At 60.5% G+C, this 54,534-nt stretch carries 62 protein-coding genes (2 of these 62 running past the window's edge); 31 read left to right on the top strand and 31 right to left on the bottom strand.

Annotated features, from left to right (window positions below; genetic code table 11):
- The 3 genes from V9T28_RS15210 to recR all read left to right on the top strand — a co-directional run.
- Positions 1–101: the 3' end of a DNA polymerase III subunit gamma/tau gene (locus tag V9T28_RS15210; RefSeq protein WP_116399909.1), read on the top strand. It extends 1,753 nt beyond the left edge of the window; only the last 101 of its 1,854 coding nucleotides appear in the window; its start codon lies off the left edge, out of view; its stop codon occupies positions 99–101.
- 39 nt (positions 102–140) lie between these two features.
- Positions 141–464, top strand: coding sequence for a YbaB/EbfC family nucleoid-associated protein (locus V9T28_RS15205; protein ID WP_116399908.1), 324 nt, complete (start codon positions 141–143; stop codon positions 462–464).
- Between the two features lie 61 nt (positions 465–525).
- Positions 526–1,131, top strand: coding sequence for a recombination mediator RecR (gene recR, locus V9T28_RS15200; protein WP_116399907.1), 606 nt, complete (start codon positions 526–528; stop codon positions 1,129–1,131).
- A 16-nt stretch (positions 1,132–1,147) separates the two neighbouring features.
- Here recR and V9T28_RS15195 read toward each other — a convergent pair whose 3' ends face one another.
- The gene (locus V9T28_RS15195) at positions 1,148–1,777 is read right to left on the bottom strand and encodes a TetR/AcrR family transcriptional regulator (protein ID WP_116399906.1); all 630 of its coding nucleotides are present in this window, start codon (positions 1,775–1,777) and stop codon (positions 1,148–1,150) included.
- A 75-nt stretch (positions 1,778–1,852) separates the two neighbouring features.
- Here V9T28_RS15195 and V9T28_RS15190 point away from each other — a divergent pair, with 75 nt between their 5' ends.
- Positions 1,853–2,998: a serine hydrolase domain-containing protein gene (locus V9T28_RS15190; RefSeq protein WP_116399905.1), complete on the top strand. Its 1,146-nt coding sequence runs from the start codon at positions 1,853–1,855 to the stop codon at positions 2,996–2,998.
- A 9-nt stretch (positions 2,999–3,007) separates the two neighbouring features.
- On the opposite strand, the gene V9T28_RS15185 is transcribed toward V9T28_RS15190, so the two are convergent.
- Entirely contained in the window at positions 3,008–4,201 is a 1,194-nt protein-coding gene (locus V9T28_RS15185; RefSeq protein ID WP_245424013.1) for a DNA recombination protein RmuC, read from the bottom strand.
- 143 nt (positions 4,202–4,344) lie between these two features.
- Here V9T28_RS15185 and V9T28_RS15180 point away from each other — a divergent pair, with 143 nt between their 5' ends.
- The 3 genes from V9T28_RS15180 to truA are packed head-to-tail and all read left to right on the top strand — an operon-like array spanning position 4,345 to position 6,597.
- The gene (locus V9T28_RS15180; RefSeq protein WP_116399903.1) at positions 4,345–4,860 is read left to right on the top strand and encodes a peptide deformylase; all 516 of its coding nucleotides are present in this window, start codon (positions 4,345–4,347) and stop codon (positions 4,858–4,860) included.
- Between the two features lie 41 nt (positions 4,861–4,901).
- Positions 4,902–5,858 carry a methionyl-tRNA formyltransferase gene (gene fmt, locus V9T28_RS15175; protein WP_199500072.1) on the top strand — a complete coding sequence of 319 codons (957 nt, stop codon included), beginning with the start codon at positions 4,902–4,904 and terminating at the stop codon, positions 5,856–5,858.
- Position 5,859: 1 nt separating this feature from the next.
- Positions 5,860–6,597, top strand: a complete 738-nt coding sequence (gene truA, locus V9T28_RS15170) for a tRNA pseudouridine(38-40) synthase TruA (RefSeq protein WP_116399901.1) — start codon at positions 5,860–5,862, stop codon at positions 6,595–6,597.
- A 167-nt stretch (positions 6,598–6,764) separates the two neighbouring features.
- Here the strand turns inward: truA and dapE are convergent, their stop codons facing one another.
- From dapE to dapD, 3 genes are read right to left on the bottom strand one after another with little or no spacing between them, the layout of a single operon-like run.
- The gene (dapE, locus tag V9T28_RS15165; protein ID WP_116399900.1) at positions 6,765–7,928 is read right to left on the bottom strand and encodes a succinyl-diaminopimelate desuccinylase; all 1,164 of its coding nucleotides are present in this window, start codon (positions 7,926–7,928) and stop codon (positions 6,765–6,767) included.
- Positions 7,925–8,401 carry a DUF805 domain-containing protein gene (locus V9T28_RS15160; RefSeq protein WP_116399899.1) on the bottom strand — a complete coding sequence of 159 codons (477 nt, stop codon included), beginning with the start codon at positions 8,399–8,401 and terminating at the stop codon, positions 7,925–7,927. Before V9T28_RS15160 ends, dapE begins: the two co-directional genes overlap by 4 nt.
- A complete protein-coding gene (dapD, locus tag V9T28_RS15155; protein ID WP_116399898.1) occupies positions 8,401–9,258 on the bottom strand; it encodes a 2,3,4,5-tetrahydropyridine-2,6-dicarboxylate N-succinyltransferase in 858 nt (285 codons plus the stop codon). Before dapD ends, V9T28_RS15160 begins: the two co-directional genes overlap by 1 nt.
- A gap of 190 nt (positions 9,259–9,448) precedes the next feature.
- Between dapD and nudC the strand changes: the two genes are divergently transcribed.
- Genes nudC through V9T28_RS15140 form a run of 3 tightly spaced genes read left to right on the top strand, consistent with a single transcriptional unit; the run spans position 9,449 to position 11,627 of the window.
- Positions 9,449–10,438 carry an NAD(+) diphosphatase gene (gene nudC / locus V9T28_RS15150; RefSeq protein WP_116399897.1) on the top strand — a complete coding sequence of 330 codons (990 nt, stop codon included), beginning with the start codon at positions 9,449–9,451 and terminating at the stop codon, positions 10,436–10,438.
- A gap of 20 nt (positions 10,439–10,458) precedes the next feature.
- The gene (gene queC / locus V9T28_RS15145) at positions 10,459–11,166 is read left to right on the top strand and encodes a 7-cyano-7-deazaguanine synthase QueC (RefSeq protein WP_339071775.1); all 708 of its coding nucleotides are present in this window, start codon (positions 10,459–10,461) and stop codon (positions 11,164–11,166) included.
- Positions 11,163–11,627 (top strand): YcgN family cysteine cluster protein, encoded by a 465-nt coding sequence (locus V9T28_RS15140; protein ID WP_199500049.1) that lies wholly within the window; start codon positions 11,163–11,165, stop codon positions 11,625–11,627. Before queC ends, V9T28_RS15140 begins: the two co-directional genes overlap by 4 nt.
- Positions 11,628–11,655: 28 nt before the next feature.
- On the opposite strand, the gene V9T28_RS15135 is transcribed toward V9T28_RS15140, so the two are convergent.
- The 6 genes from V9T28_RS15135 to V9T28_RS15110 all read right to left on the bottom strand — a co-directional run bounded on the left by V9T28_RS15135 (position 11,656) and on the right by V9T28_RS15110 (position 17,762).
- Complete coding sequence (locus tag V9T28_RS15135) at positions 11,656–12,303, bottom strand: glutathione S-transferase family protein (RefSeq protein WP_116399894.1); 648 nt, start codon at positions 12,301–12,303, stop codon at positions 11,656–11,658.
- A 20-nt stretch (positions 12,304–12,323) separates the two neighbouring features.
- Entirely contained in the window at positions 12,324–14,240 is a 1,917-nt protein-coding gene (dxs, locus tag V9T28_RS15130) for a 1-deoxy-D-xylulose-5-phosphate synthase (RefSeq protein WP_339071772.1), read from the bottom strand.
- A 241-nt stretch (positions 14,241–14,481) separates the two neighbouring features.
- Entirely contained in the window at positions 14,482–14,817 is a 336-nt protein-coding gene (locus tag V9T28_RS15125; RefSeq protein ID WP_116399731.1) for a phasin family protein, read from the bottom strand.
- A 299-nt stretch (positions 14,818–15,116) separates the two neighbouring features.
- Positions 15,117–16,325 (bottom strand): MFS transporter, encoded by a 1,209-nt coding sequence (locus tag V9T28_RS15120; RefSeq protein ID WP_245423953.1) that lies wholly within the window; start codon positions 16,323–16,325, stop codon positions 15,117–15,119.
- A 142-nt stretch (positions 16,326–16,467) separates the two neighbouring features.
- Positions 16,468–17,274, bottom strand: coding sequence for a hypothetical protein (locus V9T28_RS15115; protein ID WP_116399730.1), 807 nt, complete (start codon positions 17,272–17,274; stop codon positions 16,468–16,470).
- Positions 17,271–17,762: an RNA polymerase sigma factor gene (locus V9T28_RS15110; RefSeq protein ID WP_245423950.1), complete on the bottom strand. Its 492-nt coding sequence runs from the start codon at positions 17,760–17,762 to the stop codon at positions 17,271–17,273. Before V9T28_RS15110 ends, V9T28_RS15115 begins: the two co-directional genes overlap by 4 nt.
- Before the next feature lie 116 nt (positions 17,763–17,878).
- Between V9T28_RS15110 and V9T28_RS15105 the strand changes: the two genes are divergently transcribed.
- The 3 genes from V9T28_RS15105 (at position 17,879) to V9T28_RS15095 (ending at position 20,571) form a co-directional block, all read left to right on the top strand.
- Positions 17,879–18,589, top strand: coding sequence for a tetratricopeptide repeat protein (locus tag V9T28_RS15105; protein ID WP_245423948.1), 711 nt, complete (start codon positions 17,879–17,881; stop codon positions 18,587–18,589).
- Between the two features lie 50 nt (positions 18,590–18,639).
- Entirely contained in the window at positions 18,640–19,083 is a 444-nt protein-coding gene (locus V9T28_RS15100) for a DoxX family protein (RefSeq protein WP_116399728.1), read from the top strand.
- 165 nt (positions 19,084–19,248) lie between these two features.
- Positions 19,249–20,571 (top strand): mechanosensitive ion channel family protein, encoded by a 1,323-nt coding sequence (locus V9T28_RS15095; protein WP_158554743.1) that lies wholly within the window; start codon positions 19,249–19,251, stop codon positions 20,569–20,571.
- 11 nt (positions 20,572–20,582) lie between these two features.
- On the opposite strand, the gene V9T28_RS15090 is transcribed toward V9T28_RS15095, so the two are convergent.
- Entirely contained in the window at positions 20,583–21,374 is a 792-nt protein-coding gene (locus tag V9T28_RS15090) for a lytic murein transglycosylase (RefSeq protein WP_116399726.1), read from the bottom strand.
- Between the two features lie 749 nt (positions 21,375–22,123).
- Between V9T28_RS15090 and V9T28_RS15085 the strand changes: the two genes are divergently transcribed.
- The 7 genes from V9T28_RS15085 to V9T28_RS15055 all read left to right on the top strand — a co-directional run bounded on the left by V9T28_RS15085 (position 22,124) and on the right by V9T28_RS15055 (position 28,174).
- Positions 22,124–22,618, top strand: a complete 495-nt coding sequence (locus tag V9T28_RS15085) for a hypothetical protein (RefSeq protein WP_116399725.1) — start codon at positions 22,124–22,126, stop codon at positions 22,616–22,618.
- Positions 22,619–22,751: 133 nt separating this feature from the next.
- On the top strand, positions 22,752–24,194 hold the full coding sequence (locus V9T28_RS15080; RefSeq protein WP_158554742.1) for an ABC transporter permease: 1,443 nt from the start codon (positions 22,752–22,754) through the stop codon (positions 24,192–24,194).
- Positions 24,191–24,931, top strand: coding sequence for an ABC transporter ATP-binding protein (locus V9T28_RS15075; RefSeq protein ID WP_158554741.1), 741 nt, complete (start codon positions 24,191–24,193; stop codon positions 24,929–24,931). Before V9T28_RS15080 ends, V9T28_RS15075 begins: the two co-directional genes overlap by 4 nt.
- 249 nt (positions 24,932–25,180) lie before the next feature.
- Positions 25,181–26,032 carry an SHOCT domain-containing protein gene (locus tag V9T28_RS15070; RefSeq protein ID WP_116399891.1) on the top strand — a complete coding sequence of 284 codons (852 nt, stop codon included), beginning with the start codon at positions 25,181–25,183 and terminating at the stop codon, positions 26,030–26,032.
- 106 nt (positions 26,033–26,138) lie between these two features.
- A complete protein-coding gene (locus V9T28_RS15065; RefSeq protein ID WP_147306402.1) occupies positions 26,139–26,624 on the top strand; it encodes a hypothetical protein in 486 nt (161 codons plus the stop codon).
- 152 nt (positions 26,625–26,776) lie between these two features.
- The gene (gene rpsU, locus V9T28_RS15060) at positions 26,777–27,058 is read left to right on the top strand and encodes a 30S ribosomal protein S21 (RefSeq protein WP_116399722.1); all 282 of its coding nucleotides are present in this window, start codon (positions 26,777–26,779) and stop codon (positions 27,056–27,058) included.
- A gap of 348 nt (positions 27,059–27,406) precedes the next feature.
- Positions 27,407–28,174 (top strand): lysophospholipid acyltransferase family protein, encoded by a 768-nt coding sequence (locus V9T28_RS15055; RefSeq protein ID WP_245423946.1) that lies wholly within the window; start codon positions 27,407–27,409, stop codon positions 28,172–28,174.
- 121 nt (positions 28,175–28,295) lie between these two features.
- On the opposite strand, the gene V9T28_RS15050 is transcribed toward V9T28_RS15055, so the two are convergent.
- Together V9T28_RS15050 and V9T28_RS15045 are read right to left on the bottom strand one after the other, a co-directional pair.
- Positions 28,296–29,108, bottom strand: coding sequence for a transglutaminase-like domain-containing protein (locus V9T28_RS15050; RefSeq protein WP_116399720.1), 813 nt, complete (start codon positions 29,106–29,108; stop codon positions 28,296–28,298).
- Positions 29,109–29,115: 7 nt separating this feature from the next.
- Positions 29,116–29,385, bottom strand: a complete 270-nt coding sequence (locus V9T28_RS15045) for a DUF1488 domain-containing protein (RefSeq protein ID WP_116399719.1) — start codon at positions 29,383–29,385, stop codon at positions 29,116–29,118.
- 598 nt (positions 29,386–29,983) lie between these two features.
- Here V9T28_RS15045 and V9T28_RS15040 point away from each other — a divergent pair.
- The 4 genes from V9T28_RS15040 to V9T28_RS15025 all read left to right on the top strand — a co-directional run bounded on the left by V9T28_RS15040 (position 29,984) and on the right by V9T28_RS15025 (position 33,338).
- A complete protein-coding gene (locus tag V9T28_RS15040; RefSeq protein ID WP_199499993.1) occupies positions 29,984–30,505 on the top strand; it encodes a DUF305 domain-containing protein in 522 nt (173 codons plus the stop codon).
- 13 nt (positions 30,506–30,518) lie between these two features.
- Positions 30,519–31,973: a YncE family protein gene (locus tag V9T28_RS15035; RefSeq protein WP_116399717.1), complete on the top strand. Its 1,455-nt coding sequence runs from the start codon at positions 30,519–30,521 to the stop codon at positions 31,971–31,973.
- Between the two features lie 64 nt (positions 31,974–32,037).
- Entirely contained in the window at positions 32,038–32,565 is a 528-nt protein-coding gene (locus V9T28_RS15030) for an RNA polymerase sigma factor (protein ID WP_116399716.1), read from the top strand.
- Complete coding sequence (locus V9T28_RS15025; RefSeq protein WP_116399715.1) at positions 32,562–33,338, top strand: anti-sigma factor family protein; 777 nt, start codon at positions 32,562–32,564, stop codon at positions 33,336–33,338. The genes V9T28_RS15030 and V9T28_RS15025 overlap by 4 nt, the downstream gene beginning before the upstream one ends.
- Before the next feature lie 12 nt (positions 33,339–33,350).
- Here the strand turns inward: V9T28_RS15025 and fabF are convergent, their stop codons facing one another.
- The 3 genes from fabF to V9T28_RS15010 form a co-directional block, all read right to left on the bottom strand.
- Positions 33,351–34,619: a beta-ketoacyl-ACP synthase II gene (gene fabF, locus V9T28_RS15020; protein WP_116399714.1), complete on the bottom strand. Its 1,269-nt coding sequence runs from the start codon at positions 34,617–34,619 to the stop codon at positions 33,351–33,353.
- Between the two features lie 73 nt (positions 34,620–34,692).
- Complete coding sequence (locus V9T28_RS15015; protein WP_116399713.1) at positions 34,693–35,115, bottom strand: MarR family winged helix-turn-helix transcriptional regulator; 423 nt, start codon at positions 35,113–35,115, stop codon at positions 34,693–34,695.
- Positions 35,116–35,160: 45 nt separating this feature from the next.
- Positions 35,161–35,556 carry a winged helix-turn-helix transcriptional regulator gene (locus tag V9T28_RS15010; RefSeq protein WP_116399712.1) on the bottom strand — a complete coding sequence of 132 codons (396 nt, stop codon included), beginning with the start codon at positions 35,554–35,556 and terminating at the stop codon, positions 35,161–35,163.
- A 119-nt stretch (positions 35,557–35,675) separates the two neighbouring features.
- On the opposite strand from V9T28_RS15010, the gene V9T28_RS15005 reads away from it, so the two are divergent.
- The 4 genes from V9T28_RS15005 (at position 35,676) to V9T28_RS14990 (ending at position 39,464) form a co-directional block, all read left to right on the top strand.
- Entirely contained in the window at positions 35,676–36,113 is a 438-nt protein-coding gene (locus tag V9T28_RS15005; RefSeq protein WP_116399711.1) for a nuclear transport factor 2 family protein, read from the top strand.
- 4 nt (positions 36,114–36,117) lie between these two features.
- The gene (locus V9T28_RS15000; RefSeq protein ID WP_116399710.1) at positions 36,118–36,726 is read left to right on the top strand and encodes an FMN-dependent NADH-azoreductase; all 609 of its coding nucleotides are present in this window, start codon (positions 36,118–36,120) and stop codon (positions 36,724–36,726) included.
- Positions 36,727–37,193: 467 nt separating this feature from the next.
- Positions 37,194–37,733 (top strand): phosphatase PAP2 family protein, encoded by a 540-nt coding sequence (locus V9T28_RS14995; RefSeq protein ID WP_339071771.1) that lies wholly within the window; start codon positions 37,194–37,196, stop codon positions 37,731–37,733.
- Positions 37,734–37,886: 153 nt separating this feature from the next.
- On the top strand, positions 37,887–39,464 hold the full coding sequence (locus V9T28_RS14990; protein WP_116399708.1) for a serine hydrolase: 1,578 nt from the start codon (positions 37,887–37,889) through the stop codon (positions 39,462–39,464).
- A gap of 144 nt (positions 39,465–39,608) precedes the next feature.
- On the opposite strand, the gene V9T28_RS14985 is transcribed toward V9T28_RS14990, so the two are convergent.
- On the bottom strand, positions 39,609–40,235 hold the full coding sequence (locus V9T28_RS14985) for a glutathione S-transferase family protein (RefSeq protein ID WP_116399707.1): 627 nt from the start codon (positions 40,233–40,235) through the stop codon (positions 39,609–39,611).
- Positions 40,232–41,017, bottom strand: coding sequence for a PhzF family phenazine biosynthesis protein (locus V9T28_RS14980; protein ID WP_116399706.1), 786 nt, complete (start codon positions 41,015–41,017; stop codon positions 40,232–40,234). The genes V9T28_RS14985 and V9T28_RS14980 overlap by 4 nt, the downstream gene beginning before the upstream one ends.
- Positions 41,018–41,124: 107 nt before the next feature.
- On the opposite strand from V9T28_RS14980, the gene V9T28_RS14975 reads away from it, so the two are divergent.
- Together V9T28_RS14975 and V9T28_RS14970 are read left to right on the top strand one after the other, a co-directional pair.
- A complete protein-coding gene (locus V9T28_RS14975) occupies positions 41,125–42,492 on the top strand; it encodes an aminotransferase-like domain-containing protein (RefSeq protein WP_116399705.1) in 1,368 nt (455 codons plus the stop codon).
- 150 nt (positions 42,493–42,642) lie between these two features.
- The gene (locus V9T28_RS14970; RefSeq protein WP_158554738.1) at positions 42,643–43,158 is read left to right on the top strand and encodes a hypothetical protein; all 516 of its coding nucleotides are present in this window, start codon (positions 42,643–42,645) and stop codon (positions 43,156–43,158) included.
- A gap of 234 nt (positions 43,159–43,392) precedes the next feature.
- Here V9T28_RS14970 and V9T28_RS14965 read toward each other — a convergent pair whose 3' ends face one another.
- The 12 genes from V9T28_RS14965 to V9T28_RS14910 form a co-directional block, all read right to left on the bottom strand.
- Positions 43,393–43,851, bottom strand: coding sequence for a hypothetical protein (locus tag V9T28_RS14965; protein WP_147306401.1), 459 nt, complete (start codon positions 43,849–43,851; stop codon positions 43,393–43,395).
- Positions 43,848–44,732 carry a ParA family protein gene (locus V9T28_RS14960; protein WP_116399703.1) on the bottom strand — a complete coding sequence of 295 codons (885 nt, stop codon included), beginning with the start codon at positions 44,730–44,732 and terminating at the stop codon, positions 43,848–43,850. The genes V9T28_RS14965 and V9T28_RS14960 overlap by 4 nt, the downstream gene beginning before the upstream one ends.
- A 164-nt stretch (positions 44,733–44,896) precedes the next feature.
- Positions 44,897–47,404 (bottom strand): excinuclease ABC subunit UvrB, encoded by a 2,508-nt coding sequence (gene uvrB, locus V9T28_RS14955; protein WP_116399702.1) that lies wholly within the window; start codon positions 47,402–47,404, stop codon positions 44,897–44,899.
- 48 nt (positions 47,405–47,452) lie between these two features.
- On the bottom strand, positions 47,453–48,556 hold the full coding sequence (locus V9T28_RS14950) for a tetratricopeptide repeat protein (protein ID WP_116399701.1): 1,104 nt from the start codon (positions 48,554–48,556) through the stop codon (positions 47,453–47,455).
- Positions 48,553–49,701 carry an AAA family ATPase gene (locus V9T28_RS14945; protein ID WP_116399700.1) on the bottom strand — a complete coding sequence of 383 codons (1,149 nt, stop codon included), beginning with the start codon at positions 49,699–49,701 and terminating at the stop codon, positions 48,553–48,555. The genes V9T28_RS14950 and V9T28_RS14945 overlap by 4 nt, the downstream gene beginning before the upstream one ends.
- A gap of 10 nt (positions 49,702–49,711) precedes the next feature.
- Positions 49,712–50,185 carry a hypothetical protein gene (locus V9T28_RS14940; protein WP_147306400.1) on the bottom strand — a complete coding sequence of 158 codons (474 nt, stop codon included), beginning with the start codon at positions 50,183–50,185 and terminating at the stop codon, positions 49,712–49,714.
- A 215-nt stretch (positions 50,186–50,400) separates the two neighbouring features.
- On the bottom strand, positions 50,401–51,201 hold the full coding sequence (locus V9T28_RS14935; protein WP_116399698.1) for an anti-sigma factor family protein: 801 nt from the start codon (positions 51,199–51,201) through the stop codon (positions 50,401–50,403).
- The gene (locus V9T28_RS14930) at positions 51,198–51,716 is read right to left on the bottom strand and encodes a sigma-70 family RNA polymerase sigma factor (RefSeq protein WP_281024234.1); all 519 of its coding nucleotides are present in this window, start codon (positions 51,714–51,716) and stop codon (positions 51,198–51,200) included. The genes V9T28_RS14935 and V9T28_RS14930 overlap by 4 nt, the downstream gene beginning before the upstream one ends.
- Before the next feature lie 3 nt (positions 51,717–51,719).
- A complete protein-coding gene (locus V9T28_RS14925) occupies positions 51,720–52,292 on the bottom strand; it encodes a cytochrome b (RefSeq protein ID WP_158554737.1) in 573 nt (190 codons plus the stop codon).
- 19 nt (positions 52,293–52,311) lie between these two features.
- Positions 52,312–52,596, bottom strand: a complete 285-nt coding sequence (locus V9T28_RS14920) for a hypothetical protein (RefSeq protein WP_158554736.1) — start codon at positions 52,594–52,596, stop codon at positions 52,312–52,314.
- 71 nt (positions 52,597–52,667) lie between these two features.
- Entirely contained in the window at positions 52,668–53,045 is a 378-nt protein-coding gene (locus V9T28_RS14915; protein WP_116399890.1) for a cupredoxin domain-containing protein, read from the bottom strand.
- A 47-nt stretch (positions 53,046–53,092) separates the two neighbouring features.
- Positions 53,093–54,040: a metallophosphoesterase family protein gene (locus V9T28_RS14910; RefSeq protein WP_116399695.1), complete on the bottom strand. Its 948-nt coding sequence runs from the start codon at positions 54,038–54,040 to the stop codon at positions 53,093–53,095.
- 185 nt (positions 54,041–54,225) lie between these two features.
- Here V9T28_RS14910 and V9T28_RS14905 point away from each other — a divergent pair, with 185 nt between their 5' ends.
- A protein-coding gene (locus V9T28_RS14905; RefSeq protein WP_116399694.1) for a DUF1800 domain-containing protein crosses the window boundary here: on the top strand, positions 54,226–54,534 show its 5' end (the start). It continues 1,281 nt past the right edge of the window; the window shows 309 of its 1,590 coding nt (coding positions 1–309); its start codon is at positions 54,226–54,228; its stop codon lies off the right edge, out of view.

The raw sequence follows: 54,534 nt of genomic DNA, 5'->3' as shown, positions 1-54,534 counted from the left end.
TGCCCGAGGCGCCGCCTGCGCTGGAACCGCTCGATCCGCCACAGCAAGGCGACGATGAAGTCAGCTACGGCGACTCGTTTTACACCGAGGACGACCTCTAACCGAGACCGTCATTTCAAGGATAACCGAAGGAGATCGCGATGCGCGACGTGATGGGGCTGATGAAGAAAGCCCAGGAAATGCAGGCCAAAATGCAAGACATGCAGGCCGAGATGGAGCAGACCTTGGTCGAGGGCCAATCGGGCGGCGGCCTCGTGCGCGTCACCCTGACCGCGAAGGGCCAGATGAAAGGTATCGCGATCGATCCGTCCCTGCTCAAGGCCGACGAGGTGGAGATCCTCGAAGACCTTATCGTGACCGCGCATGACGATGCGCGCAAGAAAGGCGAACGCCTCATCGAAGAAAAGATGAAGGCGATGACCGCGGGCCTGCCGCTGCCGCCCGGCATGAAACTGCCGTTCTAACGCTGAGCCTTTCTTCTCCCGCCTTGCGGGAGAAGGGATTCCAACACATCGGAATTTCTGCATGGCGGAACGTATCGTTGGTCCTGAAATCGAGCGTCTCATTCAACTGCTCGCTCGCTTGCCCGGCCTTGGACCACGTTCGGCGCGGCGCGCCGCTTTGCATCTGATCCGCAAGCGCGAGGAACTTCTTGCACCACTTGCGGATGCTATGCAGACGGCGCGCGAACGCATTGTCACCTGCAGCACGTGCGGCAATGTCGATACGTCCGATCCGTGTAATTTGTGCCGCGACGAACGGCGCGACGGACAGGTGCTGGTGGTGGTCGAAACTGTCGCCGATCTTTGGGCGCTGGAGCGCGCCGGCGTGATGCGCGCGCGCTACCACGTTCTCGGCGGCACCTTGTCGCCGCTCGATGGCGTCGGCCCCGACGATCTCAATTTGAACAGCCTCGTCGCGCGCGTGGCCGAAGGCGGTGTGCACGAAGTCATTCTCGCGGTGAACGCGACCGTCGACGGGCAAACGACAGCGCATTACATCACCGATCTGCTCGCGCATACGGGCGCGAAAGTCACCAAGCTCGCGCATGGCGTGCCGGTCGGCGGCGAACTCGATTATTTGGACGAAGGCACCTTGGCGGCGGCGATCCGCAGCCGGTCAGAATTTTGACCCGAGACCTCCGGAACTACGTTTCTCGCGCTCCGCTCAGATGCCGTTTGAGTTCCGCGACGGCGATATGCGCCAGCCCCCTCAAATCCTCTTCCGTCGCACCGTCGCGTGCTTGCACCGACATGCCCTGGATGATCGCGGCCAAATAACGTGCAAGTCCGGTGGCGTCCGTATCGGCGCGCAATTGACCTTCCTTAACCGCCCGTTCCAAGCGCCGCTGAAGCTTGGTTCGTCCTTGCAGGCGAAGGTCGGCGAGATAGGCTCCCACTGCCCGATTCTCGCTGGCACAATTGAGCACAGCGCTGGCGATCATGCAGCCGAGGGGCTGGTCGCCACCTCTGGCGTAGTGACGGGCTGTGTTGAACAGGATGCGCGAGAAACAGGCGATCACATCAGGCTCTTCTTCGAGCGCCTCGGCGCGAACCCCGCCAAAGGTCGAGCGGTACCATTGCAGGGTCTCGTGGTAGAGGTCGGCCTTCGAATGAAACGCCGCATAGAGGCTTTGCGGCGTGATGCGCATGGCCTCGGTCAGGTCGGCGATCGAGGTCCCCTCGAAACCGTGTTCCCAGAATGTCCTCGCCGCTGTCGCCAATGCCACGTCGCGGTCGAAGGCGCGCGGGCGTCCCCTTGGGCGTTTATTTATCATAACGGTCACTCTTGAATTCTATTCGATTTGTGATATTACGGAGCGATCATTCCTTATATAGTGGAGTTCGGTCCGATGTATAGCGATTTGTCCTATGCGCCAGGGTTGGCGACGGGTCTTGATGCCGTTATCGATCGCGCGATCGCCGAGGAGAGGATTGTCGGCACGGTCGTTTTGGTCGCACGGGCAGGCGCGATCGTCTTCCGGCGCGCCGCCGGCTTCGCGGACCGTGAAGCCGCGCGGCCGATGCGGGAAGATGATATTTTCCTGCTGGCCTCCATCACCAAACCGATCGTGACGGCGGCGGCGATGCGCCTCGTGGAGGAAAATGTCATTGGCCTCGACGATCCGGTGACCCGCTGGCTGCCGGATTTCCGGCCTCGGCTCCCGGATGGCACGGCGCCGACGATCACGCTGCGCCAGCTTCTGACCCATACCGCCGGGCTCAGCTACAGTTTCACCGCGCCTTCCGGCGAGGATTTCGCGCGTCTTGGCGTTTCGGACGGGCTCGCCGAACCTGGCTTGCCGCTCTCTGAAAATCTGGCCAGGCTCTCTCAGGTGCCGCTCGCCAGTGCGCCGGGTGCTGAATGGCGCTATTCGCTTGCCATGGACGTGCTGGGCGGCGTGCTTGAAGCCGCGACGGGCATGTCCTTGCCGGCGGTCGTCGCGCGGCAGGTGGCGGACCCGCTACATCTGAAGGACACGGGCTTTCAAGTGACGGACGTTCGCCGCCTGGTGACGCATTATGCCGATGGCAATCCGACGCCGGTCCTGCTCGACGAAACCATCCGCCTGGATTTTGCGCCCAGCCTCACCTTCGCTCCGAAGCGCATCTTCGATCCCAATTCCTATCCGTCCGGCGGGGCGGGAATGGCCGGCACGGCCGGCGATATCTTGCGTTTCTTGGAGACCATTCGCCAGGGCGGCGCACCGATCCTGCAGCCCAAGACGGTCAAAGCCATGGTCACGAATCAGCTCGATCCGCGGGCCGAAACCCGGGGGCCGGGCTGGGGCTTCAGCTATGGTTGGGCGGTGCTGGAAGATCCGGCCGGCACGGCAACGCCGCAATCCAAGGGCACGCTGCAATGGGGCGGTGCCTACGGCCATTCCTGGTTCGTCGATCCGGTGCGCCAGCTTTCCGTCGTTGCACTGACGAATACCGCTTTCGCCGGGATGCAGGGCGCCTTTCCCGATGCGATCCGCGATGCGGTTTACGCTTAAGCAGCTTATCTATTCCGCTGCCCGCGGAAACTTCACTGTCGTCGCGGGCGCGGTTCTTTCCGGCGCGTCCTCGAACTCCACCGCTTGAATCTTCTCGCCGCGCGCCAGCACCTTGTTCGAGGAAATCACGATATCCGACACGTCCTTCTGCGCCTGGCGGAAATGGTCGTCGAGCTTACCGACCCTGTCGCCCAGCCGCCGCACGTCGTCGAGCAATTTGCCCACCTCGTCCTGAATGCGGTGCGCTTCCTCGCGCATGCGCGCATCGCGCATGATCGAGCGGATCACCTGCACCGCCATCATCAGCAGGGACGGGGACACGATGGTGATGCGGGCGCGGTGGGCGCGCTGCACCACGTCGTCGAAATATTCGTGCAGGTCGGCGAAGATCGATTCCGAAGGCACGAACATGACTGCAATGTCTTGGGTCACGCCGGGCACCAGATAGCGCTCGGCAATGTCCTTCACATGTTTGCCGACATCGCCGCGCACCCGCGCGATGGCCCCGCGTCGCTCCTCTTCGGTTTCCGCCTCGCGCAGAGCGGTAAAGCCTTCGAGCGGGAATTTCGCGTCGATCGCCATGCCGCGCTCGTCATTCGGCAGCCGGATTAGGCAATCGGGCCGCACGCCGGTTTTCAGCGTCGCCTGAAATTCGAAGGCGTTGGGCGGCAGGCCGTCGCGGATGATCGCTTCCATGCGGCTTTGCCCGAAGGCACCGCGTGTCTGCTTGTTGGCGAGAATATCTTTCAGCGTCACCACCTCTTCGGTCAGGCCGGTGAGGCGGTTCTGCGCCGCGTCGATCACGGCGAGGCGCTCGTTGAGCTTGGTGAGATTCTCCGCCGTCGTTTTGGAGGATTGCTCCAGCCCCTGGCCGACCTTGGTGCCGACCGCGTCGAGCCGCTCGGCCATGTAGCGGGCGAGGTCCGATTGGCGGGTGGTGAGCACCTCGGCCATGGTTGCGAGCCGGCCGGCAAGCTCGGCATTGGCCTTGTTGATCTCGCCCAGCCGCTCGTCGAGTTCCTGGCTGCGCTCGGCTTCGGCCCCGGCGGCAAAATCGCGCTCCCGATTGGCGCGCAGGGTCGCTGTGGCGAGTACGAGCAATAGCCCAAGCATGGCCAGGACGGCGAGCACCAGAAGGTGCAGTACCGTGACCGGCGTCGATCCGAGGGTCAGGACGGGGGAGGAGAGAGTCATACCTTGCATGAGCCCATCATATATGATTCGCGCGTAAGAACAAAATAGGAACTTTTCCAATCTAAGGGCCGTAAATCCGGAGCTATTAAATTGACCGATTACCCCAGCGCGCTTATGTGATGCGCAAGAGCCCGATCAACCGAGACCCATCGATGACCATCCGCCCCATAGTCCTGCTGCCCGATCCCCGTTTGCGCCTCGTTTCCGAGCCGGTGACAACGATCGACGCCGAGATTCGGACGCTCGTGGATGACATGCTCGAGACCATGTACGACGCCCCCGGCATCGGCCTTGCCGCCATTCAGATCGGCGTGCCGAAGCGGGTGGTCGTCATCGACCTCGCCAAAAAGGAGGAAGAGGAGCCGGCGCCCATGGTTTTCCTCAATCCGGAAGTGGTCTGGAAATCGGACGAGCTCGCCACCTACGAAGAAGGCTGCCTGTCGATTCCCGATTATTTCAACGAGGTCGAGCGCCCCGCGAAAGTGCGCGTGCGTTATATAGACCGGGACGGCAAGGAGCAGGAGATCGACGCCGACGGGCTTCTCGCGACCTGCCTGCAGCATGAGATCGACCATCTCAACGGTGCTTTGTTCATCGATCATATTTCGAAGCTGAAGCGTGACCGGGTGATGAAGAAATTCACCAAGGCGGCGCGGCTCGCGGTCTAGGCCGGAAGCCAGGACGCAAGGATTTCGAGTATCAAATGACTCTGCGCATCATCTTCATGGGGACGCCGGATTTTGCGTGTCCGGTTCTGTCCGAGATCGTCGGCCAGGGCCATGAAGTCGTGGCGTGTTATACGCGCGCGCCCAAACCCGCCGGGCGGCGCGGATTGGAACTGACGCCATCGCCGGTGCAGGTGGTGGCAGAGCGGTTTCACATTCCTGTGCTGACGCCGAAAAGCTTGCGCAGTGAGGAAGCCGCCGAACATTTCCGCGCGCACGACGCCGATGTGGCGGTCGTCGTCGCCTACGGGCTGATTTTGCCGAAAGCCATTCTCGATGCGCCGCGTCTAGGCTGTTTGAATTTGCACGGCTCGCTGCTGCCGCGTTGGCGCGGTGCGGCGCCGATTCAGCGCGCGATCATGGCGGGCGACACGGTGACCGGCGTCATGGTGATGCGTATGGACGAAGGGCTCGACACCGGACCGATCGGGATGGCGGAGAAAATCGCCATCACGCCCGAGATGAATGCGCGCGACTTGCACGACCGCATGGCGACGATCGGTGCCGACCTGATGGCGCGCGCGCTTGGCGCGTTGTCGCGTGGCTCGCTGCACTTTCAGCCGCAAGCGGAAGATGGCGTGACTTACGCCGCGAAAATCGACAAGGGCGAAACACGGATCGATTGGGCGAAGCCTGCGCCGGACGTGCATAATCACATTCGCGGCCTCACGCCCTTTCCGGGCGCTTGGTTCGAGATGGATTCCGGCAAGGGGCCGGAGCGCATCAAAGTTTTGCGCGCACATTTAGGAGCGCGGGCGTCCGGCGCCGGTGCGGGCGGGACGCCCGCGGTCCCAGGGACTACGCTTGATGGCAATCTCATGATTGCCTGCGGCACAGGCGCGATTCAACTCGCCGAAATCCAGCGCGCCGGCAAGGCACCGATGCAGGTCGCGGATTTCCTGCGCGGCACGCCGGTGGCGGCCGGAGCGAAGCTTAACTGACATGCCGCGCTACAAGCTCACCATCGAATATGACGGTACGCCCTTCGCCGGCTGGCAGCGGCAGGAGGTGCATCTCTCGGTGCAGCAGGTGCTGGAAGACGCGCTGTTCGGCGTCACCGGCGAGAGGCTGATCGTGCGCGGCGCGGGCCGCACCGATTCCGGCGTGCATGCGACCGGGCAGGTGGCGCATATCGAGACGAGCCGTGTCTGGCGCTCCGATACGATCCGCGATGCCGTGAATGCGCATATGCGGCCGCATCCGGTGGCGATCGTGCGCGCCGAGGAGGTCGGGGACGATTTCGACGCGCGCCACTCCGCGGTCAAGCGCCATTATCTCTACCGGATCATCAATCGCCGCGCGCCGTTGACCCTTGAGGCCGGGCGCGCCTGGCTGGTGAAGCGGCGCCTCGATGCACAAGCGATGGACACGGCTGCAAAACGCTTGCTCGGCAAGCACGATTTCTCGACCTTCCGCGACAGCGAATGCCAGGCGGAGAGCGCGCTTCGCACGCTCGATCAATTGGATGTGACGCGTGTCGGCGACGAGATTCATATCCGTTGCAGCGCAAGATCTTTCTTGCACCGGCAAGTGCGTTCGATGGTCGGCTCGCTCGAATATGTCGGCGCGGGCAAATGGACGGCGGATGATCTGCAGGCGGCGCTGGAGGCAAAGGACCGCCGCCGCTGCGGCATGGTCGCGCCGGCGGACGGGCTGTACTTGGTGCAGGTGGATTATTGAGGGTGCCGCGCGGCCTTCTGAAGGTGGCATGCGAAGCATGACGGATGAGGGGACACCCTTGCGAGATTAGCCGTTACGAATATCGAGAAAACTCACGATTCCGAGTCCCCTCATCCGACCGCCTTCGTCGGCCACCTTCTCCCTTTGGGAGAAGGGAGCGCGCGGCATCATTGCTGCAAGAAATACGCCTCCAAAACCTTCTCATAAATCACCGCCAATTGCTCGACATCCGCCACCGCCACATGCTCATCCACCTGATGCATCGTCTGGCCGACAAGGCCGAATTCGACGACGGGGCAATAATGCTGGATGAAGCGCGCATCCGACGTGCCGCCGGTCGTTGACAATTGCGGCGTGCGGCCCGTCACCGTATGCACGGCCGTGGCGACGAGCGTGGTGAAATCGCCGGGCTCGGTGAGGAACGCGACCGCATTGGTGGGGTCGAAGGTGAGCGTATAGGCCGCGCCTGCCGCCACCGCCGCGCAGCGCGCGCGCAATTCTGCCTCAAGGCTTTCCGGTGTCCATACATCGTTGAAGCGGATGTTGAACACCGCGCGGACCTCGGCCGGAATCACATTGGTTGCCGCATTGCCCGTATCGACCGTCGTCACTTCGAGATTGCTCGCATCGAAATGCGGCGTGCCCTCATCCAAAGGCTTTGCCTTAAGCGCGGTTAAAAGGCGCAGCATCGCTGGGATCGGATTGTCGGCAAGATGGGGATAGCCGACATGGCCCTGCTTGCCATGCACGACAAGGCGCCCGGTAAGCGAGCCGCGGCGGCCGATCTTGATCATGTCGCCAAGCGCATTCGGATTCGTTGGCTCGCCAACGATGCAATGATCGAAGATCTCGCCGCGGGCTTTCGCCCATTCGAGCAGCTTGACCGTGCCGTTGACCGCAGGGCCTTCTTCGTCGCCCGTGATCAGAAGCGAGATCGTGCCCTTGGGCGCGGCGTGCTTTTTGAGAAATCCCAGTGCCGCAGCGGCAAAAGCGGCGACACCGCCTTTCATGTCGGCCGTACCGCGTCCCCACACCTTGCCGTCGGCGATCGTGCCGGAGAACGGGTCGAAATGCCATTTTGCCGTATCGCCGGGCGGCACCACATCGGTATGGCCGGCAAAGGTGAAATGCGGTGCGCCGCTGCCGATCTTGGCGAAGAGATTGTCGACATCCGGCGTGCCCGGCGCGCTGAAGCGTGCGATCTCGACATCAAATCCCGCCGCAACGAGCACCTTGCGCAAGAGTTGCAGCGCGCCGCCTTCCTGCGGTGTGACGGATGGACAGCGGATGAGATCCTGCAAGAGAGCGACGGCAGGATGGGGCGCGCTCAATTCAATTCTCCCTTGGTGAAGCCGAGAACCACCACATTCCAGAAGGCGACCAGGCTCAAGCACACGCCCGCGAGCCACGATCCATAGGGCGGAAAAAAGGCGTTGAGGACCGGGCCGAAGGATGCGGCGAGATAGATGGCGGCCGGCAGGATCAAGCCGAGATAGGGCGAACGGCCAAGATCGCGGAAGCGCTTGGCGCTCACGAAATAATAGCACACATAGACCAAGATCATGACGATGTTGAAAATGCCGGAGAAGGTCATTTTCTGCATCAGTTCGAGCATATTCGTACTGTTGTCGAGGCGCATCACAGCGCTCACGATGGCATAGCGCAGCGCGGTTGCGATGAGCGCCGCGATGATCCACACGGCCCCCAGCAACGTGACCGCCAGCCACCAGGTGCGACGGTCGATCACGCCCTGGTCCTCGCGAAACAGGAAGCGAAGATTCTGCCGGGTGAATAGGCCGGGCATCAATCCCTCAGCAATTCGTTGATGCCGGTCTTCGAACGGGTCTGGGCATCGACGGTTTTCACGATCACCGCGCAATAGAGCGAGGGCCCCCAATTTTCGCCCGGCAGCGGCTTGCCGGGCAGGTTGCCCGAGACCACGACGGAATAAGGCGGCACATAACCGACATGGATCTTGCCGGTCGCGCGGTCGACAATCTTGGTGGAGGCCGAGATGAACACGCCCATGGCGAGCACCGAACCTTCGCCGACGATGACACCCTCGACCACTTCGGAACGCGCGCCGATGAAGCAATTGTCCTCGATGATGGTCGGGCCGGCCTGCAGCGGCTCCAGCACGCCGCCGATCCCGACGCCGCCGGACAGATGCACGTTCTTGCCGATCTGGGCGCAGGAGCCGACCGTCACCCAGGTGTCGACCATCGTGCCGGAATCGACATAGGCGCCGAGATTGACGAAGGAGGGCATCAGTACCGCGCTGGGCGCGATATAGGCCGAGCGGCGAACGATACAATTGGGCACCGAGCGGAACCCGGCCGCCGCGTGCTCGGCCGCGCCCCAGCCTTGGAATTTGGACGGGACCTTGTCCCACCAGGTGCTGTTGCCGGGGCCGCCGGCGATTTCGGCCATATCGTTCAGGCGGAAGGACAGGAGCACCGCCTTTTTCAGCCATTGATTGACCTTCCAGGAGTCGCGGCCTGTCGCGCCCGGCACTTTTTCGGCGACGCGCGCCTCGCCGGAGTCCAAAAGCGCAAGCGCCTTCTCCACCGCATCGCGCACGTCGCCGGTGGTTTGCGCATTGATCTGCGCACGGTCCTCGAAGGCGGCGTCGATGATGGTCTCAAGGGCGGCATGGGTCATGGGCAGTCTCCTATTCTTTCCGGCGGCGAGGTTTCAGGGCTAGAGCGGCGCTTGTCAATGGGGGATCGGGGCGGCGCCTGCGCGGCATGGCTGGCGTACCATTCCGCTCGCCAAATTGCCGCATTGGCTCCATATTAGCGGACATACGATTTGGGCCGCGCCGCGCGGCTGACCCCTAACAAGAGCCTTCATGACACAATCTTCGTTTCTCGACCGGTCCGGTCTCACCGGTTTTGCTGCCAGTTCCCTCAATCGCCTGTCGGAAAAGCGTGACGACGCGGCCTATCTCGCGGCGCTCCGGCGGGAGCCCGGGGCGCGGTCCGTCGTTCTCGCCGGCGATATTCCGGTGCTGAAGGATTTGAATGCCTTGTTCTCGCTTGCAGAGGCCGAAAGCTTGGGGCCGGTGCAGCACAGTGCGCTGCTCGGTCACGACGGCATTCATCCGGTCTTTGCCACATTGCTCGACGCCAGCGCCATCGAGACCAAGGAAACCGCCGATGATGGCGCGATGCTGGAGACGCGCGTCATCAGTCTGCGCGGGCGGCCCGACCTGAATTTGCAGGATCTGCGGTCCCTGGCGATACAGGGGCTGTTGCCGGCCAACGTGCTCGGCATTCTGGGTCACGCGAAGAGCCTGATGCACTGGCATATGCGGCATGGCTTTTGCCCGAACTGCGGGGCGCCGACGCGGATAGCGGCAGCCGGCTGGCGGCGCGAATGCGACGCGTGCAACGCCCATCATTTTCCCCGCGTCGATCCGGTCGCGATCATGCTGGCGGTCGATGGGGATCGCTGCCTCATGGGCCGGCAGGCGCGGTTTGCCCCCAAAATGTACTCCTGCCTCGCCGGTTTCATCGAACCGGGCGAGACGATGGAGGATGCGGTTCGGCGCGAATTGCACGAAGAGGCGGGGATCGAAACCGGCCGGGTGCACTACCTTGCGGCACAGCCTTGGCCGTTTCCTTCCTCCTTGATGATCGGCTGCATTGCCGAGGCCAAGACGACGGAACTCACCGTCGATACGACCGAACTCGAACATGCGCGCTGGTTCGACCGCGAGGAATGCCGATCGATTTTGCGGCGGGATCATCCGGACGGCTTGATTTGTCCGCCGAAAATGGCCATTGCCCATCATCTGCTGCGCGCCTGGGTCGAAGGCGATACGGGCGCACAATTTTGATGCGGTCAGGGGATGTGACGATGGGCGATACGGCGCTGGTTCTCTTCTCGGGCGGACAGGATTCCGCCACCTGCCTCGCCTGGGCGCTCGCGCGCTTTTCCCATGTCGAGACGGTCGGTTTCGACTATGGCCAGCGTCATCGCGTTGAGCTCGATCAGCGCGCGGTTCTACGTGAGCGCATGCTGCGCGACATGCCGCAATGGGCGGGCCGGCTCGGGCCGGATCATACGCTGTCGCTCGCGGCGCTCGGCGAGATTTCGGATACCGCTTTGACCAGCACCGCCGAAATCGCGTTCAACGCGCAGGGGCTCCCGAATACGTTCGTGCCGGGCCGCAACCTCATTTTCCTCACCTTCGCGGCGGCGCTCGCCTATCGGCGCGGCATCAAGCATATCGTCGGCGGCATGTGCGAGACGGATTTCTCCGGCTATCCGGATTGCCGTGACGATACGGTGAAGGCGATGCAGGTCGCGCTCAACCTGGGCATGGACCAGCGTTTCGTGCTGCACACGCCGCTGATGTGGATCGACAAGGCCGCGACCTGGCGTCTTGCCGAGGAGCTTGGCGGCGAGAGCTTGGTGCGCCTCATCGTCGAGGACACGCACACCTGCTATCTTGGGACACGCGGCGCGTTGCACGAATGGGGCCATGGCTGCGGCGAATGCCCGGCGTGCAAATTGCGCGCGGAAGGTTGGCGCAAATATCGGCAGATGAAGACAGCAGCATGAAAGAGCCGTTCTGGAAACGCAAAACGCTGGAAGAGCTAAACGCCAAGGAATGGGAAAGCCTTTGCGACGGCTGCGGCCGCTGCTGCCTCGTCAAGCTCGAGGACGAGGACACCGGCGAGGTGCATTTCACCAACGTCGCCTGCCGCCTGTTCGATACGGAGACCTGCCGCTGCGCGGATTACAAGAACCGCGCGAAGAAGGTCGCCGATTGCATCCGCTTGACGCCGCAGCAGGTACGCACGCTCTCGTGGTTGCCGCCGACCTGCGGCTATCGTCTGGTTGCCGAGGGACGGGATTTGCCGTGGTGGCACCCGCTCGTCTCGGGCGATCCTGCGACGGTGGCCGAGGCAGGCATTTCGGCGCATGGACGGGTGAAGGCGATGGAGGACGACGTGCCGTTCGAGAAGCTGCCGAAACATATCGTGCAATGGCCGAGGAAGGTGCCGGCGAAGGCGAAGTGAACGTAGGTTTTGTCGATTAGTTCCGGCGCTAATTCAATCTGTCGCGCAGTTCGTCGTAAGACACGATGACGTGTTCCTGGAAAGCTGGTCTCGATGCGAGACTTGCATAATACGCCTGTAGATGCGGGCGATTTTTGCGCGCAATCTCGATGTCGAAATAGCGATAGAGACAATGCCCGAATTGAATGTCGGCGAGCGTGAAATCGGGGCCGGCGAGATGGGCATTTTGCGCAAGCTGTTGCTCGGCGACATCCAGAAAGCGGTCCAGCGTTTCAAGGGCGGCGCCGATCGCCGCTGGATTGCGCTGCGCCGCAGGCATGCGCACGACGCGCCAGAAAACCGGCCCGGTGAAATTGCCGGCAATGTTGATCTTCGACCATTCCGCCCATTTGTCGACGGTGGCGCGCGCCTTATCGTTCTTGGGCCAGAAGCTCTCGGAGCCGTATCGTCCGGCCAAATAGCGCAGGATCGCACCGGTTTCCCATAAGGGTGGATCGTCGCCGTCGCGCAAGACGGGGATCGTGCCGTTCGGATTCAGGGCGCGAAATTCGGGTGTGTCGATGACGCCGTAGGTAAAGCCCGCATCGATACGCTCGAAGGCGAGCTGCAACTCGCCAACGCACCACATCAGGGCCTGGACGTTTGAAGAGGACTTTCTGCCCCAGATCGTCAGCATCGGACTTGGTGTTCCGTGTCTTATGCGCGCCGCTCGTTCTGGCTGCTCTTGCCGAGCGTCGCCATGACCTTCGCCACAATCCCCTTGGCATCGAGGCCCGCCTTGGCATACATCGCCTCGGGCTTGTCGTGGTCGAGATAGACGTCGGGCAGCACCATCGAGCGGACTTTCAGGCCGGAATCCAACAGGGCCGCGTCGGCGAGCAGGTGCAGCACGTGGCTGCCAAAGCCACCCATCGAGCCTTCCTCGATCGTGATCAGCACGTCATGGCCGCGGGCGAGCCTCAGCACCAGATCCTCGTCGATCGGTTTGGCGAATCTGGCATCGGCCACGGTGGTCGAAAGTCCATGCGCAGCCAGGTCTTCCGCCGCCTGCAGCGCCTCCGTGAGGCGCGTGCCGAGCGACAGCAGCGCGATGTGCGTGCCTTCGCGGATGATGCGGCCCTTGCCGATGGGCAGGACCTCGCCGCGCTCCGGCAGGTCGACGCCAACGCCCTCGCCGCGCGGGTAGCGGAACGCGATCGGGCCGGCGTTGTAGGCGGCGGCGGTCGCAACCATATGGACGAGTTCGGCCTCGTCGGCCGCTGCCATCACCACTATGCCGGGCAGGCAGGTCAGATAAGCGATGTCGAACGCGCCGGCATGGGTCGCGCCGTCCGCGCCCACGAAGCCGGCGCGGTCGATGGCAAAGCGCACGGGCAGCTGCTGCAGCGCGACGTCATGGATCACCTGGTCATAGGCGCGCTGCAGGAAGGTCGAGTAAATGGCGCAGAACGGCTTATAGCCTTCCGTGGCGAGGCCCGCCGCGAAGGTCACCGCATGCTGTTCGGCGATGCCGACATCGAAGGTGCGGGCCGGATGCACCTTGCTGAAGAGATCGACGCCCGTGCCGGACGGCATGGCGGCGGTGATCGCGACGATCTTGTCGTCGCGCGCCGCTTCCTTGATCAGGCTTTCGCCGAAGACTTTGGTGTAAGCTGGCGCGTTGGCCTTGGGCTTGACCTGCGTGCCGGTCACCACGTCGAACGTGTTGACGCCATGATATTTGTCGGCAGCGGCTTCGGCCGGCGCATAGCCCTTGCCCTTCTGCGTCACCACATGCACCAGCACCGGCCCGTGCGGCATGTCGCGCACGTTTTTCAACACCGGCAGCAGGTGGTCGAGATTGTGGCCGTCGATCGGGCCGACATAATAGAAGCCGAGTTCCTCGAACAAGGTGCCGCCGGTCCAGAAGCCGCGGCCGTATTCTTCGGTCCGCTTGGCTTTGTCGTAGAAGAATTTCGGCAGGCGTTTGGCGAGCTGCTTCACCGTTTCGCGCAACGACCGATACGTCTCCCCTGACACAAGCCGGGCGAGATAGGCCGACATGGCGCCGGTCGGCGGCGCGATCGACATGTCGTTGTCGTTCAAGATCACGATGAGGCGCGACTGCATGGCACCGGCATTGTTCATCGCCTCATAGGCCATGCCAGCGGACATGGCGCCATCGCCGATCACCGCCACCACATTGTTGTGTCCGGCGCGCAAATCGCGCGCCACCGCCATGCCGAGGCCGGCGGAAATCGATGTCGAGGAATGCGCCGCGCCGAACGGGTCGTAGGCGCTTTCCGACCGTTTGGTGAAGCCGGAGAGACCGCCGGTCTGGCGCAGGGTGCGAATCCGGTTCCGCCGGCCGGTCAGGATCTTGTGCGGATAGGCCTGATGGCCGACATCCCAGATGATCCGGTCGCGCGGCGTGTCGAAGACGTAATGCAACGCCACGGTCAATTCGACGACGCCGAGACCCGCGCCGAGATGGCCGCCGGTGACCGAAACCGCGTCGATGGTCTCGGCGCGCAATTCCGCCGCCACCTGACGCAGGGCGCTTTCCGGCAGTTCGCGAAGCTTGTCGGGCGTGGGGACCGTATCGAGCAGGGGCGTTTGCAGGCGTTTCGTCAAGGCAATCTCTTAAAGGTTCACGTCGGCATGGCACCGAGCCACACAAGTTTCCTACACCAAATTGGATATATACGGCAATTCGGGGCTGGTGCGGTGCAAAATAAGAGCAAAAGGACCAGCGACAAAGTGACCAACGCACATATCGGGCGCGGCCTGGATGGCCAATCTGCAAATTTAGATTTGCATTTGCGCGCGATAGCTCGGCGGACGCAATCGCTTTTCCGCCGGGCTAAAGGTCAATTCAGGCGGCGCGATCCTGGATAACCGGTTGCGTCATCGTATCCATGCTGCGTTTGGCGACATCGGACAGATGTTGCGCCTCGCGGGTATAATCCTGCGACGCCCGTTCCCAGAACTGGCGCTGCGCCTCGGTGGCCTGGCCAAGATCCGAGCACCCGCTCAAGCCGCGCCAGAAATCAGCCTGGGCTTGCAGCCGCTGGCCGAAAAAGCCGAGTATTTCCGACATGGCCTCGAGTTGGAAGTCGGTAAACCGCTTTTGCATCTGAAAGGCCGCATTCAAGTGTTGTTGCGGGTCGTAAGCCTGACCGGGCCCTTTGCCATTCTTCACATTTGCCATTGACGTCCTCCTCGATCTTGCGGAATGCGACGCGCTGCGGGGAGTGGATCGATCAGCGCCACGTCACGTGACGCGCATATGATATGCGGTGTTTGGCGGTTATGCCCGGCAGCGCAGAAGCGAAGCCGCATCAGCGGCTCTCATTGTGGTGAAAATAAGAAAAAAGCTGCCAGTTTTGTAGCGTATCGCGCATAAGCAACGACACGCCTATACCCTCACCACATGACATGCGGCGCAATTGCAAAGCCGCCGTCATGCAGCCGCTGAAATCGCGCGTCAGCAGTGCATTTTTGCAGATATTATGCCGATTGCTGGTGCAACTCGGTTTTGCGCGGCTGGGATTCCAGCAGCATGGAAACGGCGAAGACGGCAAAGCCGGATAGGCCCAGGAGCGCGCCGACCCAGCCCGTCGACGACCAGCCGAAACCCGCGGCGATGACCAGGCCGCCGAGCCACGCGCCAAGCGCATTGGCGATGTTGAAGGCCGAATGGTTGAGCGCCGCAGCCAAAGTCTGGGCGTCCGCCGCCACATCCATCAGGCGAGTCTGCAACGCGGGCACAATGGCAAAGCAGGTGCCGATCAGAAACACGTTCGGTACGGCCAGCCAAGCATTATGCGAGGTAAAGAAGAACAGTGCGAGCATGCACGTGTTCCACAGGATCGCCCCGCCGATGGTCGGCAGCAGGGCGCGGTCCGCGAGACGCGCCCCCACCAGGTTGCCGACGATCATGCCAGCGCCGAAAATGCACAGCACGACGGGCACGAAGGATTCGGCGAGGCCTGCGACCTCGACGAGAGTCGGCGTGATGTAGCTGTAAATGGCGAAGGTACCGCCGCAGCCGAAGGCGGCAATGCCGAGGGTGAGCCACACTTGCCGTTTGCCGAGCGCGGACAGTTCGCGCAGCGGCCCCGCGGCGGCATCGGGCCGGTCTTGCGGCGCAAACAGCCAGACGAGCGCGACCGTCAGCAGGCCGATCGCGCCGACCGCGGCGAAGGCGGCGCGCCAGCCGAGGCCCTGGCCGAGCCAGGTCGCGAGCGGCGTGCCGATCAGGGTCGCGATGGTGAGTCCGAGCATGACGCGGCCCACCGCTTGCGCGCGTTTTTCCGGCCCCGCCATGCCGGCGGCGACCAGAGAGGCGACGCCGAAGTAGGCGCCATGCGGCAGGCCGCTGAAGAAACGCAAGGCGGTGAGGACAGTGAAGTCCGGGGCGAAGGCGCTGGCGAGATTGCCGGCGCCGAAAATGGCCATCAGCAGGAGCAGGAGCGCGCGGCGCGACAATTTTGCCGCCATCACCGCGATCAGCGGCGCACCGACCACGACGCCGAGCGCATAGGCGGAAATGATATGGCCCGCCGTCGGGATGGACACGTTCAAATCCTGCGCGACGTCGGGCAGCAGCCCCATCGTCGCAAATTCACCGGTTCCAATAGCAAAACCGCCGATGGCAAGAGCAAATTCGGCCCAAAAGGCATGGGACCGCGAGGCTGAAGCAGCTGCGTAAGACAAAGTCGAAATCCCGGGAGAGGCGCGCTTCTGCGGCGCGCAGGAATAGTGTGGCGACTATAGGCCATTCTGTGCGATTTGTGCGGTGCAAGATCGCATGGCTGCCATCGCCTTATGTCAAAAGCGACACGCTGGCCGGAAGATTTCAGAACCGCGGCACCAGAGCATCCGCCATTTGCGCGACCTTCTCACGGGGCAGGGGCGCAATCAGGATATAGCCGCGCCCGTCATGCGCCCAGGCAACCGAGGAAAACGCCCCGCGATTCTCGCTGTGCGGACCGGTATCGGCTTCGCCATTGGCGATCATGCAGAAGAGGATCGGGTGGCCGGCGGCGTCCGTATAGACAATCTGTCCGAGCGCCGCCTTGCCATAAGCCAAGATCTGGGCGCCGCGATATTGCGCATCGCTGAGCGCGATGCGATCGGGTCTCAGAGTAAGTCCGACCTTTTCGCCCAGCCGGGCCAACTCGTCGGCTTGCGCGGATGCGTCAGGCGGCGAGCCGGCAAATGTCTCCGTGGTGTAGAGGGCGGCGTATTCCGCAACCGCCATACGCCAATCTTCTTTTTGCTCATTGGCGGCAATGAAGCTTTGCGGCGCGGCCACCCAAGAGGGTGCGAAACGGCCGAGCACGATGCCGCAGGCCAGGAGCGCGAGCGCCGCGGCGACACGCCAGCCGCGCGCGCGCGGCGCGGCTTGCACCGGATGGGAGGCTAGGAGTTGGCTCAAGGAAGCTTCCAGCCGCGTCGTTGGCGCTTGGGCCAGCAGCGCCTCGAAGGCGGGGGCAAAGGCGACATCGCCGGCGCGGATCTGGGTCAGCCGCAAGAGCAAATCGGGCTCGTTGGCCAGCCGCGCTTGCAATGCAATAGTCGCGGCATCGTCCAATTTGCCATCGACAAAGGCAACGAGCACGGCATCGTCATCCATTTCGCTCACGTCGTTCAGGCCTGTCATTTCATCGCGCTCATCGCCCGCCGGGCGCTGGCAAGACGGCTCATCACGGTTCCGATCGGCACACCCATTATGTCTGCGGCTTCATCATACGTGTATCCTTCGGCGTAGACCAGCAGAACGGCTTCCCGCTGCGCCTCGGGAAGACGTCCCACGGCAGTTAACACTTGAGCGGCAGTTATATTCGTTTCGATTTCCCGTGCGCCGTCGAAAACCAGCGCCTCGCTCGCGTCAATGAAGCCGCCGCCCTCGCGGATATGCCTGGCGCGCAACTCGTTCAGCCAGATCGACCGCAGGATGGAAAACAACCAGCTATCGAGCCGCGAGCCTGGAATGAATTGATCGGCCCGTTCGATCGCGCGCAAACACGTGGCCTGGACCAGATCGTCCGCCACATGGCGCGCGCCCGAAAGCACTGTGGCGTAACGCCAAAGCCGCACCAGATGCGCCGCCAATCCGGCCCGCACCTCGGAGGCGCCGGCCGCGCTCACACGCAAGTCTCCCGACGCGTCACCATTTCGCTCCACCACAAAAACTCTGCGTCGCGACGAATAAATCCCGCCGCCGAGGTGTTTTCGATGCATCCGGCATTTTGGAGGCGATCATCATGACCAAGAATGTAGCACAGCATCGCACACCCCTTGCAACGACTTTGCACCGCATCGCCTGGGTGATGGCGGTGGTGGGAATGGTTTCGAGCGCCTCGCTGGCCTTCGCACATGGCGGTGGCGGAGGAAGCGGCGGTGGCGGTGGAGGCGGCGGATCAAGTGGTGGTGGTTCAGGTGGCGGCGGAACGGGTGGCGGCGCCAGCGGGGGAGGGGGCTCGGCGTCTGGCGGAGGCGCGAGCAGTGGGAGCGGCGGTTCGTCCGGTCACCAGGATCTGACCACGTGCGCGCAGGGCATGGTGTGGGATGCCAAGAACCACGTATGTCTCATGCGGCACAGCGGCGTTCTGCCGGACTACGATCTGACCGAATATGCGTTCGCCCTCGCCAAGGCGAAGCGCTACCAAGAAGCCCTTGATACGCTCGACACGCTGCAAAATCCCGACACGCCGCGGGCGCTGAACTATCGCGGCTACGCGACGCGCAAACTCGGCCGCACCGAAGAGGGCATCGCCTATTACCAGCGCTCGGTCGAACTCGATCCGAACTATACGCAAGTTCGCGAATATTTGGGTGAAGCCTATGTGACGCTCGGAAAGTTCGATGATGCGCGCGAGCAATTGGCGACGATCGAAAAGCTTTGCGGCTCGAAGGCCTGCGAGGAATACGAGGAACTGTCTGACGCGATTGCGAAGGGAAATGATGTTGAGTGATCTGCGCTGGCTCTAAGGCTGAACAGCAGCCTCAACAAAAGGAGATGCCTATGGCAGCGCGGCTCGGCGCATCGCGACATGCGGAGAGAGAAACCTCTCTCCTCCAGCATGTTTCAGCACCGCTCACCTTTATCGCACGCGCGCTGATGGCGGGCATGTTCATTCACGAAGGCTACGGCAAGATCACAGACTACAGCGATACGATCGATTATATGCAGAGCTTCGGCGTGAATGGACATCTTCTGCCGCTGGTGATCGTGACCGAACTCGGCGGCGGTCTGATGATCCTGCTTGGCTTTGGCACGCGCCTGGCGGCGATCGCCCTCGCGGGGTTCTCGCTGCTGGCCGCAGCCTTCTTCCACACCAATTTCGCCGACGCGATGGAAGCCATCCATTTTCAGAAAGACGTGACCATCGCCGGCGGCTTTTTGATCCTGGCGCTGGCCGGGCCGGGTGCGTGGTCGATCGACGCGTGGCGCTGGCATCGCGCGTGAGGGAGCGATTCTTGGTGCAGAAAAAATAATGAAAAATCGGATTGGCCGGGGGTGCGCCGCGCCGTGTTTATCGGCGGGATTTGACGGATGCCCCGTTCTCGCGCCAGATTGTAGCCGTTTCAAAAATAAGCGTTAATCTGGGATACGCTGGTTGGGGGGACGGCCGTGAACACACAATCGGTGTGGGATCAAGTGCAGGCTTTTGTCGAACACTTGCAGCCATGGCTAGTGCAAGATGTTTTCACACTCATCAATCTTGTCCAAATCCCCGCGGTGCTCCTGACTGGAGCGGTGACTTGGCTGATCACGCGGCCTTTGCACAAATATGCCGTCGATTGGGTGGGCAATGTTTCAGCCGGTCAGCGTCTCGACTGGATCGCGCTGCACCAAGAGTGGCTTGTCCACCGGCTTGTGCCTCTGCTCGCTCCCGTGGCTTGGATTGCCGGCCTCGCCGTTTCGCTGGCCCTGGCGGAAGCTTTCGACTGGCCGAGTGGGATCATTCGGATTTGCATCAATTTGCTGGCGGCCTGGCTCATCATCCGCCTCGCCGCCGATTTCGTCCGCTACGAGGCGCTGGCCCAGTTGATCAGCGTTTTTGCCTGGATCGTCGCGGCGCTCAATATCCTTCATCTTCTGGGGCCGACAGTTGATCTGCTTGATTCCGGCGCCGTCGTGCTGGGCGGCATCCGGGTGTCGCTACTGACCGTGGTAAAGGGGATTTTCTCGTTCAGCATTCTGCTCTGGCTCGCCACCAGCGTATCGCGCTTTTTGGAGCGGCGTATTACCAGAATCCCGGAAGTGACGCCGCGCGCTCAAGTGCTGCTCGGCAAGTTGATCCAAATTACCCTGGTCGCGTTGGCGGTCGTCATCGCGCTGTCGAGCATCGGGATAGATCTATCGCAATTCGCCTTCTTCACCGGCGCCCTCGGCATCGGTCTCGGCCTCGGCCTGCAGAAAACCGTGTCCAATCTGTTCAGCGGTATCGTGCTGTTGCTCGACAAATCGATCAAGCCGGGCGACGTCATCGAGGTGGGCGGTACGTTTGGCTGGGTGACGTCGCTCGGCGCCCGCTATGTGTCGGTCGAAACCCGCGACGGGGTGGAATATCTCATTCCCAACGAGGACATCATCACCCGCCAGGTGGTCAACTGGTCGCACCGCAACACCATTGTGCGCCTGAAAGTGCCGATCCGCGTGCCGCTGAGTGCCGATCTCGACGAGGTCTGCAAGCTCATTCTTCTCGCTGCGCTAGAGCCGCCACGCATCCTGGCACGTCCCGCGCCGGTTGCATTCGTCATGGCCTTTGGCGAAAGCGCCATCGAACTGGAACTGCGCTTCTGGATCAGCGACGCCCACAACGGCGTCGCCAACGTCAAAAGCCAGGCGCTGCTCGCGGTGTGGCGACAATTCAAGGCGCACGGCATCACCCTTCCCTATCCGAAGCACGATGTGATTGTCGGGCGGTCGAAGCTCGGGGAGAGGGGATGACGGCGATCGGCTCACTGCTCGTCAATGCGTTGCCCGATATAAGCGATGGCCTGTTCGTAGACGGTAGCGGCATTCCAGGCCTGGATGGCGGCATAATTCGGCTCGCCGGGTTGATAGCCTTCTCCGGCGACCCAGCCGTGGGCCTTAAGATAGTTTGCAGTCGATTCCAGCGCGCCCTGCGGCGTTTCGAGATCGCCGACGCCGTATTCGAGCACCGTTTTGGGCATGAACTGCGTCTGCCCGACTTCCCCGTGCATGGAGCCGCGCGTCTGCGCTGAAAACTTGCCGCGATCCACGAGTTTGAGCGCCGCATAGAGCTGGTCGGTAAAGTAGTCCGTCCGGCGGCAATCATAGGCGAGCGATGCGATTGAGGAGAGCATGTTCTGGTCGCCATGCACGGCGCCGAAGCCGGTTTCCATGCCCCAAATCGCCAGCAGCGGCCCTGGTGGCACGCCGTAATGATGTTCGATCGACGCGAAAAGATCGGCCCGGGATTTTATCAGCGTCTTCCCGCGCGCGATGATGACATTGCCGCCGCGCTTGGCCAGGAATTGCTGCAACGACTGGTTAAAGCCGTGCTGGCCCCGGTCGGCGGAGATCGTGGCCGAAGCATAATGCGTCGCCATCAAGGCGTCGATGCCCTCAGCGCCAATGCCCTGCGCCCGCGCCTCGTCGGCAAAATCCTGCTTCCAGGCCTCAAAGCCAGCAGCCGTATGCCCGCACGAAGCGGCGGAGGCGCCGGACAGCCACGCCAAATTCAATGCTAGAGCGGCAAACACACTGATGTTGGTCCTCAAGCGCATCCGAAAGTCCTCTCTAGCACGGATTGAGCAGGCGTATCCGTGCCAGTATCTAGACTTCTGTGTCCCGATCAAGGCAGTTCAGTCGGGTGCTCCGCCGCCGCAATTCGGAGCCACCGCTCCAATGCTGCCCGCGCATAAGACATAAGCATTTGAAGAAAATCAGAAAATCGCTCTATCAGTTCGTTCCCAAAAACCGTTCATGTGCTTACCAATTGTCCGCATTCCATTCGGGCGGCTCGCACCGCCATTTGTTCCTTCACGCGATTCGCTTCAGGAGCGCGACCGTCTCGGTCGCAGCGGCAGCGCAACTCGGGTCTACCCGCGTTGCGCAAATAAATGCAGCAAACCAAGTTTATCCGAGTTGCTGTCGCGCCGCCTAAAAACGATGTTCATGATATGTTCTTATTGCTGCATTTGTCAAGGATTTTGCGGCTTCTTCGCGAGTCATTGCCCCGAATGTATGCAAGGTTCGATCCGAGCGAGGCTTGTCCGCCCCCGATAAGCGGCACTCTGAATCGCATGGCCGCACTCGTGCCGGGTCCCATGCACCGGCCAGATCGTCGGCGTTCAATCGATGGTGCACGCGATCTTGAAAGGTGTTGCAAAAATCGGTTGCTGAACTCTACTTTTGCGACCGATTTTCGCAACGAGAAGAGGCGCGAGATTTCAGCGGGCGAGCGGCGTGTCGCAAGAGTCAAAAATCATCGAAATCGGGTGCGCCTGATGGAATAAGAGCTGGGGAATATTCTATGTTGGATCAATGGAATAACTTTTTTGTCATGGTGGGCGGCGGCGCGGCGGCGCTTGCAGGGTTGATCTTTGTCGCAATGTCGATCAATCCCGAAGGCATTGTCCGAAACACGACGCATAAGAACCGGGCAATCAATATGCTCTCGGGCTTCAGCGCGATTTTCATGGCATGCGGCTTTGCGCTTTTGGGAAAGCAATATCTTATCGCACTTGGCTTGGAATGGTTTTTCCTTTGGCTTGTCGCAACGATCATATTTGTCAGAGGTTATGTTGTCGCGCTCAGAGCGGGGATGAGTTCCATTGGGTTGACCACGCCGCGGCTTGCGGGCGGCACAATATGTTACCTCGTTGAAGTTGTGGGCGCAGTTTTACTTATTCTCGGACATACCGAAGGACTTTACATCGCCGCTGTTGCAACCATTGTTTTGTTCGCCTTCCTCATTTCGGGTGCATGGCTCCTGATCATCGGCATCTACGAAGAGCCAACCAACTAAGTGATGGAATTACGGTGACAGTGCATTTACTTTAAAGCGGACAGGCAGGTGCGGCAACGAAGTGCACTGTCACCGTAATTTGTAGTTTCGGTGGCGGAATCCCTTTCACACGATGAAAGGAGACAGGAGCGGCATGCTCACGCTCTATAGGGAGGAGCTTCGGGCCGTGATGCGCGGTCGTTTCGCCTGGGCGGGTGCGGCTATCGTGCTTTTTGGCCTCGGCGGCCTCTCGGCCGTGGCCACGCAGGACAGCTGGCTCGATGGCTATGGCGTCATCGGCTATTTCCTGGCACCGATCTGCTTCCTGCCGCTGGCAGCCGGCGTCATCGCCAGCCCGCGCGCCAACCGCTTCGTTGAAAGCGTTTTTACCGCACCGGTCGACCGACGGGACTGGTTCGTTGCAAAGATTCTCGTCATCCTGACGCTCGCCTGCGCCTATTATATCGCCGTTGCGCCACTTGCGGCCGTCTATGTGGCCAATGTCGGCATGCCCTTCCTGCTCGGCAGGCTCTTGATCTGGACGCCGGGAATTCTGCTGGTCTGCATTGCCGTCGGCACCCTTATCGGCGTGCTATTCATCGGGCGCAGCGTCGCGCCGCCCGTTGCCACAGGCGTTGGCGTCATGCTGGTGTATGCCGTGTTGGTGCCCCTGCAGGAACTGCTGGTCACTCGCGGCTATGGTGCAACCGCTACGGGCCACGTGGCGCTGATCAGCCCGCTGGTCCTCCTGAAGAATGGGCTGGGTTTCACGCTCGCCACCAATGCCGTTGCCGCAACCACGACCATGACCTGGGTTTGCCTGTTCCTGATCGTGGCGGGGGCCTTCGCCCTGGCGGCATGGATATTCCTCCGCGCGCAGGGCGTCGAATCCTGGGAAGCCTCACCTGGCCAACGCATCGCGATCGCGCTGTCACTGGCAGCCTTCGTACTGATCCCGCCTCTGCTGGGCGACACGAATTACGACAAGGATGCGCCACCGAGCAACGACGCCCCCGCCATACCCGGTCTTTTCCTGCGCGGCGGCGGACAGCTCGCCTTGGTTGATCCGCATGCGCCTGCTCCCACGACCTGCTGCGATACCCTTCTCAACCGGGACATATGGCCTTCGCTCCCGACCGACCGGGTCACCAGTCAGGATCTCCTGCTGTTCCTTCCAGTCGACAGCAAGCAGCATCTGACGCAGCTCGATGTCCATGTCACCGGCCAGAACGGCCTTGATGTCCAAGTTGTGCCGGTGGCCTCGGCCGACATCCTGTATCATCTGGAAACGAGGACCTATCCTCCGGGCATCGGACCCGCGGATGCGGATGGGCATCATGTCGAAACAGGCTGGGTCGCACGCTTACCTGTCCAATTAACGCCCAAGAGCCCATGGGACATTGGCGGCGTGCGCTACCCGATCGATGTCAGCGCCACCTATGCGGTGGAGGGCAACTCGCAGGCCACGACACTGAATGCGAGAGCCGCCGTGGAGGCACATGTGCCGAACGCCCTTGCCGAAATGGCGGTGGCCGGCGCCGTCTTCCCGCTTCTGTGCCTGTTTGCGATCCTTACCCGCTGGAGGCGGACCCGATGAGCGAACTCGCCGTTGAGACCATGGGCCTCACACGCCGCTTCGGCTCCCTGGTGGCGGTCGACGAGATCAGTCTCAAGGTTGCCAAGGGGCAACTTTACGGCTTCCTTGGCCTCAACGGCGCAGGTAAGACCACCACAATCCGGATGCTGACCACTCTGTTGCCGCCGACGAAGGGCAGCGCGAAACTGTTGGGTCACGACATCACTGAAGAGCCGCTTGCCGTGCGCAAACTCATCGGCCTCGTCAGCGACGAGACGAGTGAAAGCCAGTCGGACTGGACGGCCCGCGAATATCTCACCTATTTCGCCCGCATTCGCGGCCTTGCCAATGTCCGGGACACGGTCGAGCAATGCCTGAGCAATGTGGGGCTGGCGGAGCACTTTCGCGGCAAGTTGATCGGAACCTACAGCACCGGCATGAAGCGCCGCGTCGAGATCGCCCGCGCCCTCCTGGGCAATCCCAAGGTGCTGTTCCTGGATGAGCCGACGCGCGGGCTCGACCTGCCGGCCAAACGAGAGACCTGGCGGCTGCTGCGGGATCTTGCCTCCCGCGAGGGGGTGACGACTTTCCTCAGCAGCCACGACGCGCAGGAGATTCGAACTTTGTGCACGCAAATCAGCGTGATCGCCACCGGCAAGCTGGTCTTCTCCGGTCCCGCGCAGGACCTCGGCGCCGATCTCGACACCTTTGAGGGCAAGTTGATCGAATTGCTGACTTCTCACTTAGAATTGCGGTGACAGTGCATTTTACTCAAAGCGAACAAGCAGGTGCGGCAATGAAGTGCATTGTTACCGCAATTTCGGGAGGCTCGTGAGCGCCTGAGCCGACGAGAGACCGGAAACGAGAGGCATGCCAAGCACAGGTGCCGGGGTGGATCGACCTACAGGCCCCTGTCAACTTGCAAGGGCGCGTGCTAGATCACTTGCAATGGATGCGCCGGCGTGATGCGGCGTGCCCGCAATCTTCCTCAGGCAAAGGCGATCACGATGAGACAGCTCAGTGAAGAGGGCCGACGGACCCTGGGCGCGATTGCAGAGCGATATGGGGTCAGCCTCGGCGCGGTGGAACACCTTCTGATGGCGATGATCGCCGGGCAGGCGACACAGGCGCAGTTCAACCATCCCGATCTCGGTGGGATGGGGCAATGGTCGCAGGGCGGCATGATCATGATCGGCGACATGTTCAACAATGCGCTGAAGGCGAACGTGGCCGGGATGTGTTCCGAGCTTGCGGCCTTGGTGCGCGGGATGGATTTGCCGGGCCCGCAGACGTCGCACCAGTCCCAGTCCCAATATCAAGGTCAGGGTGGCGGCGTCAGCCTGTTCGTGCCTGGCGCACTATCGGCTGGCAACTGGTGGCCCGAAGAACTCGGGAATCCGGCCTCGACCGGGGCGCAGAATAACCTGCGCTATGCCTTTTTCCCGGACGCCCGGCGGCTGGCGATCGATCTCGGTGGCCGGGTGACGGTCTATGACACGAAGGACCACAGAATTGGTGGGTTCTCACAGCAGCAAAGCGGCGACCAGTCGCTGAGCTTTACCTCGCAATATGGGCTGGTGAAAATTTCGGAACTGAATGTGGTCCGGCCGGGCGGCGAGGAACCGGCGGAGACGCCGGCACCCGCACCTGCCGCCGCCCCGGCGGCGCCGTCGATCTTCGCATCGCCCGCTCCGGAACCCGTTGCGCCGCAACAAGCGGCACGTCCGACACCTGCGGCAATTCGGTCGGACGAGGACATCTTCGACAAGATCGAACGCCTCGCGGCCCTGCACGCCAAAGGCATTCTCACGGATCAGGAATTCGAGGCCAAAAAGGCGGAATTGCTCAGCCGACTGTAGGTCCGATGACCAGGGCTTGCCGCACGAAGGTTGTTGATCTGCCTGTCGAATTGGCCCAGTGTGGAATAAAACATGACATTGCGTGAATGTCGTGATAGTTTAATTCATGTCGATCTTAAATTTTTCCGCTCCCGCAGAGATATTTTCAAAATCAAAAACGGTTGGGTGGATAAGAACTCCTATAAAATATCGTCGATTTGAGAGCCTTTCTCTTGCTGTGCAATTTGCAATGGAAGAATACGGAGCCAAGCTGAACAGCATATCCATCCATGTAGAAAATTTTGAATATACGGGCGATGCCATCCGTTCTCTCTACGAGAGTGAAGGCTATCCCCTGCCCAGAACATCCGCTCATAGCAATGATGCCGGCCGCGGCTCGTTTTCGGCCTCCCGCGAACCTCTTTCGAGGTCGCACAAATTCAAGTTGGGCGATACGGTCGTTTTCCAACATCCTGGGCTGAAACGCCCAAGTGGGGTGTATGAAGTCGTCAAGATCCTCCCCACGGAGAAGGCGGAACCGGCCTATCGCATCAAGAGCACGAGCGAGCGGCACGAGCGGGCCGTCGAGGAACATGAGATATCCATGGCGTGATGGGACGATCTCTTCGCGGATCGGGCCCGGATCACCTTAAGCGACGCTTCGAACACATATGCTTTGCCCGTTGAAGCAGGGCGCATGAACAAGCCTGCGTCGATTTTCCATTCAACTTCACTTTCCATTCAACTTCACAAGGAGACTGTTCTTTGCAAGTGCTGGTACGAGATAACAACGTCGAACAAGCCTTACGGGTGCTGAAGAAAAAACTGCAGCGGGAGGGCGTTTTTCGCGAGATGAAGCGCCGTAGAGCTTACGAGAAGCCCTCGGAGAAGAAAACTCGTGAGAAGGCCGAAGCGGTGCGCCGTGCGCGCAAGCTCGCGCGCAAACAGGCCCAACGTGAAGGCCTCCTCCCGGCCCCGAAGCCGCGCGATGCCGCCACGAAGCGCGGCGGCCCCAACACACGGCCTGTCGCGAAGGCACCTGTATAGAACGAGAATCTTGATCTTTCCTGCTTTTGTTGCCGGCGATTTTTTGCGAGCGAGGCCATGTGCCGCGCAAATCAGGATATGCGTTGCGGCGCGCAAACGAAAACTGCTAAGGGATCGAGTAGGGTTGCGTGGTCGCATCGTCGCGGATCGTTTTCGCGTCGCGTCGGGACGCCCAATCGTGCCAGCGGCATTGTCGCCGCTATGGCGAACTAGTTGGGCGGACCACACGTGAGCAAGTCAGGGACCGGACGCGGTTGGCGTAAGACGAAACACGCCGCCGAATATCTTCTGCTCCGTAGCCTCGTCGGCTTGTTGCATGTCTTGCCGCTTGATTTTGGCTCCTGGGCCATGGGCTCGTTGTGGTGGCTGATCGCACCGCAACTGCATCGTCACGAACGCGCATCGCGGCATCTGGCCGCGGCATACCCCGCGAAAAGCGCTGTCGAAATCGACGCGCTGACCCGTCTCATGTGGATGCATTTGGGGCGAACATTCGCAGAAAGCCTGATGGTGAACCGTATCGTCAAGGCTGGACGGATCGAAGATGCGAGCGGCCCGTTGATCGAGACGATGAAGGCAAGCGACAAAGGCATCGTTTTTGTCTCACTCCATACTGGCAATTGGGAACTCGTCGTCGTTCCGACCGTTACGCACGGTATAACGGTTGCCGGCGTCTACCAACGCATGAAGAATCCGCAGGTTGACAATTATATCGCGCTCACACGCCGAGACCGCTATCCGCGTGGCCTTTTCGCCAAGGGGGCGGACATAGGCGGAAAACTGATGCGTATCGTGCGCAGCGGCGGCGCCATTGCAATGCTCGCGGATTTGCGCGATCGCAATGGGCTTCTTGTCCCATTTTTCGACCGACTGGCACCGTCCACGACCTTTCCAGCATTGCTTGCCAGAAGTAATGACGCGTTCCTGGTCGCGGCTCGCGTTATCCGAACACGAGGCGTACGTTTTCGGATCGAAGCTGAAATCCTTGATGTGCCCCACACCGAAGATCGAAATGCCGACATCGATGAGGCAACGCAACAGACTCAGCGGCTCTTTGAAGAGTGGGTGCGCGAATATCCCGAGCAGTGGATGTGGGCGCACCGCCGGTGGGAATAGATTTTGTGGCGTCTGCGATATTTCGAAATAACGGACCGCGATGCCGAGCCGATCGCCTCCGCAACCGATCGGTCAATTTGCCTTGTCCAGAAAAGCCCGAATGGTGGCGATGGACCCGTGGCTATGATGATGCCGGCACCTCGTAGGTCCAGACTCGAAACGACTTCAGGACATGCGGGCCGAACGAGTTGATGAGAGGGACATCGGCCGCGTCGCGGCCATGCGCAACCACGACCCGACCAATGCGCGGGACGTTGTTGCGCGGATCGAACGTGTGCCATGCTCCGTCGAGGAAGACCTCTATCCAGGCGCTGAAGTCCATCGGGTCGACGACAGGCACGCCAATATCGCCAAGATGGCCGTTGACATAGCGCGCGGGAATGTTGAGGCAGCGACAAAGCGCCACCGCGAGATGCGCGAAGTCGCGGCAGACGCCGATGCGCTCATGGAACACCTCGAGAGCCGTTCGCGTCGAGCGGGCTTGCATATAATCAAAATGAATGTGGCCGTGTACGAAGTCGCAGATTGCCTGCACCCGACCCCAGCCAGGCGGAACCTTACCGAACATATCCCATGCAATCTGGCTGAGACGGTCCGTCTCGCAATAGCGGCTACCCATAAGATAGGTGAGGCACGCATCCGGCAGCGCCGGCACAGGGACTTCCCGAGCCTCTGGAAGTAGCCGGTCCGGCATGCCGTCATCCTCGATCGTGGCATCACCCCAAATCATCAGGTCGCCCCGCGGCGCGACAAGCCGTCGGCAGCGATTGCCGAACAGGTCGCGATAGGTCGACACGGGCACGTGCGGTGCGGTGAAGGTCGTCTCTGGGACCCTGATATGGGCCGCATAATCCTCGTGGGCCGACAATAAGCATACCAGTGCCGTCGGCTGTTCGCAGGTCAAGGTGATTTCATAGCCGTAGCGGATCAGCATCGGCCGCCTACCGAAAATCGGAGGCGGTGAGAGTGTAGCAACTATGGCGGCCGTGCGAATAGGCCACGCGCGCGACGTCATGAATGGTTGGGCACAATGTATCGAAAGCGGAAAGACATTTCGATTCCGACATCCGGACTCCTCGTGATCCTCGGTCGGCGAGTGCCGCAGCCTCGACGAAGAACCGTATTTCGAACACGCCGTCATGACCGAAGAAACAAACCGCGTTCCGCGCCTTATCGAAATTGCGGCTCGGATTAGGGAAGGCCAGCGTCATGGTTGGCTCACCGTTTCGGTGCGAGCCGCGGAGGATGGCAGTCGGTTGACAAGCTCTTCTCTGCGCCGGAGGTTGCGATGGTTGAGCGACAACATGCTATGGGTTGCTTCCGACCGGTTCAGGCCGATCATTATTGCAAGTCATGACAAAGCGTGCGGCTGCCCCTCCCGCGTCATTCCCATTCGACTCGGAAGGATCCCCAAGCTGCCAGTACATCCGTGGCCAGCGTCGGAGTTCATTCCAAGCTTCGAATGGCGCGACATGCTACGCCAGAACGGCGCCACGCAGTCGCTATCGAAAATTCGAGAGAATATGGCGGGTCTCTGACACCGCGAAGCCAGTTCGGCCAAATCAACGAATTCCATACATATGCTTTGATTGAGTTCAAAACAAGGTGCGCCGCCAATTTATTTTCAGCGCCGGAATTGCGGTGACAGTGCTTTTACTTTGCCTTACCTCCTATGCCCCGGTCACGCGCGGCCTTTTCGCGAAAGGCCTGTGCTGCGTGCGAAAAATATTTCGCGGCGATGATGGAATAATCCCCTTTCGCCGACGTCTACTCCGATAGCCGTCCTTTGGACATCTGGAGCTGGACCGCATGTCTCCTTCATTTCTGCTGCGAATGCCTTCTCTTGCGCTCGCCGCTTCGCTCGGTTTCGCAATCAGTCCGCTTTGCGGTTGGGCGCAAGATCAGCCGCAGAACCCTCAGACGCCGCAGGCGGCAAAGCCGACGCATGCCGCGATCGCTGCCGAGGCACCCTTTCTCGCCGAGAACAACACGGCGATGGACAAGATGATGGCCGGAATGGAGGTCAAGCCGACCGGCGACGTCGATGTCGATTTCGCGGCGATGATGATCCCCCACCATCAAGGCGCCATCGATATGGCTCTCGCCGAGCTACGCTACGGCCGGAACGAGCGGCTTAGGCGCATCGCGCAGGAAATCGTCGTCGAACAGCAGCAGGAGATTGTCGCGATGCATTTGGCTCTGGGCCAACCCCTGCCCACAGAAACGGCATCGCCGACGCAGGTCGCACCGGTGCCCGTTACCAGCACGCACGATCACGCCTCCATGTCGAACGGCGACATGACGATGCCTGATCCCAACCCGACAAAGTAGGAGCGTACAAGATATGACACGCAGCTTGTTTTCCGCGAGCTTGCTCGCCAGCACGATTTTGCTTTGCGCATCGGCGTCGGCCGGACAGGCGCCGGGCACAGCGGCCGACGCCGATATCGCCGTGAGCCATCGCGACCGCGTCTATGCCGCCGAGCAATTCTCCAACACGGTGTCGGTGACGGATCCGGTCGACAACAAGCTTCTCGGTGTCATCCGCCTCGGCGACCCGCAGCCGGGCAATTTCAGCCCGCTCTACAAGGGACAGGTGCTGGTCCACGGCATGGGCTTCTCCCCCGACCACAAAACGCTTGCCGTCGTCTCGATCGGATCCAATTCCGTAACCTTCATCGACACGGCGACGAATGCGGTCAAACATACGACTTATGTCGGCCGTTCGCCGCACGAAGCCTTCTTTACACCCGACGGCAGGGAAGTCTGGGTGACGGTTCGCGGCGAGGACTACGTCGCTGTCCTCGACGCCAATACATTCGAGGAAAAGACCCGCATCAAGACGCCGAATGGGCCCGGCATGCAGATCTTCTCCCCGGATGGAAAGTACGGTTATGTCTGTTCGTCCTTCAATCCCGAGACCGACGTCATCACCGTCGCCGACCACCAGATCGTGGCGCGCGTCAAGCAGGAAAGCCCCTTCTGCCCGAATATCGCCGCGACCGCGGATGGAAAGCAGGTCTGGTTCACGCTCAAGGACGTCGGCAAGACGCAGGTCTTCAACGCCCAGCCGCCGTTCGACCTGATCAAGACGCTTGATACTGGGCCGATCACAAACCACGTCAATTTCGCCGTGAACAAGAACGGTTCGTTCGCCTATGTCACGGTCGGCGGCCCGAACCAGGTGAAGGTTTTCCGCACCGATACGTTTGCGCAAGTTGCGACGATTCCGGTCGGCAATCTCCCGCATGGCGTTTGGCCGTCCGGCGATGGCACGCGTATCTATGTTGGCCTCGAGAATGCCGATGCGCTGGCTGCAATCGACACGCTGACCAACAAAGTCATCGCGACGATTCCGATTGGCCAAGCGCCACAAGCGATCGCCTATGTTCCCAACGCGGTTTCGGACGGCGCTGGCGCGGATAACTTGCAACCGCTCGGCCTTGCCGGACAGACGACCCATCTGACCCTTGCAGCGGTCGGAAAATCCGGCGGCGAGCCGCCCACAAGCATATCTCTGTTCGATCAGGGCCTGATCCAGGTTCTCCAGGCTTCCGTCACGGGTCTCGAGTCAAAGAAGCCGTATATTCTGGCCCTGTCCACCGCACTTGACGGCAATGGCGAATTGCAGCCGCTCGCCAACTTCATGACCAACCCCGCCGGATCGGCTATCGTCAATGCGACGGGTCCGATCCGGCAGATCGTGCAGAGCGACGTCAAGGGTGAAAAACGCTATCTTGTCATCGCTGAAAACGCGGCAGGCAAGCCCCGCAACGTCATCCAAGTGCAGGGCCATTGATCCGTATGATCCCCGCCCGGCCGGATTGCCCGCCGGGCGATCAATATTTCGAAGGTCTCTGACCATGAACGACATGGTGCACCTGATCGAGCCATTGATCCCGGCCCTTCGTCGCTATGCCCGCGTTCTCGTCAAGGATCGCTTCGCCGCGGACGATCTGGTGCAGGATTGTCTGGAACGCGCTGTGAGCCGATGGCATCAGCGCCGTCCCGACGCTGATCCGCGGACCTGGATGTTCACGATCCTGCATCATCTGGCGGTCAACCGGTTTCGCCAGCAGAGGCGAAGTCCGGTCGAAGTCGCGATCGAGGACGCGCCCGAGCGCGACGTCTCACACATGGCGAACCAGGAGAAAACGATAGAGGTTCAGCATATGCTGCGCTGCGTTGATCTTTTGCCCGACGAGCAGCGCACAGTGCTGTTTCTGGTCGCCCTCGAAGATCTGTCCTACGCGCAAACGGCCGATGTTCTCGGCATTCCTGTCGGCACGGTCATGTCGCGTCTGTCGCGATCGCGCGACCGCTTGATCGAATTGATGGACGGCGTTCGTAAAGAGCAGCCGCCAAAGCCTTTCCTGCGGAGGGTGAAATGACCATTCGGCCGATCACGGAAGAGGAATTGCACCGCTTCGCCGATCAGACGCTCGACGTTCGGCGCAGAGAAGAAGTCGCCGCTTATCTCAATAGTCATCCGGACATTGCGAAGCGGGTGGCAGCCTACGGCCGTCAGCGTGACTTGCTGAAGGCAGGATATGCGCAGATCGCCGAAGAGCCCATCCCGCCGCAATTGAATCTCGCGCAGATCATCGCGCGCCGGAGACGGCCGGCTGCCCTGTCGCGGTGGATGGGCGCGGCCGCAGCGGTGCTCCTGCTGTGTCTGGGCGGCATAGGCGGTTGGTCGCTCCGGGGCACAACGCAATCGCCGGAAGGCATCGCCGCGCTCGCCGAGGAGGCAACCGCAACTTACGAGGTCTACGCGCCCGACCATCTGAGACCCGTCGAGCTCAAAGGATCCGATCGCGCAGAACTCGTCGGTTGGACGACCCAGCGATTGGGCCGCGCCATCGCGATCCCCGATCTCTCGGCCTCCGGTTTCCGGCTCATGGGCGGACGCATTGTGGCAACGGCGCATGGTCCGGCCGCCATGTTCATGTATGACGACGACCATGGCACGCGCCTCGTGATGCTCACGCGTGTGATGGTCGTCGATCAGAATATGCCGATGGCGCCGCAGACCAGCGGCAACCTCCATGGCTACACCTGGGCCGAAAAGGGCCTCGGATACAGTCTCGTTGGGCCAGCTCCGCCGGAGCGATTGCATCCTCTGGCGGATGAAGTGCGCAAACAGGTCTCGCGCGAGATCTGACCCAAGAGCAGATCACCTCTGTCGGCTGAAGACCAAAGCGGCATTGACACCGCCGAAACCGAAGGCGTTGGAGAGCACATGCTCGACGTCCGAGGCGCGGGCTCCGCTGGAAAGAAGATCGAATCCCTCTGCCTCCGGCATTGCGTTCTCGATATTCAGGCTCGGGGGGAGCAATTGGTTTTGGATGGCCAAGACGGAGAATACGGCTTCGATCGCGCCAGCAGCGCCGAGCATGTGTCCGGTTGCCGATTTGGTCGAACCCACCGGGACGCGACCGCCAGCCGTGCCGAAGAATTTTTCCAGCGCGGCCAGCTCGGCCGCGTCGCCGACTGGCGTAGAGGTAGCATGCGCGTTGACATAGCCGACTTGATGCGGATCGATTCCGGCCATCGACAAGGCGATTTCCATGGCGCGCGCAGCTTCTCGTCCATCAGGCCAGCCCGCCGTGACGTGATGCGCGTCGGTCGTCGTGCCATAGCCGGAGAGCACCGCAAGCGGTCGCGCGCCGCGCCGCTCGGCATGAGACAAGCGTTCGATCACCAGCATCGCCGCGCCTTCCGACAGAACAAACCCATCATGATCGCGGTCAAAAGGCCGTGACGCGCGCTGTGGATCGTCGTTGAAATTGAAGCTCAACGCCTTTGCCGCCGTGAAACCGCCGATGGCGACGGGATCAACGCAGGCTTCCGCTCCCCCGCACAAGGCAATGTCAGCCTCTCCCGCGCGTATCAAGCGCATGGCGTCCCCGATCGCCTGCGCCGATGCCGCGCAGGCTGTCGTCGGCGAGCCAGCCGGACCGTTAAAATGAAAACGAATGGCGATTTGCCCGGCCGCGAGATTCGGCAGGAAGGAGGGCACCACGAAAGGCGACAAGCGGCGTATGCCGGACGTGCGGATGGTCTCGCTCGCGGCCGTGATGGCCGGAACACCGCCGACGCCCGTTCCAATGAGGGTCGCCGTCCGTGCCCGCTCCTCAGAGCGTTCCGGATGCCACCCCGCCTGTTGCAAGGCTTCGGATGCGGCGGCCATGGCATATTGAATGAACAAATCGTTCCGGCGCAGGTCCCGCGGCTCCATGACTGTCTCAGGATCAAACCCCTCGGAATCGTCCTTGATCGAGGGGACGAGGCCGGCCACAGAGCATTTCCACCCCGCGACATCGAAACGTGTGTTCGTTCGGATGCCGCTTTGACCGGCGACGAGCCTCCGCCAATTGGTTGCGACGCCAGCGCCGAGGGGAGACACTGCGCCAAGGCCGGTGACTACGATAGGGTCGTGCATGTTCACTCCGATGTGTATCAGCACTGTGCATATACACAATTAAGAACGCGAACACTACCGATTTCCGCAACGTTCATCCATTCGCAAAATGCTTGGCTATGCGCAGATATGTTTCCGCTTCTTCTTGGGAAAGGTCTTGCGAAAAATCGGTTTGCGCCTGTTGCCACGCCACCAGAAGTTGGTCGAGGAGGCGGTTTCCGCTTTTCGTGAGTTCGCAAACACGCACATTCCCGACAGTTTCCGAAGCACGCCGGACCAAGCCCTTTTGCTCAAGAAGATCAAGATTTCGGGTGAGGCTTGTCCGATCGAGCAAAACGCGTTGCGCTAAGCTCATGACTGGCTGGCCCGGATGAAACCGGATCGCCGCAAGAAGCGAGAACTGCTGGACCGTCGCCCCGAATGGTTTGAACCTTGCATCGCCTTGCCGCAGCAGCGTCCGCGCCGCCGCGACTGTATTGAGGACAAGGCATTTTGAGAGCGCTTCAGGCATCGACATGAAGGAAACCGTGCACGTTCTTCTTGGGCTAAGTCAATACGAAGGTTAAGGCGCGTCGTAGTCGGATTGTGCCTGCCTGACCTGCTCCCAATTGGCCTTGGCCCAATCGACGAGACCAAGCGTGGGGCGCAGCAGGCTCTTGCCGAGGGCCGTCATTTCATACTCGACGCGTGGCGGCACTTCGGCGAACACCTCGCGGATCACGAGCCCGTCACGTTCGAGGTTCTTCAGGGTGGACGACAACATCCGCTGAGAAATTCCGGGAACGGAACGTTCAAGTTCGGAGAACCGGGCGCGTCCACCGAGGAGATCGAGCGAGAGGATGACAAAGATCGTCCACGTGTCGCCAATCTTCGAGAGCAGTTCCCGTACCGCCATCGGATCGGAACTTCGGCAGATCGCTGCAGGGTCGAGTCCCCCCGCCTTGCGGGCCTTTCCCATCGCTTACCTCGGTGTTAGTGACTGATTTCAAAGTGCCTTCTTCTTTGCAAGCCGCTTCCGATTTATAGGTAGCTCGCATGTCGTAAGCAAGATCACGGAAGCGCATGGAGAGCCCACATATGCCGAGCGAGAAATATGCCGCCTACAGGCCTGCCGCGCCATATTTCGACGCGGTGCGCCAAGCGTTGGGCGGTCTGGTCGATGGCGATCATTTTTTCGACGTTGTCACCGACAAGACCGTCTACGAAGTCCTGTATGACCTCGGTGGCTGGCCGCGCGTGATCCGGGGTCGGAGTGACCTGATGGCCGCATTCAGGGGTTATGTTGATCACATCGCGCTGCAATCCGTCGACAAATTGATCGCCCATAAGACGGACGACGGGCGCGGCCTCGTCATCGAATATGAGGTCCACGGAACGATCCTTGCAAGCGGCGCGACATACGACAATCGGTTCTGCTCGATCATCAGGATCGAGGATCGCAAGATCGCGCATTGGCGAGATTACATGGATTCTCTCGCGGCTTGGAATGCGCTGACGGCGCAAGCGCGGAAGTAAGGCCATGAAACAGATTTTGATGATTGAAGTGAGCCCCAGAGGCAATGACTCGGCCAGCCGCGCCGTTGCCGCGACCCTCGCCGCATGGTGCAAGAAAGTGTATCCATCCACAAAACTTGTGCGCCGCGATCTCGCTGACGCGCATCTGCCGCATCTCGACGATCTCACGCTGCGCGCCATCTCGACGAAGGATGCAGCGGAGTCGGAACGGCTCAAAGAGGCCGCGCGTCAATCGGATGAATTGACCAATGAGCTTTTGCAATCCGATCTTCTGGTGATTGCGACGCCGATGTGGAATTTCGGCATTCCATCCGTGCTCAAAGCCTGGATCGACCTTGTCGTGCGGCCCGGCAGAACCTTTCAATACACCGGCGATGGCGTTCTCGGTCTGGCGCAGGACAAGAAGGCGATCCTGGTCCTCGCTTCGGGCGGCGTCTACACCGAAGGGCCGTGGCGCTCGTGGGATTTCGTGGAGCCTTATCTGCGGCAGATCCTGGGTTTTATCGGTGTGCGGGACGTGCAGACCATTCGCGCTCAGGGCACGAATGTCCCGGCGCTGGCGATCGATGCCGTCCAGAACGGCAACAGAGCCATCGAACAGCTTGCTCTGTAGGATGCGGCCACAGTCGAAGGATTGGCGCTCGGTGGTCGCATGAATCCCGGTTAAGGCGACACTTTTGCATCCGACTTTTGAAACGCAATTGCGGCGATGGTGCATTTGATTCAAAATAAACAAAGAGACGCGGCAATGAGGGTCACTGTCACCATAACTCACTGGATCGCTGCGCGACGCCTGGTCGATCGACTTTTGACACTCCTCTTGAGAAGCGAAGGCGACGAACTCTTGCAGGTGTAATTGCGCCTATATTCGACCGAACGAACACATTTCGGCCATTGTTCAAATGCCATCATATTGCGACTCTTGTTCAGGTCGTTCCAGTCGGACAATATGGTGAACACCCTGCGTTCCGAGATTTTGGAGAGGTTCGGTAACGCAGACGTCTTGGCCATACGCATGACCCGCAAGTGGCGGAGAGATCCCGTATGTTTAGCCGTTGCAATTCAAGTCCCAACAGCAATTTGGATGCGCGGGTTCAGTCGAGAAAAATCACCGCTTACATGTATTCTGTCGATATTGCCGCCGCGCGAGCTGTCACGCTCACCGCGTCCGGCTACGCTGGCCAACGAATGGCGGTCGCTGTGAGCAAGCTCGGCAACGGACCCCTTTACGTTTTTATGCCCATCGTCGTCTTCATTTATCTCGGCCACAAAGCGCCTGCAGTCATCATCACATCCACAATAAGCGCGTTGATGCTGCATCTTGTTTATCCGATGTTGAAGCGATACGTCGCTCGCCCACGCCCCTTCGAAGCGGACCAGTCGATCACGTCACTGCTCGATGTCCGGGACAAATATTCCTTTCCAAGCGGGCATACGATGACGGCCGCGGCCTCGGTCGTGCCAATTATATGTGCAGATTGGAAATTCTTCCCGATTGGCGCCGGCATCATCTTGACCATGTCATGGGCCCGGATGGCGACGGGCCATCACTACCTAAGCGATGTTCTGGCGGGGATCGCGCTTGGAGGATTCGTCGGTTTCCTTTGCGCTCATATCTAATCGAAGGGGTCTGCCAACAGGCGGGTGAGGCGGGCGATCGGTCGCGCGCGCGAAACCCGTTATCCGTCTGGTCCGAACTGGACGGATAGGGCGGCGGAGGTTAGCTTCGTCTGCCTTCGTAACGCCACGCGATGTTATCAATTGGGGGAAATCATGACTGCCATCAGATCGAGTCGCCGTGCCCTGCTCACGGCGGCTCTTGCAGGTATTGGTACAGGCCTCTCCGGCAGCCCCGTTTCCGCCCAGACGGAAACCGTCCCGCCCGATATGTCGGCCCGCATTCAGGCCCTTATCCCCGATCTGGAAGCCGAAATCGCCCGTGGCATGAAGGCATTCAATATGCCGGGGCTCGCCATCGGCATCGTCCACCAGGATCAACTCGCCTATGCAAAGGGCTTTGGCGTAGGGGACCGCGCGACGAATGCGCCGGTCACCACCCGCACAGTCTTTCAGATCGGCTCCACCACCAAAGCCTTTCTGGCTGCAACGCTCGCCATGATGGTCGATCGCGGCCACTTCCGCTGGGACGACCGTGTGGCCGATCTCTATCCCGACTTTGTGTTGCATGATCCGTGGGTGACGCGGGAATTCCGCGTCTTCGATCTGATCGCGCAGCGCTCCGGCCTGCCGCCCTATGTCAACGACGCGCTCGCGGGGTTCGGTTTCGATCAGACGGCGCTCATCCGGTCGCTGCGTTTTGTCGAACCGGTGTCGAGTTTCCGCTCTACTTTCGGTTATATCAATATTGCCCATATGGTGGCCGGGCGGATCGTGGCCAAAGCCGCCGGTGCCGCGGACTGGAATGCGGTGCTGCAATCGGAATTGCTCACGCCGTTGGGCATGAAGGACTCCTCCTTCACGGCGGACGCGATCATAGCCGCGCCCGATCATGCGACGGGGCATGTCTGGTCGCCCCAGACCATCGCGCCGGTGCCCTTCACCCAGCTCTTTCCTTACGATTACGACGGTGCGGGCGATATCAATTCCACCATCGAAGATATGGCGCAGTGGCTGCGCCTGCAGATCTTCAACGGTACGCTGAAGGAGCGTTCCTATGTCTCGCCGGCCGGCATGGCGGCCACCCGCACGCCGAAGGTGGGCATGACGGAAACGCTCTCCTATGCGCTCGGCTGGGTCGTGCAGAATACGCCGAACGGCACGGTGATCTGGCACAATGGCGGCACGAGCAGTTTCGGCGCCTTCGTCGGCTTCCTGCCGGATCATGGCGTGGGCGCGGTCGTGCTCACCAATACCAATAATGTCGGCCTGCCGGACGCGCTCGGCGCATGGGTCATGGATCGGCTCCTGTCCAATCCGCCCAAGGACCATATCGGCACGAAACTGAAGAACGCCCAGGAAGAGGCCGCGCAAGCGGCCCAGCATTTCGCACGGCCCGCCGATCCGCAGGCCCCGCCTCCTTTCGCGCCGCTCGCTGGCCATTTTGAAAACCCGGCCGCCGGGCGGGCTTCCGTGGAAGTCGATGGCGAGCGCTTGCTCATGACGCTGGAGGCCACCGGAGCGCGCTTCTCCATCGATCCATGGAACGGCGATGTCTTTACGGCCAAGCTTCTGCCGGAAGGCCGCCTCAAGGACCTTGTCCTCAGCTCCGGGCCACTGCCCACCGCCTTCGCGCAATATCAGATGAGCACGGATGGAAAGCCCGATCGCCTCAAGCTCTCCATGCCTGATGGGCAGGCTTATCTATTCGAGCGCGTTGCCGCGTCCGGGTAAATTGCCACGCAGCGTGACGTGGTCGGGAATATCGGAAACGACGATGCGCGAGGGGGCCATCGGTTGAAGATTGGATAGAATTGAACCGATGGTCAATTAAGTGCGTTGTCGCCCCAACCGGCAGGCGTGGGCGAACGATCGCAATCACGGCCCGCCGTCGCGTCCATATTGTTGAAAGCCGGCGCGCGCGCATAGTCGTTCGTAATAGCGCTCTATATGCGTCAGATGCGGTTTGGCTATCGGCATCGACCGCCAGCGGTGGACCGACAAGCCAATAGGAATGTCGGCGAGTGAGAAATCAGGTCCGCAGATATAGGCGCCCGTCTCGCGCAACTGTCCGTCGATGAGCGCCACCATCGCGGAAAACCCGGTCATTGCGCGTTCGATGATCCGCTGATCCTGATAGTCGGGATGTCCGCGCACCAAACCTTGAAAAGCGATCCGCCAGCTGTTGTTGAAATCCGACCCCTGCCAATCCATCCATTTCTCGACATGCGCCCGCTGCAGCGGCGCGAGAGGGAGAAGATCGCAGCGGCCGCTCTTTGCGGCCAAATAGCGAATGATCGTATTGGACTCCCAGATCAGAGAGCCTTCGTCATCCAGAACCGGCACCATGCCAACCGGATTGAGCGCGCGAAATTCGGGTTCCGCCGTGGACCGGAAAGGGCCCGCCCAATCTTCCCGTTCGAAGGAAAGATCGAGTTCCGCGCATGTCCAAAGGACTTTGCGGACATTGATGGAACCGGCATAACCATAGATGCGAAGTGTCATAGGTCGACATGCCCTTCCATGTAGAAGGCGCAGCGCCCTTCGAGTTCCACCCGGTCGCCGACAAGGCGACAAAGGATTTCCCCGCCGCGCCGGGAGGCCTGATAGGCGCGAAAGGAAGACTTGTTCAGGCGTTTCGCCCAATACGGCGCAAGCGCGCAATGCGCGCTACCGGTGACCGGATCCTCTGGAATACCCTTTGCCGGCGCGAAATAACGGCTGACGAAATCATATTCGCCGTCACCGGCGGCGGTCACAATGACGCCGCCGCGCGCAAGCGCGGCGATTTTGCCGATATCGGGAGCGAGGGCGCGAACATCGTCGGCGTGCGGCAACAATGCGAGATAATTGAACTCGTTGGCCACGACCTCGACCGGCTCGACACCGAGCGCCTCGGCAAGGCCGACGGGCGTTGCAACAGCTTGCGAAAGTCGGGCGGGAAAATTCATCACATAGCCCTCCGCCGTCCGTTTGACCGGCAGCGGGCCGCTCGCCGAATGAAAGACAACCTCTTTCCGCGCCGGCGCAAGACGCTCCATGACAACTGCGGCGCTCGCCAATGTCGCATGCCCACATAAAGGGACCTCGACCTCGGGCGTGAACCAGCGGATGTGAAAATCGCCCCTCTCTGGCACCAAGAACGCGGTTTCCGCGAGGTTGTTCTCGGCGGCAATCGCCCGCAATCGCTCGTCATCGGCATAGTGATCGAGCAGCATAACGGCGGCCGGGTTCCCGGTGAATACGTCCCGCGCAAAGGCGTCGACCTGAAAGATGGGTATTCTCATGACATGGCTCCGTGATATGACACAGAGAACAATATTGAATTGATTTACGAGTCAATATGTATATTGTATCTGATACAATCGGGCGATCCTTTAGATTTGGCAAGATCATGTGGCAGCCCAAACTCGACCCCTCCGACCCCGCGCAGCTTTATCGTCGCCTCCTGCAAGCGATCGAGGCAGGCATCGCGGCTGGCGAATTGCAGGTCGGGGACCGGCTGCCGCCACAGCGCGACCTGGCGCATCGGCTTGCCATCAGCGTTGGCGCCGTCACCCATGCCTATGACGAGGCTGCGCGGCTTGGCCTTGTCGCGGCGCATGTCGGGAGAGGAACATTCATTGCGGGCGCTGGACGGGGCGACGCGGTGGCCGATGGCCTCATCGATTTGAGCGTCAATGTCGCCCCCTTTGTACCCACCGAGCTTTTGGCCGAGACAGCCGCAACCTTTCGCCGGACGGCGTCATGGGCCAACCGTCTGACCTATCAACCGCCACATGGGCTGGACGGCGACAGGCAAGCCGGAGCCGCGTGGTTGGCGGCAACCGCATGCTTCGCCGATCTGGATTGGCGCAGACTCATCTGCTGTGCGGGGGCGCAAGGCGGCATGGCCATCGCCCTGGCCGCTTTGTGCAAGCCAGGGGACGTCCTCTTGTGCGAGGCGGCTACCTTCCCCGGCGTCAAAACGCTGGCTGCGCAGCAGGGCTGCCGCCTGCACGGCATCGAAATGGATGACGAAGGTCTCATGCCGCAAGCGCTCGACAGGGCGGCCGCGAAGACCGGTGCCCGCGCGCTCTATGTTCTACCGACCCTTCAGAACCCAACGGCGCGAACGATGGGGAAGGCGCGCCGAGAGGACATTGTCCGAATTGCGCGCCGGCGCGATCTCTGGATCATTGAAGACGATGTCTATGCCTTGTATGCGCGCCATTTGGATTTGCCGCCGCTGGCGAGCCTCGCGCCCGAGCGGACGATCTATGTCAGCTCGTTGTCGAAAACCTTGGCTCCGGGGCTCCGCGCCGGATTTTTGGTGGCGCCGGCCGGAGATGTCCTCGACCGATGCTCCCGCGCGGCGCGCGCGCTCATGCATTCGCCGAATGGAATAACGACCGCCATCGCGACCCATTGGATCGAAAGCGGACGTGCACAAGATCTCGCGCGCAACGTGTTGGATGAAATTCGCGCGCGTGTGACAATTGCCGGCAACGTTCTCAAGGATTTCATCGCACAACCGCAACCTGCGGTGAGCCTGCATTTGTGGCTGCCGATGCCGCAGATACAAGCCGAAAGGACCATCGCCCGAGCTTCGATGAAGGGCTTGCGCCTTGCCGCCCCAATGGCCTTTGCAGCGTCCGAGAATGCCGAGAGCGGCTTGCGCCTGTGCGTCGGCGGCGTTCCGAACCGCGCGACGCTCGAGCGAGCGCTCTCGCTCCTTTCCAGTTCGCTCTCGGGGCATGACGACTATCTCGACGCGATCTGAGATCATCGGGGCGAGGACAGGTCAGATGCTGGTGATGGCACCGTCCCAACATCACGATGGTTTTCAATTGGCGCGGCAATTCTATGATTTGACAATCCGTCGCAATATGCTCGATTGGGTGCTCTTGAAGAAGCGAGTCAGGAGCTCATGATGCGGCGGGGCGCGCAAGCATTATTCTTTATGTCTCTCTTGGCTTTGGCCGGTTGCCAATCGACCGCGCCACCCGAAAGTGCAGTTTCGACGGTTGGGCCGGCGCAAGATATGCTCAGGTTGCTGGCCGGGCGGAAAATTCATCTTAGCTGGACCTATGAATATAGGGGCAGCATGCCGCGAACGTATCATGTCGACTGGGTGATCAGCATTGAGAGCGGAACGCGATTCAGCACTGCATACAAAACCAACGAAGGCGAATCTGGGGTGACGCCGGGGGTCTTCGATGAGGTTGCGCATTACGGCAACAACTCAACCGGAGTTGTCAGTGTCAGCGGCAATACATTCACCAACACCGGATATTATCTGAACCACACTGCCGTGACGATTATCCGCGTTTCCAAGAACGGCTGCCAAGTCATCGCCAATCGCAATGATCCGCCCGCAAACAAGGAATATGACCGAACCTTTCTGTTCCGAGATTACGATTCCAAATGCGAGTTGGTAGGACCTTAGAATTGCGCATGCAAATCAGGTGCACTGTCACCGGAATTCCAAGCCAATCGCGATAAAGGCGATAATCTTCATGACGAAAAACACCTTGGCTCGCCCAATGCCATGCTGCGTGACGTGATGCGGAATATCAGGAACGACGATGCCGGCGAGACGGGCTGTCGGTTGAGGATTGGGTGAAATTGATGCAGACGTCAATTATGTGCGTCGTCACCGTAACCAATTCTAATATTAAATTTATTTCGTCTTCGAGGTCTGTTGTTTCGTCGAGTTTGTAGCTGCTTCTTTACGCTCGTCTCCGGAAGCAACTTTAGAAAATAGCGCGGTCTCGCTGATTTGGCGCGCAACAAATCTGCGAAGATGTTTTTTGTCTTCGGCGCTAACCTTATAGTTCAAATCTTTCATTATTTTGAGCAAAGCGCTATTTGAAGGAGCCGTCTCAGAAAAATACCGAATAAGATGATCGTAATCCATCTCCATGAGTTCGTCGATTGATTTTATTTTCACAGCATGAACGCTCTGTATAAGTAGCTCAACAAGTTCATGATGAGAGATATCAGTCCATATTTTAATTTTGGATTTTTCCGCGAGCTCAATCAAAGAGTCGTATTGAACAACGTCGCTCTCTCGAAGACCGGCCGCAGCCCCCGTAGCACCAAGTAGCGCTATAAGACGTTTAAGGTCTGTAGGTGTCATGGGCATTTTGTAAGAAACTCGGCTGTTACAGCATTTATTTGCGACGTTTGCTTACTCGCATTCTGACCATTTATGTAGCGGACAGATGTTCGATATTGAGCTGCCTGCCTTAAGCCATCTCCTTCAGTTACGTAGCGGGCAAAAATTTTGCCGGTACGCGCTATACGATTGTACTCGGCACTTTCAGAAGCTTTTAAATCACTCGCGTATTCCCGCGCCATCATACCAATTGCACCAGAAAAGGTCGTAGGCGTATACGTTGCAGGCTCTCCCAATGTTGTCATAATAGCGGCGACATCATCATTCACACCATCGATTTCTGCAATCACAGTCGGGACGCCAATTGACGATTGCAGATCTAATTTAACAGGAGATACTGCATAGTCACTGGCGTAAATTGCCGCTCGCAAAAGCGAGGATACTTCTGGATGGCAATCGATTAAAATATAATCATACTGCAACTTTAAAGGCTCAAGCACCGCGCCAACAGTCATGAGGTGACTTAACATCAATTTATTGTTTTGTTTGATTGTTTTGCCGCTCGGTAGCTTATCTTCAGAAACGGAAGAGAGTCTCGGATCTGCAGGAACAAAATCGATATTAAACTGGCTTTTGCGAATATCTAAATTCAGAGTCAGAGGCATGGCACTATATATCTGTTGAAATTTATGAAACAGCGATGTTCCGGGCATTTCGCCTTTAGTAAAATGTGGGATAAGTCCAGGTTCAAGCCGGCCTGTTATGCCCCCGCGCTGATAATCAGCATCGATAACGAGCACCTTCAATTTGTGTACGTGAGTGAGCGCTATGGCAATCTCGAAACAGGCTGTAGTTTTTCCCACTCCACCTTTTTCACTGATGAAACAAACGATTTTGCCCATAAGCGAACCCGCTTCAAATCATTAAGATGACACCCGGAAGATACGTTACCATCATTTTGTCTGATCGCCAGATGTTCCACGTAAAAAAACGCCACTATTCGTGCTAACGCTTAAAAAGCGCATTCTGCGTCTTTTTGCACGATGTATGTAAGGCTTGAGCTGGTTCACCCCCTAAACGGCTTTGCCTTCCCACCTCTCGTCCCACCTCGCCCAGCCGTGCTCCGCGCCGCCGGACGTGCCTCTCCTCCGCCCCAATTGTGCGGGCCCATATCCTCGTCCGTCGGTTTGCGCACGCGGGTTTGCGGCAGGTTGGCGGCGGTGCCGTATTTGCGGTTGCCGCGGTAGCCGCCGGTCGCATCGTCCACCGCTTCCTGCCGCGCCAGCGGGTCGTCGGCAATGGCGAGTTCCGTTGCCTGCAGGCGCTTGATTTCGTCGCGCAATCTTGCGGCGCGTTCGAAGTCGAGATCGCCCGCTGCCGCGCGCATTTCCTTTTCCATGTCGGCGATGGCGGCCTTGAGATTGTGGCCGACGAGGGCGCCCTTGGCGAGGCCGGCATCGACCGTCACGTGATCCTGCTCGTAGACCGAGCCGAGAATGTCCTGGATGCCGCGCTTGATCGATTCCGGCGTGATGTTGTTTGCCGCATTATAGGCCTGCTGCTTCTCGCGGCGGCGCTCGGTTTCGGCCATGGCGCGTTCCATCGAGCCGGTCACATGATCGGCATAGAGAATGACGCGGCCGTCGACATTGCGCGCGGCGCGGCCGATGGTCTGAATGAGCGAGGTTTCCGAGCGCAAAAAACCTTCCTTGTCGGCATCGAGAATGGCGACGAGCGCGCATTCGGGAATGTCGAGGCCTTCGCGCAACAGGTTGATGCCGACGAGCACGTCGAACGCTCCGAGACGCAGGTCGCGGATGATTTCGATGCGCTCGATCGTATCGATGTCCGAATGCATGTAGCGCACGCGGACGCCGTTATCGTGCAGATATTCGGTCAGGTCCTCGGCCATGCGCTTGGTCAGCACGGTCACGAGCGTGCGATAGCCTTGCGCCGCCATTTCCTTGACTTCGCCGAGCAGATCGTCGACCTGGCTGCGCGCCGGGCGCACGTCGATGACGGGATCGATCAGGCCGGTCGGGCGGATGATCTGCTCCGCGAACACGCCGCCGGTCTGGTCCATCTCCCAGGAGCCGGGCGTCGCCGAGACATGGATCGTCTGCGGCCGCATCGCTTCCCATTCCTCGAAACGCAACGGCCGATTGTCGAGACAGGAGGGCAGGCGGAAGCCATATTCGGCGAGCGTCGCCTTGCGGCGGAAGTCGCCCTTATACATGGCGCCGATCTGCGGCACGGTGACATGGCTTTCGTCGGTGAACACCAAAGCATTGTCGGGCAGATATTCGAACAAAGTCGGCGGCGGCTCGCCCGGCCGGCGGCCGGTGAGATAGCGCGAATAATTCTCGATGCCGGCGCAGGAGCCGGTGGCCTCCAGCATTTCGATGTCGAACACCGCGCGCTGCTCGAGCCGTTGCGCCTCGAGCAGGCGGCCCATGCGCGTCAACTCGTTGAGCCGCCCCTTCAATTCGTCCTTGATGCCTTTGATGCTCTGCAACAGGGTTGGGCGCGGCGTGACATAATGCGAATTGGCATAGACTTTGACGAATTCGAGGTCCTGCGTCTTCTTGCCCGTCAGCGGATCGAATTCGGCGATGCTCTCGATCTCGTCGCCGAAGAAATTGATGCGCCAGGCGCGATCCTCATAGTGGGCAGGAAAAACTTCAATCGTGTCGCCGCGCACGCGGAACGCGCCGCGCGAAAAATCCGGCGTGCGCTTGTATTGCAAAGCCACGAGATCGGTAATGACCTGCCGCTGATCCACCCGCTCGCCGACCTTCATGGAGAAGGTCATGGCCGTATAGGTCTCGACCGAGCCGATACCATAGATGCAGGACACGGAGGCGACGATGATCACATCGTCGCGCTCCAGCAGCGCGCGCGTGGCGGCGTGGCGCATGCGGTCGATCTGCTCGTTGATCGAGCTTTCCTTCTCGATATAGGTGTCGGTGCGCGGCACATAGGCTTCGGGCTGGTAATAATCGTAATAGGAAACGAAATATTCCACCGCATTGTTGGGGAAGAAGCTCTTGAACTCGCCGTAGAGCTGCGCCGCCAGCGTCTTGTTCGGCGCCAGGATCAGTGCCGGGCGCTGGGTCTTCTCGATCACCTGCGCCATGGTGAAGGTCTTGCCGGAGCCGGTCACGCCGAGCAGCACCTGGTCGCGCTCCTGGGCATCGATCCCGTTGACCAGTTCGGCGATGGCGCTCGGCTGGTCGCCCTTCGGCTGATAATCCGAGACGATCTCGAATTTGATGCCGCCTTCCGATTTCTCCGGCCGGGCCGGCCGATGTGGCACCCAGGGCTTGCCCTGCTGGAACAGGGGATTGCCGCTCTCCAGCAGCGCCTTGAGCGTCTCGACCGTGGCCGCCGCGCCAGACATGCCGCGCGGATGCTGGACATCCGCATCGAATGCCGCCGCCGCCTCGTGAAACCCGTCCCGCGGCTCGCTCAGCGCCGGATTGAGCAATTCGGCGAGATGGGCGTCGAGGGGCTTCACATCGGGACGCGACGCCTTGGAGCGCGGCGTGCGGGGGGATCTTGGAGTCTTCGGCATGCCGCTAATATGGGGCGAGTCTGCTGACAGGGGAAGTCAGCAGCCCGATCATTTCAACGTGCTCATGCGGGCAAGCAGGTCCCGCGCGACCGGATCGCCATTGGTCGAGGCCTGTTGAAGCCAGGATTTGGCCTGGTTCAAATCTGCCGGCGTCCCGCGACCCGCGAAATACATCAGGCCCAGATCGCGCTGGGCAACGGATTCTTTCGGCGAATTCGCGGCGAATTTGAGCCATTTGAACGCCTGCGCATTGTCGGCAGTGTAGGGCGGCTTGCCCTCAAAATATCCGATCCCCAATTGGGCCGCTGCCCGCACATCCCCGAGTTCGGCCGCCTGGCGGAACCAGTTCATGGCTTGGGTCTGATCGATCTGGACGCCGGTTCCATCGTGATAGGCAACCCCCAACCACCATCGCGCCTCGACCTGCTTCGGGTCGGCGGCCGCTTTCAAGAACCATTCCACCGCTTTGGCTGGATCTTTCGGATAGGGCGGGGCGCCGAACCAGAAGGCATCGCCGATTTCGGCTTGAGCGAGGTGATCACCCGCGTCCGCTGCCTTCTGTGTCCATTCCAGCGATATTTGCGGGTTGGCGGCAACGCCTGTTCCGCTGCGATAGATCGTTGCCAACGTTCGCATCGCTGGGATGTAGTTCCCGTTTGCTGACTTGACGATCCAAGGGATGCCCTGGCCGGGGTCTGCCGGCACGCCCTTTCCATAAACCAAATTGAAGCCGTAACGGTACTCGGACGTCATATCGCCGCGCTGTGCAAGGGCGTAATAGTAATGCATGGCCGTGGGCATATCGCCGCCAAAGTTCTTGCTTAAATTCAGGCCCGTATCGTAGAGCGACGCGAGATCAAATTGTGCGACGGGATCCCCGACGTCGGCGCGCCCCCTGAGCGTATTTAAGGCAACAGGATCGAACGCAGCTCTGTCGCGCAAGGCGTGCGCCTCTTCAAGCACCTGAGCGGGCGTTTGAGGTTTTATCCAGTCTGCTTGGGATTGCCCCGGCACGTCCCAGTTATTGCTCCACGACAAAACGCATGTCGCGCCCAATGTCGCGAGGAGAGCCGGCGCCACATATCCGCACAGGCGGTACCATTTGTCGTCGTACCACAGAATGCGATGGGCGAGGATCAGCGCCTTACTCATACCAAAGAGCTCTTTTCCATCAGGGTTATGGCGGCCTCCACATCTTCAAGCGCAATATTGTCGATGTGGCCGGAAGCGGGGTTGTCCATGAGGCGCACCGCCTGCGCTTCGCGCATTTTTTCGAAAGCGTTGCGAACGGACCGCGCATTGCCCCAGCGCTCGCCGCTTCTGTGCGTTTCGATCCAGGGAATGATTTTTTCCTCATAGCCGCTTGGCAAATGAAACCCTTGGCCGTTCGCCATGCTCGCCATGATCTTGCACAATTCTTCGCTCGAATAGGGCGGGAAATCGATGCTTTTCGAGAAGCGGCTGGCCAAGCCGTCATTGGCTTGCAGAAAGCTGATCATTTTGGCCTTGTATCCGGCAACGATAACGATCAACCTTTCGCGATTGTCCTCCATGAACTTCAGAAGCGTGTCGATGGCCTCGCGGCCAAAGTCATTTGCCGCTTCTTGAACATAGAGGCTGTACGCTTCGTCGATGAAGAGAATTCCGTCGAGGGACCGTTGGCACAGGTCCAGGGTTTTTTGCGCCGTGTGTCCGATATATTGACCAACCAAATCGGATCTCTGCGCCTCGACCAGATGGCCCTTTCTGAGGACGCCCAGACCACGGAAAATATCGCCGAGCGCCCGCGCAACTTCTGTTTTGCCGACGCCGGGCGGCCCATAGAAAATCATATGTTGCGTCACCGCCGTGACTCTCATGCCTTCCTGGCGCCTCCGCTGTTCGAGTTGCAGGCGCGCGATGAGCGTGTTGATTTCCGCCTTGACCGGCATCAGGCCGATCATCCGATCCAGATCGTCCAGGGCTTCCTGCGTCGAGCGGCCCTGCTGGATGTCGGGAGGAAGGAATTCAATTTTCAAAAGGCGTAATTGTTCGGGCTCGATTTGCGCCCCTTTGCTGGTCGGCGTGACATGAGCCGAGACTCTTGCCAGCCGTTGCAAGGAATAGGTGATGAGCGCTCCAATGAGGATAATCGCGAGCGCCGCCATGAGGCGAGGGAGGTTGTCGCTGGTGATCAAATGCGCGAGTGCGCCGACACCGCCAGTCACGAGGGCCATAATTGCAGCGGTCAAGAGCGAAGCGCCCGTCATCACGATCAGAAGCGAGAGGGTCGGATGGCGGTCGAGCACGCTGTTCATGGCCAATCCTTTAGATGTCGCAAGACTTGTCGACGTGCCAACGCAAGTGAATGACGAGCTTGCCGTTTATGGCTGTTGGGCCCAAGGTCGGAGAGAGATAGAGGCGTGTGCCTGCGACCCAGCCCTCGATCGAAATATCCCCTGTGCCTGTTTCGTAGGGGGTGGGAAACGGATAGGCAATTCGCTGCGGCTCCTCAGTGACCGTGTAGAAAGGTGAAAGATACGCGCCGGACCGGATGCGGAAAATGCCGCCGGGCGTAGCGGGCATTTTGTCGACCGTAATGACCGCGAGGCGCTGACGACACGACTTGACGTCGGCGCCAATGAGCGATTGCGTATTCGGGTCCAATGTCTCGAGTGCGCTGTCGGTCTCATCGCGGGCAACGGTGGCGGCCTCGTAGCCCATGTCGCCGACCGATGTCGCGCCGTTTTCCGGTGCTTTTGCACCCCAAGTTAAAATCGTTGCCGCAAGCAGCACTGTCACAACGCTACCCGCTACAACCGTCGTAGACGGTGTCTGCGAGGCAGCTTTCGCGCCGTTTCCGGCTGAGGCTGCAAATTTTGCGCCGCGACCGTCGATCATGGACTAGCCCGCCCAACTTTCCACAAAAATAGGCATGGAATAGCTGGAGCGGCAACTTGACATATCGGATTATCGAGGCCCGGCCCTTGACCATGACTTTTGAGTCATTGCGTAGCCTACAAGGCCGCCGCGGCCTTCTGGAAGGCCTTGGCAAATCCCGCCAATTCCTCCGGCGCGATGTCGGAGACCGCCCAATAGGTGAAGCCCTGGCCCTGCCAGGTCAGCACATTGTAGCCATTGAGCGCGCGCGGCGGCAGCGGCGGGATTTCGCTGCCAATTTGGGGGATGGCCGTGACGCTGATGAGATGCTCACGGCGGCGGTAGACCATGGTCGGAACCGCGCGGCCCTTGACGATGTCGGCGCGGCCGCCGGCGAGCTCGAAACCGTCTTCGGTCAGGAGTACGACCGGCGGCGAGATCGCGAGCTTGGTGTCGAACCACGGCTTCACCGTATGCCGGTCGCTGGAGGCGACATCGAAGGGCTGCGCGGCGAGCAGGCTGCGCTGGTGGTCGGTCACCAGGTTCTGTGCCAGCAGATCGTCGGCATTCGGCACGGTCAGCCAATAGGTGAGGCCGCCGCCGAGAAAGGCCGCGATCAGGAAGGTCGCCGCGAGCCGCTGCCATTCTCCACCCGTCCAGAAAGTCTTGCGCGGCAAGGCGAAGTTGAGATGCGCCACATTGTCCGCCGGCTTGGGCGCGCCGATCGCGGCGATTTTCGCGCGGAAGTCGTCACGCGCGCGCTCCGGTGTTACTTGCCGCAGGGCGCCGCGCAACGCGACAAGGCGGTCGTGTTCGGCTTTGAGGCCGGCGTCCTGGCGCAGCAGGTCTTCCATGGCGAGAACGTTGCCCGCATCCAATTCGCCATCGAGATACGCATTGAGCCGCAAGATTTTGTCGCGCGGGGAGAGGTCGCTCATGCGTTGCCCTCCTTCAATCGCGTCAGCAAAAGATTGCGCGCGCGGGTGAGGCGCGACATCACCGTTCCGATCGGCACGCCGCAGGTTTCAGCAATGTCCTTGTATGACAGGCCCTGCAGATCGCGCAGCACCAGAGCCTCGCGGAATTGTTCCGGCAAGTCGGCAATGGCGCGGTTCAATGCAAGGGCATCGGTTTTGGCAATCAATGCGGCCTCGGGTGTGGCGTCGGGATCGATCTGGTCGAGATGCGTTTCGTCGTCGGTGAAGACCAGGGTTTTGCGGCGGTTCTTGGCGAGCCAGGTGAAGGCCGTATTGCGCACGATGGCGAGAAGCCAGGCTCTGGCGGACCCACCAGCGTACGTGTCGAGCGCGCCATGGGCGCGCAGGCACGCATCCTGCACCACATCCTCCGCATCGTCCCGGTTGCCGGTGAGCCAGCGGGCCAAAGACAGCGCGTCATCGAGATGGGGCATGACGATCTCTTGAAAACGTGTCGCAATCCTCTCGTCGGTCAAATTCTAGTCCGTCGCTTTGGCGCGCCGCGGCAGGGGCGGGAGCCTTATAAAGCCTTTGGGTAGCATGCGCGACAAGATTTCGTCGCCCAAGACAAATTGGTGCAGCAGGGCGGCGCCGATATGTGCGCCAATCGCCGCGATAAAGCCGTAAGCGAGCCAGCCGTGCACTTGCAGCATGGTGCTGGCGAGATGCGGGTTGCGTGCGAGCAGCGGCGGGATTTGGAACAGGCCTAAATCCATAGCCTTGCCGCGTGCAAAATAGGAAAGCGCGCCGCTCATGGGTACCACCACCATCAGCCCGTACAGCACCAGATGCGTGCCATGGGCCAAATGGCGCAGAAGGGCTGCGATCGTGGCGGGCAGGGGCGGCACCGCATGGGTCGCGCGCCAAGCAAGGCGCAGGATGCTCAAGGCGATCACGCAGAGGCCGATGGCATAATGCACGTTGAGCCAGAACAACATGGCGCCAGTCGACATATACGCATGGCTGAGGCCGATGGCGGCGCCGGTGAAGATGAGGCCGGCCATCAGCCAGTGCAGAGCTTTCGCGGTTGCCGTATAGGATAAGGCTTGCATGGAAATGCTCCATTCTGCATCAGCGTTCCCCGATCCGCGGCGCGCATTGATAGCCGACAAAGCAGTGCGGATCGTTCGAGGTTTGAACCCAGGCCGGAACCGTATATTCATCGCGGGAACACATGCTTGTTTGCCGCACATAGCGATCAAAGGTGTTAGGTCCGGTGTCCAGAACGACCGCGCCTTGGGTTTTCACCAAACCGGCAACGGCAGCGCAAGACGTCGCGGGCGTATAAGTCCGGTTCATCGCGAAGGCGCTCGTGGTCAGGATCAGAACAATGAAGGGGGCGGACAGCGGTTTCATGGCGTGCCTCTCAACCAAGTTGGCGGCCCGGGCTGCGTAGAGATCACGACCGAGCCTGTTTCATCATATCGCTACTTCACCACGACCGTGCCGGTCATATGCGGGTGCAGACCGCAGAAGTAGTTGTAGGTGCCTGGTGTCGTGAAGGTGAAGCTGTAGCTGTCGTCGGTGTCGAGCGCCTTCGACCTGAAGCTTTTGTCGTTCGCGACCACCAGGTGCGGAATGTCGTCATTGTTTTTCCAGACGACGGTCGTTCCCGCTGCAACCGTGAGGGTTTGGGGCGAGAAGGTGAAATTGTCGATCGTTACCGAAGCGCCATCGTCCGCACGCGCCGCTGCAAGGAGCAGTGTCGCAGCCAGAAGCTGCGTTGCGCCGAGGACAAGAAAGAGACGGCGCGACCTCTCGATCCGGCACGCGCAGGCGCGGCCGATGCCTAGTCGTTTCCACATGATTCGCTCCTGATTGCGATGGGCGCCGGCGTTTGCCGCGATGCCGATCAATTGCCGCTGAGCGTCGTGTCGATGATGGCGAGATCGTGCTTGCCGACCGTGTAGGTAACGCTGGTCAGGCCGAGCATGTCGCGCAATTTATCGGCGGGCACGACCATCGGGCCAGGAGACGCCGCCTTGCCGGGTTCCGGCTGCGGGAAGGCGACCGAACGCGCGGTATGAAAGGTCATATTGCCTTCGACCTTCTGTACGATCTGATGAATATGGCCGTTCAGCACCGTGACCGAACCATAGTCTTTCAGCATGTCGAGCACGCGGCCGCCGTCGTCGGTGCCCCAACCCCATTGGGGATAGATGGTCCAGAGCGGAATATGCGCGAAGACCACAATCGGCGTCGACTTGGATATGTTGCGCAAGTCGTCGGCGAGCCAGGCGAGTTGTTCCTCTCCCAGAAGGCCAAGACCACCGGCTTTCAAATTGACGACATTGACGAGGCCGATGAAATGCACGCCGTTTTGATCGAAGGAATACCAGCCCGAACCCTTGGTGTTCTTGCCGTAGCGGTCGAGATAGGCCTTGCCCTGATCGGGGTCGATCATGTCGTGTTCGCCGGGCACATAGAAGGTCTGGAGCTTGGTGCTGCCGATGATCTGCGCGGCATTGTCGAATTCGCTGTCCTTCGACAGATGGGTGATGTCGCCGGTGTGAATCATGAACGCGGGTTTCGCCGGCATGGCGTTGATCTTGTCGATCGCCTCTTTCAGCGTATCGAGCGCATGCGGATTGGCCGCTTTGTCAAAGCCGATATGGCTGTCGCTGATCTGCAGGAAGCTGAAACCCGTCGGCGTTGCCGCCTTGGCCTCTGTCAGCAACATGGACTTCGGCACACCGCCGGCAACGGTCCAGAGCAGGCCGGTGCCGGCCCAAATCATACATTCCAGAGCATGGCGGCGGCTGACGCCGTTGCTGTCCGATTCATCGTGGGGGTGCGACATGAATGTCTCCTCGAGCGATCCGAAGGTGCGGATGCTGGAGAGACTGCGCGCGGCGACGATTTATTCCCGAGGAGGTGAAATTTTTTGGGTCAACATGAACAATTTGTAAGGCGTCCGTTCATCAAACAGCCAGTTTCGCCGTGTTTATATGCGCTTGGCAGATCCACAAAAAAGGAATGGAACGGATGGCTGCGGACCCGCAGGCGGCGCTCGTTGCGCTGAACCGGTTTGGCCTTGGCGCTCGGCCCGGCGATTTGGCGGCGGCGGCAGCCGATCCGCGCGGCTTTCTCGCGCAGGAGATGGCGAAGCCGGACGTGGCGCTCATCGCCCTGACGCCAGATCTCGCGCCGACCAAGACGAATTTGCAAGCGATGTTTGCCGACCAGGAGCAGAAGCGGCTGCAGCGTTTGGCTGCGGCGCAAACGCAACCTCCGCAAGACAATAAGATGGCATCTGCATCTCCGGCGCCGGGCGCGATGCAGCCCCCATCGAAT

The organism is Methylovirgula sp. 4M-Z18 (assembly GCF_037890675.1).
Classification (GTDB): Bacteria; Pseudomonadota; Alphaproteobacteria; order Rhizobiales; family Beijerinckiaceae; genus 4M-Z18.
Note: the sequence above shows the minus strand (reverse complement) of the source record. Positions and strands in the feature narration are given on the sequence as shown.

What these genes read in the sequence shown, in the direction of transcription:
- V9T28_RS15105 (WP_245423948.1), top strand. Translation starts at nt 17,879, where the DNA reads ATGACCAAGAATGTAGCACAGCATCGCACACCCCTTGCAACGACTTTG.
- V9T28_RS14915 (WP_116399890.1), bottom strand. Translation starts at nt 53,045, where the DNA reads ATGTGGAAACGACTAGGCATCGGCCGCGCCTGCGCGTGCCGGATCGAG.
- V9T28_RS15040 (WP_199499993.1), top strand. Translation starts at nt 29,984, where the DNA reads ATGTCTCCTTCATTTCTGCTGCGAATGCCTTCTCTTGCGCTCGCCGCT.
- V9T28_RS15075 (WP_158554741.1), top strand. Translation starts at nt 24,191, where the DNA reads ATGAGCGAACTCGCCGTTGAGACCATGGGCCTCACACGCCGCTTCGGC.
- V9T28_RS14970 (WP_158554738.1), top strand. Translation starts at nt 42,643, where the DNA reads ATGCGGCGGGGCGCGCAAGCATTATTCTTTATGTCTCTCTTGGCTTTG.
- V9T28_RS15185 (WP_245424013.1), bottom strand. Translation starts at nt 4,201, where the DNA reads ATGCAAGGTATGACTCTCTCCTCCCCCGTCCTGACCCTCGGATCGACG.
- truA (WP_116399901.1), top strand. Translation starts at nt 5,860, where the DNA reads ATGCCGCGCTACAAGCTCACCATCGAATATGACGGTACGCCCTTCGCC.
- V9T28_RS15050 (WP_116399720.1), bottom strand. Translation starts at nt 29,108, where the DNA reads ATGCTGATCCGCTACGGCTATGAAATCACCTTGACCTGCGAACAGCCG.
- V9T28_RS15045 (WP_116399719.1), bottom strand. Translation starts at nt 29,385, where the DNA reads ATGACGCTGGCCTTCCCTAATCCGAGCCGCAATTTCGATAAGGCGCGG.
- V9T28_RS14910 (WP_116399695.1), bottom strand. Translation starts at nt 54,040, where the DNA reads ATGTCGCACCCCCACGATGAATCGGACAGCAACGGCGTCAGCCGCCGC.
- V9T28_RS14985 (WP_116399707.1), bottom strand. Translation starts at nt 40,235, where the DNA reads ATGACACTTCGCATCTATGGTTATGCCGGTTCCATCAATGTCCGCAAA.
- V9T28_RS15135 (WP_116399894.1), bottom strand. Translation starts at nt 12,303, where the DNA reads ATGCTGACGATCTGGGGCAGAAAGTCCTCTTCAAACGTCCAGGCCCTG.
- V9T28_RS15160 (WP_116399899.1), bottom strand. Translation starts at nt 8,401, where the DNA reads ATGCCCGGCCTATTCACCCGGCAGAATCTTCGCTTCCTGTTTCGCGAG.
- V9T28_RS15030 (WP_116399716.1), top strand. Translation starts at nt 32,038, where the DNA reads ATGAACGACATGGTGCACCTGATCGAGCCATTGATCCCGGCCCTTCGT.
- V9T28_RS15070 (WP_116399891.1), top strand. Translation starts at nt 25,181, where the DNA reads ATGAGACAGCTCAGTGAAGAGGGCCGACGGACCCTGGGCGCGATTGCA.
- V9T28_RS15035 (WP_116399717.1), top strand. Translation starts at nt 30,519, where the DNA reads ATGACACGCAGCTTGTTTTCCGCGAGCTTGCTCGCCAGCACGATTTTG.
- V9T28_RS15140 (WP_199500049.1), top strand. Translation starts at nt 11,163, where the DNA reads ATGAAAGAGCCGTTCTGGAAACGCAAAACGCTGGAAGAGCTAAACGCC.
- V9T28_RS14925 (WP_158554737.1), bottom strand. Translation starts at nt 52,292, where the DNA reads ATGCAAGCCTTATCCTATACGGCAACCGCGAAAGCTCTGCACTGGCTG.
- V9T28_RS15025 (WP_116399715.1), top strand. Translation starts at nt 32,562, where the DNA reads ATGACCATTCGGCCGATCACGGAAGAGGAATTGCACCGCTTCGCCGAT.
- V9T28_RS15055 (WP_245423946.1), top strand. Translation starts at nt 27,407, where the DNA reads ATGGGCTCGTTGTGGTGGCTGATCGCACCGCAACTGCATCGTCACGAA.
- V9T28_RS15195 (WP_116399906.1), bottom strand. Translation starts at nt 1,777, where the DNA reads ATGATAAATAAACGCCCAAGGGGACGCCCGCGCGCCTTCGACCGCGAC.
- V9T28_RS15125 (WP_116399731.1), bottom strand. Translation starts at nt 14,817, where the DNA reads ATGGCAAATGTGAAGAATGGCAAAGGGCCCGGTCAGGCTTACGACCCG.
- dapD (WP_116399898.1), bottom strand. Translation starts at nt 9,258, where the DNA reads ATGACCCATGCCGCCCTTGAGACCATCATCGACGCCGCCTTCGAGGAC.
- queC (WP_339071775.1), top strand. Translation starts at nt 10,459, where the DNA reads ATGGGCGATACGGCGCTGGTTCTCTTCTCGGGCGGACAGGATTCCGCC.
- V9T28_RS15000 (WP_116399710.1), top strand. Translation starts at nt 36,118, where the DNA reads ATGAAACAGATTTTGATGATTGAAGTGAGCCCCAGAGGCAATGACTCG.
- V9T28_RS15005 (WP_116399711.1), top strand. Translation starts at nt 35,676, where the DNA reads ATGCCGAGCGAGAAATATGCCGCCTACAGGCCTGCCGCGCCATATTTC.
- V9T28_RS15090 (WP_116399726.1), bottom strand. Translation starts at nt 21,374, where the DNA reads ATGCGCTTGAGGACCAACATCAGTGTGTTTGCCGCTCTAGCATTGAAT.
- recR (WP_116399907.1), top strand. Translation starts at nt 526, where the DNA reads ATGGCGGAACGTATCGTTGGTCCTGAAATCGAGCGTCTCATTCAACTG.
- V9T28_RS15190 (WP_116399905.1), top strand. Translation starts at nt 1,853, where the DNA reads ATGTATAGCGATTTGTCCTATGCGCCAGGGTTGGCGACGGGTCTTGAT.
- V9T28_RS15205 (WP_116399908.1), top strand. Translation starts at nt 141, where the DNA reads ATGCGCGACGTGATGGGGCTGATGAAGAAAGCCCAGGAAATGCAGGCC.
- V9T28_RS15080 (WP_158554742.1), top strand. Translation starts at nt 22,752, where the DNA reads ATGCTCACGCTCTATAGGGAGGAGCTTCGGGCCGTGATGCGCGGTCGT.
- V9T28_RS14945 (WP_116399700.1), bottom strand. Translation starts at nt 49,701, where the DNA reads ATGAACAGCGTGCTCGACCGCCATCCGACCCTCTCGCTTCTGATCGTG.
- V9T28_RS14960 (WP_116399703.1), bottom strand. Translation starts at nt 44,732, where the DNA reads ATGGGCAAAATCGTTTGTTTCATCAGTGAAAAAGGTGGAGTGGGAAAA.
- V9T28_RS15015 (WP_116399713.1), bottom strand. Translation starts at nt 35,115, where the DNA reads ATGTCGATGCCTGAAGCGCTCTCAAAATGCCTTGTCCTCAATACAGTC.
- fabF (WP_116399714.1), bottom strand. Translation starts at nt 34,619, where the DNA reads ATGCACGACCCTATCGTAGTCACCGGCCTTGGCGCAGTGTCTCCCCTC.
- V9T28_RS14950 (WP_116399701.1), bottom strand. Translation starts at nt 48,556, where the DNA reads ATGAGTAAGGCGCTGATCCTCGCCCATCGCATTCTGTGGTACGACGAC.
- V9T28_RS14980 (WP_116399706.1), bottom strand. Translation starts at nt 41,017, where the DNA reads ATGAGAATACCCATCTTTCAGGTCGACGCCTTTGCGCGGGACGTATTC.
- nudC (WP_116399897.1), top strand. Translation starts at nt 9,449, where the DNA reads ATGACACAATCTTCGTTTCTCGACCGGTCCGGTCTCACCGGTTTTGCT.
- V9T28_RS14920 (WP_158554736.1), bottom strand. Translation starts at nt 52,596, where the DNA reads ATGAAACCGCTGTCCGCCCCCTTCATTGTTCTGATCCTGACCACGAGC.
- uvrB (WP_116399702.1), bottom strand. Translation starts at nt 47,404, where the DNA reads ATGCCGAAGACTCCAAGATCCCCCCGCACGCCGCGCTCCAAGGCGTCG.
- V9T28_RS15010 (WP_116399712.1), bottom strand. Translation starts at nt 35,556, where the DNA reads ATGGGAAAGGCCCGCAAGGCGGGGGGACTCGACCCTGCAGCGATCTGC.
- V9T28_RS14990 (WP_116399708.1), top strand. Translation starts at nt 37,887, where the DNA reads ATGACTGCCATCAGATCGAGTCGCCGTGCCCTGCTCACGGCGGCTCTT.
- V9T28_RS15180 (WP_116399903.1), top strand. Translation starts at nt 4,345, where the DNA reads ATGACCATCCGCCCCATAGTCCTGCTGCCCGATCCCCGTTTGCGCCTC.
- V9T28_RS15115 (WP_116399730.1), bottom strand. Translation starts at nt 17,274, where the DNA reads ATGACAGGCCTGAACGACGTGAGCGAAATGGATGACGATGCCGTGCTC.
- V9T28_RS14965 (WP_147306401.1), bottom strand. Translation starts at nt 43,851, where the DNA reads ATGACACCTACAGACCTTAAACGTCTTATAGCGCTACTTGGTGCTACG.
- V9T28_RS15100 (WP_116399728.1), top strand. Translation starts at nt 18,640, where the DNA reads ATGGCAGCGCGGCTCGGCGCATCGCGACATGCGGAGAGAGAAACCTCT.
- V9T28_RS15065 (WP_147306402.1), top strand. Translation starts at nt 26,139, where the DNA reads ATGTCGATCTTAAATTTTTCCGCTCCCGCAGAGATATTTTCAAAATCA.
- V9T28_RS15085 (WP_116399725.1), top strand. Translation starts at nt 22,124, where the DNA reads ATGTTGGATCAATGGAATAACTTTTTTGTCATGGTGGGCGGCGGCGCG.
- V9T28_RS14935 (WP_116399698.1), bottom strand. Translation starts at nt 51,201, where the DNA reads ATGAGCGACCTCTCCCCGCGCGACAAAATCTTGCGGCTCAATGCGTAT.
- V9T28_RS14975 (WP_116399705.1), top strand. Translation starts at nt 41,125, where the DNA reads ATGTGGCAGCCCAAACTCGACCCCTCCGACCCCGCGCAGCTTTATCGT.